The 57,671-nt window shown below is 39.4% G+C and carries 53 protein-coding genes and 14 pseudogenes (1 of these 67 running past the window's edge); 29 read left to right on the top strand and 38 right to left on the bottom strand.

Features of this window, described 5'->3' with window-relative positions:
• The 3 genes from G6O73_RS12630 to G6O73_RS12620 all read right to left on the bottom strand — a co-directional run.
• A protein-coding gene (locus tag G6O73_RS12630) for a helix-turn-helix transcriptional regulator (RefSeq protein ID WP_010078390.1) crosses the window boundary here: on the bottom strand, window positions 1–844 show its 5' portion. The gene continues 173 nt to the left of window position 1, outside the view; 844 of the gene's 1,017 nt are visible here — the first part of the coding sequence; the start codon lies at window positions 842–844; its stop codon lies beyond the left edge, outside the window.
• Window positions 845–863: 19 nt separating this feature from the next.
• A complete protein-coding gene (locus G6O73_RS12625) occupies window positions 864–1,310 on the bottom strand; it encodes a hypothetical protein (RefSeq protein ID WP_235805029.1) in 447 nt (148 codons plus the stop codon).
• 492 nt (window positions 1,311–1,802) lie between these two features.
• Window positions 1,803–2,590, bottom strand: a protein-coding gene (locus G6O73_RS12620) for an IS5 family transposase (RefSeq protein ID WP_152134803.1) whose coding sequence is annotated in 2 segments (ribosomal slippage) — window positions 1,803–2,332 and window positions 2,332–2,590 — 789 coding nt in all. Because the reading frame shifts where the segments join, the coding sequence is not laid out codon by codon here.
• 60 nt (window positions 2,591–2,650) lie between these two features.
• Between G6O73_RS12620 and G6O73_RS12615 the strand changes: the two are divergent.
• From G6O73_RS12615 to G6O73_RS13035, 3 genes and pseudogenes are all read left to right on the top strand, one after another.
• A pseudogene (locus tag G6O73_RS12615) lies at window positions 2,651–3,229 on the top strand (IS30-like element ISLpl1 family transposase); the annotation flags it as partial.
• 131 nt (window positions 3,230–3,360) lie between these two features.
• A complete protein-coding gene (locus G6O73_RS12610) occupies window positions 3,361–4,086 on the top strand; it encodes a helix-turn-helix domain-containing protein (protein ID WP_003688004.1) in 726 nt (241 codons plus the stop codon).
• Window positions 4,083–4,962 (top strand): annotated as a pseudogene (locus tag G6O73_RS13035) (IS3 family transposase). The gene G6O73_RS12610 and the pseudogene G6O73_RS13035 overlap by 4 nt, the downstream one beginning before the upstream one ends.
• Before the next feature lie 60 nt (window positions 4,963–5,022).
• Here G6O73_RS13035 and G6O73_RS12600 read toward each other — a convergent pair.
• Window positions 5,023–5,610 (bottom strand): recombinase family protein, encoded by a 588-nt coding sequence (locus G6O73_RS12600; protein ID WP_057885128.1) that lies wholly within the window; start codon window positions 5,608–5,610, stop codon window positions 5,023–5,025.
• Window positions 5,611–6,072: 462 nt separating this feature from the next.
• Between G6O73_RS12600 and G6O73_RS12595 the strand changes: the two genes are divergently transcribed.
• Complete coding sequence (locus G6O73_RS12595) at window positions 6,073–6,162, top strand: putative holin-like toxin (protein ID WP_021353390.1); 90 nt, start codon at window positions 6,073–6,075, stop codon at window positions 6,160–6,162.
• A 340-nt stretch (window positions 6,163–6,502) separates the two neighbouring features.
• On the opposite strand, the gene G6O73_RS12590 is transcribed toward G6O73_RS12595, so the two are convergent.
• The 4 genes from G6O73_RS12590 to G6O73_RS12575 form a co-directional block, all read right to left on the bottom strand.
• Window positions 6,503–8,065: a ClC family H(+)/Cl(-) exchange transporter gene (locus tag G6O73_RS12590; RefSeq protein WP_057885127.1), complete on the bottom strand. Its 1,563-nt coding sequence runs from the start codon at window positions 8,063–8,065 to the stop codon at window positions 6,503–6,505.
• Between the two features lie 122 nt (window positions 8,066–8,187).
• Window positions 8,188–9,342, bottom strand: a complete 1,155-nt coding sequence (locus G6O73_RS12585; RefSeq protein WP_057885126.1) for a cation:proton antiporter — start codon at window positions 9,340–9,342, stop codon at window positions 8,188–8,190.
• Window positions 9,343–9,809: 467 nt separating this feature from the next.
• Entirely contained in the window at window positions 9,810–10,067 is a 258-nt protein-coding gene (locus G6O73_RS12580; protein ID WP_057885125.1) for an NADPH-dependent FMN reductase family protein, read from the bottom strand.
• A 43-nt stretch (window positions 10,068–10,110) separates the two neighbouring features.
• Window positions 10,111–10,614 (bottom strand): hypothetical protein, encoded by a 504-nt coding sequence (locus G6O73_RS12575; protein WP_057885124.1) that lies wholly within the window; start codon window positions 10,612–10,614, stop codon window positions 10,111–10,113.
• A 26-nt stretch (window positions 10,615–10,640) separates the two neighbouring features.
• On the opposite strand from G6O73_RS12575, the pseudogene G6O73_RS12570 reads away from it, so the two are divergent.
• Window positions 10,641–11,569, top strand: a pseudogene (locus tag G6O73_RS12570) (IS30-like element ISLpl1 family transposase).
• Between the two features lie 22 nt (window positions 11,570–11,591).
• Here G6O73_RS12570 and G6O73_RS12565 read toward each other — a convergent pair.
• Entirely contained in the window at window positions 11,592–12,257 is a 666-nt protein-coding gene (locus tag G6O73_RS12565) for a Crp/Fnr family transcriptional regulator (protein ID WP_003643545.1), read from the bottom strand.
• Window positions 12,258–12,457: 200 nt separating this feature from the next.
• Here G6O73_RS12565 and G6O73_RS12560 point away from each other — a divergent pair, with 200 nt between their 5' ends.
• Both G6O73_RS12560 and G6O73_RS12555 read left to right on the top strand, forming a co-directional pair.
• Window positions 12,458–12,679: a heavy-metal-associated domain-containing protein gene (locus tag G6O73_RS12560; protein WP_024272221.1), complete on the top strand. Its 222-nt coding sequence runs from the start codon at window positions 12,458–12,460 to the stop codon at window positions 12,677–12,679.
• Window positions 12,680–12,691: 12 nt separating this feature from the next.
• Window positions 12,692–13,246 (top strand): Dps family protein, encoded by a 555-nt coding sequence (locus tag G6O73_RS12555; protein WP_057885393.1) that lies wholly within the window; start codon window positions 12,692–12,694, stop codon window positions 13,244–13,246.
• 168 nt (window positions 13,247–13,414) lie between these two features.
• Here G6O73_RS12555 and G6O73_RS12550 read toward each other — a convergent pair whose 3' ends face one another.
• The 3 genes from G6O73_RS12550 to G6O73_RS12540 are packed head-to-tail and all read right to left on the bottom strand — an operon-like array spanning window position 13,415 to window position 14,261.
• Window positions 13,415–13,633 (bottom strand): hypothetical protein, encoded by a 219-nt coding sequence (locus G6O73_RS12550; protein WP_162254592.1) that lies wholly within the window; start codon window positions 13,631–13,633, stop codon window positions 13,415–13,417.
• Window positions 13,634–13,647: 14 nt separating this feature from the next.
• The gene (locus tag G6O73_RS12545; RefSeq protein WP_032809654.1) at window positions 13,648–13,917 is read right to left on the bottom strand and encodes a metal-sensitive transcriptional regulator; all 270 of its coding nucleotides are present in this window, start codon (window positions 13,915–13,917) and stop codon (window positions 13,648–13,650) included.
• A 23-nt stretch (window positions 13,918–13,940) separates the two neighbouring features.
• Window positions 13,941–14,261 carry a thioredoxin family protein gene (locus tag G6O73_RS12540; protein ID WP_057885394.1) on the bottom strand — a complete coding sequence of 107 codons (321 nt, stop codon included), beginning with the start codon at window positions 14,259–14,261 and terminating at the stop codon, window positions 13,941–13,943.
• A gap of 384 nt (window positions 14,262–14,645) precedes the next feature.
• On the opposite strand from G6O73_RS12540, the gene G6O73_RS12535 reads away from it, so the two are divergent.
• Complete coding sequence (locus G6O73_RS12535; RefSeq protein WP_056992520.1) at window positions 14,646–15,398, top strand: MIP/aquaporin family protein; 753 nt, start codon at window positions 14,646–14,648, stop codon at window positions 15,396–15,398.
• Between the two features lie 153 nt (window positions 15,399–15,551).
• Here G6O73_RS12535 and G6O73_RS12530 read toward each other — a convergent pair whose 3' ends face one another.
• The gene (locus G6O73_RS12530; protein WP_057885395.1) at window positions 15,552–17,456 is read right to left on the bottom strand and encodes a heavy metal translocating P-type ATPase; all 1,905 of its coding nucleotides are present in this window, start codon (window positions 17,454–17,456) and stop codon (window positions 15,552–15,554) included.
• A 288-nt stretch (window positions 17,457–17,744) separates the two neighbouring features.
• Between G6O73_RS12530 and G6O73_RS12525 the strand changes: the two genes are divergently transcribed.
• Window positions 17,745–18,814 (top strand): IS3 family transposase gene (locus G6O73_RS12525; protein ID WP_143788684.1). Its coding sequence is split into 2 segments (ribosomal slippage): window positions 17,745–17,982 and window positions 17,982–18,814, totalling 1,071 coding nucleotides; the frame shifts between segments, so codons are not numbered across the junction.
• On the opposite strand, the gene G6O73_RS12520 is transcribed toward G6O73_RS12525, so the two are convergent.
• Window positions 18,749–19,108 carry a Hachiman antiphage defense system protein HamA gene (locus tag G6O73_RS12520; protein WP_245002975.1) on the bottom strand — a complete coding sequence of 120 codons (360 nt, stop codon included), beginning with the start codon at window positions 19,106–19,108 and terminating at the stop codon, window positions 18,749–18,751. The genes G6O73_RS12525 and G6O73_RS12520 overlap by 66 nt on opposite strands.
• A gap of 38 nt (window positions 19,109–19,146) precedes the next feature.
• On the opposite strand from G6O73_RS12520, the gene G6O73_RS12515 reads away from it, so the two are divergent.
• Window positions 19,147–19,236 (top strand): putative holin-like toxin, encoded by a 90-nt coding sequence (locus G6O73_RS12515; RefSeq protein WP_021353390.1) that lies wholly within the window; start codon window positions 19,147–19,149, stop codon window positions 19,234–19,236.
• Window positions 19,237–19,390: 154 nt separating this feature from the next.
• Here G6O73_RS12515 and G6O73_RS12510 read toward each other — a convergent pair whose 3' ends face one another.
• Window positions 19,391–20,515 (bottom strand): ArdC-like ssDNA-binding domain-containing protein, encoded by a 1,125-nt coding sequence (locus tag G6O73_RS12510; RefSeq protein WP_057885061.1) that lies wholly within the window; start codon window positions 20,513–20,515, stop codon window positions 19,391–19,393.
• A gap of 183 nt (window positions 20,516–20,698) precedes the next feature.
• Entirely contained in the window at window positions 20,699–22,759 is a 2,061-nt protein-coding gene (gene mobQ, locus G6O73_RS12505; RefSeq protein WP_057885062.1) for a MobQ family relaxase, read from the bottom strand.
• A gap of 269 nt (window positions 22,760–23,028) precedes the next feature.
• Here mobQ and G6O73_RS12500 point away from each other — a divergent pair, with 269 nt between their 5' ends.
• Together G6O73_RS12500 and G6O73_RS12495 are read left to right on the top strand one after the other, a co-directional pair.
• Window positions 23,029–23,244 (top strand): hypothetical protein, encoded by a 216-nt coding sequence (locus tag G6O73_RS12500; protein WP_002824596.1) that lies wholly within the window; start codon window positions 23,029–23,031, stop codon window positions 23,242–23,244.
• Window positions 23,245–23,260: 16 nt separating this feature from the next.
• Window positions 23,261–23,539 (top strand): hypothetical protein, encoded by a 279-nt coding sequence (locus G6O73_RS12495; RefSeq protein WP_002824595.1) that lies wholly within the window; start codon window positions 23,261–23,263, stop codon window positions 23,537–23,539.
• Here G6O73_RS12495 and G6O73_RS12490 read toward each other — a convergent pair.
• From G6O73_RS12490 to G6O73_RS12480, 3 genes are read right to left on the bottom strand one after another with little or no spacing between them, the layout of a single operon-like run.
• Window positions 23,529–24,209 (bottom strand): ATPase, encoded by a 681-nt coding sequence (locus tag G6O73_RS12490; protein ID WP_057885063.1) that lies wholly within the window; start codon window positions 24,207–24,209, stop codon window positions 23,529–23,531. The genes G6O73_RS12495 and G6O73_RS12490 overlap by 11 nt on opposite strands.
• Entirely contained in the window at window positions 24,206–24,391 is a 186-nt protein-coding gene (locus G6O73_RS12485) for a hypothetical protein (protein WP_002824594.1), read from the bottom strand. The genes G6O73_RS12490 and G6O73_RS12485 overlap by 4 nt, the downstream gene beginning before the upstream one ends.
• A 46-nt stretch (window positions 24,392–24,437) precedes the next feature.
• The gene (locus G6O73_RS12480) at window positions 24,438–24,719 is read right to left on the bottom strand and encodes a type II toxin-antitoxin system RelB/DinJ family antitoxin (protein ID WP_002824592.1); all 282 of its coding nucleotides are present in this window, start codon (window positions 24,717–24,719) and stop codon (window positions 24,438–24,440) included.
• 548 nt (window positions 24,720–25,267) lie between these two features.
• Here G6O73_RS12480 and G6O73_RS12895 point away from each other — a divergent pair.
• The 3 genes from G6O73_RS12895 to G6O73_RS12465 all read left to right on the top strand — a co-directional run bounded on the left by G6O73_RS12895 (window position 25,268) and on the right by G6O73_RS12465 (window position 29,053).
• Window positions 25,268–25,420, top strand: coding sequence for a type II toxin-antitoxin system RelB/DinJ family antitoxin (locus G6O73_RS12895; RefSeq protein WP_235805044.1), 153 nt, complete (start codon window positions 25,268–25,270; stop codon window positions 25,418–25,420).
• Between the two features lie 1,010 nt (window positions 25,421–26,430).
• Window positions 26,431–28,053, top strand: a complete 1,623-nt coding sequence (locus G6O73_RS12470; RefSeq protein ID WP_057885064.1) for a malolactic enzyme — start codon at window positions 26,431–26,433, stop codon at window positions 28,051–28,053.
• Window positions 28,054–28,087: 34 nt separating this feature from the next.
• The gene (locus G6O73_RS12465; RefSeq protein ID WP_003691075.1) at window positions 28,088–29,053 is read left to right on the top strand and encodes an AEC family transporter; all 966 of its coding nucleotides are present in this window, start codon (window positions 28,088–28,090) and stop codon (window positions 29,051–29,053) included.
• A 120-nt stretch (window positions 29,054–29,173) separates the two neighbouring features.
• On the opposite strand, the gene G6O73_RS12460 is transcribed toward G6O73_RS12465, so the two are convergent.
• The 6 genes and pseudogenes from G6O73_RS12460 to G6O73_RS12440 all read right to left on the bottom strand — a co-directional run bounded on the left by G6O73_RS12460 (window position 29,174) and on the right by G6O73_RS12440 (window position 33,086).
• On the bottom strand, window positions 29,174–30,073 hold the full coding sequence (locus G6O73_RS12460; RefSeq protein WP_076621452.1) for an IS3 family transposase: 900 nt from the start codon (window positions 30,071–30,073) through the stop codon (window positions 29,174–29,176).
• A pseudogene (locus G6O73_RS12455) lies at window positions 30,070–30,447 on the bottom strand (transposase); the annotation flags it as partial. The gene G6O73_RS12460 and the pseudogene G6O73_RS12455, both read right to left, overlap by 4 nt.
• 31 nt (window positions 30,448–30,478) lie before the next feature.
• Window positions 30,479–31,548 (bottom strand): IS3 family transposase gene (locus tag G6O73_RS12450; protein ID WP_143788684.1). Its coding sequence is split into 2 segments (ribosomal slippage): window positions 30,479–31,311 and window positions 31,311–31,548, totalling 1,071 coding nucleotides; the frame shifts between segments, so codons are not numbered across the junction.
• 84 nt (window positions 31,549–31,632) lie between these two features.
• Entirely contained in the window at window positions 31,633–32,112 is a 480-nt protein-coding gene (locus tag G6O73_RS12445) for a helix-turn-helix domain-containing protein (protein WP_057884664.1), read from the bottom strand.
• A gap of 9 nt (window positions 32,113–32,121) precedes the next feature.
• Window positions 32,122–32,361, bottom strand: a pseudogene (locus G6O73_RS12890) (replication initiation protein); the annotation flags it as partial.
• 119 nt (window positions 32,362–32,480) lie between these two features.
• A complete protein-coding gene (locus tag G6O73_RS12440) occupies window positions 32,481–33,086 on the bottom strand; it encodes a recombinase family protein (protein ID WP_057884665.1) in 606 nt (201 codons plus the stop codon).
• 535 nt (window positions 33,087–33,621) lie between these two features.
• On the opposite strand from G6O73_RS12440, the gene G6O73_RS12435 reads away from it, so the two are divergent.
• Window positions 33,622–33,993: a general stress protein gene (locus G6O73_RS12435; RefSeq protein ID WP_010078379.1), complete on the top strand. Its 372-nt coding sequence runs from the start codon at window positions 33,622–33,624 to the stop codon at window positions 33,991–33,993.
• Window positions 33,994–34,254: 261 nt separating this feature from the next.
• On the opposite strand, the gene G6O73_RS12430 is transcribed toward G6O73_RS12435, so the two are convergent.
• Window positions 34,255–35,112, bottom strand: coding sequence for an SDR family oxidoreductase (locus G6O73_RS12430; protein WP_003687917.1), 858 nt, complete (start codon window positions 35,110–35,112; stop codon window positions 34,255–34,257).
• Between the two features lie 277 nt (window positions 35,113–35,389).
• On the opposite strand from G6O73_RS12430, the gene G6O73_RS12425 reads away from it, so the two are divergent.
• From G6O73_RS12425 to prgO, 4 genes are all read left to right on the top strand, one after another.
• Entirely contained in the window at window positions 35,390–36,478 is a 1,089-nt protein-coding gene (locus G6O73_RS12425) for a glycosyltransferase (RefSeq protein ID WP_003687916.1), read from the top strand.
• Between the two features lie 94 nt (window positions 36,479–36,572).
• Complete coding sequence (locus tag G6O73_RS12420; RefSeq protein WP_003687914.1) at window positions 36,573–37,523, top strand: magnesium transporter CorA family protein; 951 nt, start codon at window positions 36,573–36,575, stop codon at window positions 37,521–37,523.
• A gap of 1,660 nt (window positions 37,524–39,183) precedes the next feature.
• On the top strand, window positions 39,184–40,089 hold the full coding sequence (gene prgP / locus G6O73_RS12415) for a ParA superfamily DNA segregation protein PrgP (protein ID WP_003691186.1): 906 nt from the start codon (window positions 39,184–39,186) through the stop codon (window positions 40,087–40,089).
• Window positions 40,067–40,345, top strand: a complete 279-nt coding sequence (prgO, locus tag G6O73_RS12410; protein WP_003691188.1) for a DNA segregation protein PrgO — start codon at window positions 40,067–40,069, stop codon at window positions 40,343–40,345. The genes prgP and prgO overlap by 23 nt, the downstream gene beginning before the upstream one ends.
• Window positions 40,346–40,720: 375 nt before the next feature.
• On the opposite strand, the gene arsC is transcribed toward prgO, so the two are convergent.
• A complete protein-coding gene (gene arsC, locus G6O73_RS12405; protein ID WP_003691189.1) occupies window positions 40,721–41,137 on the bottom strand; it encodes an arsenate reductase (thioredoxin) in 417 nt (138 codons plus the stop codon).
• 232 nt (window positions 41,138–41,369) lie between these two features.
• Here arsC and G6O73_RS12400 point away from each other — a divergent pair, with 232 nt between their 5' ends.
• Window positions 41,370–41,474: a putative holin-like toxin gene (locus G6O73_RS12400; RefSeq protein ID WP_046870757.1), complete on the top strand. Its 105-nt coding sequence runs from the start codon at window positions 41,370–41,372 to the stop codon at window positions 41,472–41,474.
• 208 nt (window positions 41,475–41,682) lie between these two features.
• On the opposite strand, the gene G6O73_RS12395 is transcribed toward G6O73_RS12400, so the two are convergent.
• Window positions 41,683–42,072 (bottom strand): AP2 domain-containing protein, encoded by a 390-nt coding sequence (locus tag G6O73_RS12395; protein WP_003691192.1) that lies wholly within the window; start codon window positions 42,070–42,072, stop codon window positions 41,683–41,685.
• Window positions 42,073–42,285: 213 nt separating this feature from the next.
• On the opposite strand from G6O73_RS12395, the gene G6O73_RS12390 reads away from it, so the two are divergent.
• The gene (locus G6O73_RS12390; protein ID WP_003691194.1) at window positions 42,286–43,626 is read left to right on the top strand and encodes an ISL3 family transposase; all 1,341 of its coding nucleotides are present in this window, start codon (window positions 42,286–42,288) and stop codon (window positions 43,624–43,626) included.
• A gap of 67 nt (window positions 43,627–43,693) precedes the next feature.
• Here G6O73_RS12390 and G6O73_RS12385 read toward each other — a convergent pair whose 3' ends face one another.
• Window positions 43,694–44,788 (bottom strand): glycosyltransferase, encoded by a 1,095-nt coding sequence (locus G6O73_RS12385; protein ID WP_003691196.1) that lies wholly within the window; start codon window positions 44,786–44,788, stop codon window positions 43,694–43,696.
• Window positions 44,789–45,372: 584 nt separating this feature from the next.
• Between G6O73_RS12385 and G6O73_RS12380 the strand changes: the two are divergent.
• Window positions 45,373–46,547, top strand: a pseudogene (locus G6O73_RS12380) (IS256-like element IS1310 family transposase).
• 111 nt (window positions 46,548–46,658) lie between these two features.
• A complete protein-coding gene (locus G6O73_RS12375; RefSeq protein ID WP_034542113.1) occupies window positions 46,659–47,108 on the top strand; it encodes a DUF305 domain-containing protein in 450 nt (149 codons plus the stop codon).
• 141 nt (window positions 47,109–47,249) lie between these two features.
• Here G6O73_RS12375 and G6O73_RS12370 read toward each other — a convergent pair.
• The 7 genes and pseudogenes from G6O73_RS12370 to G6O73_RS12340 all read right to left on the bottom strand — a co-directional run.
• Window positions 47,250–48,008: pseudogene (locus G6O73_RS12370) on the bottom strand (DASS family sodium-coupled anion symporter); the annotation flags it as partial.
• Between the two features lie 154 nt (window positions 48,009–48,162).
• Window positions 48,163–48,484, bottom strand: a pseudogene (locus G6O73_RS12365) (metal-sulfur cluster assembly factor).
• Window positions 48,485–48,553: 69 nt separating this feature from the next.
• Window positions 48,554–49,165, bottom strand: coding sequence for a L(+)-tartrate dehydratase subunit beta (gene ttdB / locus G6O73_RS12360; RefSeq protein WP_010078391.1), 612 nt, complete (start codon window positions 49,163–49,165; stop codon window positions 48,554–48,556).
• Window positions 49,162–50,094 (bottom strand): L(+)-tartrate dehydratase subunit alpha, encoded by a 933-nt coding sequence (gene ttdA, locus G6O73_RS12355; protein ID WP_003690999.1) that lies wholly within the window; start codon window positions 50,092–50,094, stop codon window positions 49,162–49,164. Before ttdA ends, ttdB begins: the two co-directional genes overlap by 4 nt.
• Before the next feature lie 258 nt (window positions 50,095–50,352).
• Entirely contained in the window at window positions 50,353–51,369 is a 1,017-nt protein-coding gene (locus G6O73_RS12350) for a helix-turn-helix transcriptional regulator (RefSeq protein ID WP_010078390.1), read from the bottom strand.
• Window positions 51,370–51,388: 19 nt separating this feature from the next.
• A complete protein-coding gene (locus tag G6O73_RS12345) occupies window positions 51,389–51,835 on the bottom strand; it encodes a hypothetical protein (RefSeq protein ID WP_235805029.1) in 447 nt (148 codons plus the stop codon).
• Between the two features lie 492 nt (window positions 51,836–52,327).
• A pseudogene (locus tag G6O73_RS12340) lies at window positions 52,328–53,113 on the bottom strand (IS5 family transposase).
• Window positions 53,114–53,173: 60 nt separating this feature from the next.
• Here G6O73_RS12340 and G6O73_RS12335 point away from each other — a divergent pair.
• The 3 pseudogenes from G6O73_RS12335 to G6O73_RS13025 form a co-directional block, all read left to right on the top strand.
• Window positions 53,174–53,772: pseudogene (locus G6O73_RS12335) on the top strand (IS30 family transposase); the annotation flags it as partial.
• Between the two features lie 108 nt (window positions 53,773–53,880).
• Window positions 53,881–54,603: pseudogene (locus G6O73_RS13030) on the top strand (transposase).
• A pseudogene (locus G6O73_RS13025) lies at window positions 54,600–55,476 on the top strand (IS3 family transposase). The pseudogenes G6O73_RS13030 and G6O73_RS13025 overlap by 4 nt, the downstream one beginning before the upstream one ends.
• A gap of 59 nt (window positions 55,477–55,535) precedes the next feature.
• Here the strand turns inward: G6O73_RS13025 and G6O73_RS12320 are convergent.
• Window positions 55,536–56,121 (bottom strand): annotated as a pseudogene (locus G6O73_RS12320) (recombinase family protein).
• Window positions 56,122–56,542: 421 nt separating this feature from the next.
• Between G6O73_RS12320 and G6O73_RS12980 the strand changes: the two are divergent.
• Window positions 56,543–56,671, top strand: coding sequence for a hypothetical protein (locus G6O73_RS12980; RefSeq protein ID WP_272876769.1), 129 nt, complete (start codon window positions 56,543–56,545; stop codon window positions 56,669–56,671).
• Window positions 56,610–56,807, top strand: a complete 198-nt coding sequence (locus tag G6O73_RS12315) for a putative holin-like toxin (RefSeq protein ID WP_245002978.1) — start codon at window positions 56,610–56,612, stop codon at window positions 56,805–56,807. The genes G6O73_RS12980 and G6O73_RS12315 overlap by 62 nt, the downstream gene beginning before the upstream one ends.
• Before the next feature lie 201 nt (window positions 56,808–57,008).
• Here the strand turns inward: G6O73_RS12315 and G6O73_RS12310 are convergent.
• Window positions 57,009–57,671, bottom strand: a pseudogene (locus G6O73_RS12310) (chloride channel protein); the annotation flags it as partial.

The following is a 57,671-nucleotide window of genomic DNA, read 5'->3' as shown; positions in this document are numbered from 1 at the left end:
GTTGTTTGAATGCTGAACGCGGCCCATTTGAGAGGTGCTCGCGGTAGTTCGAAGGCGTCTGACCGAAATGCCGTTTGAACATCAAATTAAATGACTTGACCTCCTGGAACCCATTTTTGGGTGCAACGTCTGCAATTTTTAGATTAGGGTCCTCCAAGTCGGCAATCGCGTGTTGAAGGCGGCAGCGGGTCAGGTATTCGTAAAAATTGATGCCGAGCTCAGCTTTAAAAATACGGGACAAATAGGCCGTGGAGTAGTGACTGATGGCGGCTGCCGATTCGAGCGTGACGGGCTGATCGTAGTGCTGATTGAGATTGTCGATGACCCGGCTGAGCGAGCTTTGTTTTTTCGGCTGTGGATAGGCAATCGTTGCCTGAGTGTCAAAAAAGTCATGATGTAACAAGTTGGTCAGCTGGAAATAGGCCGCGTTTAGCTCGAATGCGGACCAACTTGATTGATGCAGTCCCGTATAGAGCTGTGCCAGAATTTGCCGGATGGTCTGGTAGTCGCGATGTTGCGGTGCTGTCACGCTGTTTAGGTGAAAAGCTCCGTGTGACAAGTCGAGTCCTTGGCTGGTGTAGAATGCAGGGGCGATATGTAAGCGCAGCGCCAGACATTCTGGATCCAGGGCAAACGTGGCGTGACCGCAGTTGGTGTTGATTAAAATTAAGTCGTTGGCTTTTAAATCATACCGGCGGCCGTCAACGTTGACTTCCACGTGGCCTTGCAGGAGCCAAAATAATTCGATTTGCGGATGCCAATTGTAGTGGTAACTACCAATCGTATAGGCGAGCAAGTCGAAGTTTACCGCGGGTGTCGATTGAAAGTGCTGGTTGGATAACATTGAAAATCACCTCCGAGGATCATTGAATGAGATCATGAATCCATATCTGGTTATTACCGATAACTCTTTTTTTTGATAAACTTTTACCTACTTCTCTTAAATTTGGAACTTTTGTAGTTGATGTAGTACTATCAATCAAAAGTGATTCCATTAGTTTACTTGGAATCAAATGCCAAAAATAATTTTTTTGTTCTTGGTTTAGTTCAAAAAGATATTGTTGCTTTAATCGCCCATTCTTATCAAAGACTTCACCCTTATGTGCATTTAACCATTCTCGATGATCAGATAAGGGAATTTCAAGTTTATACATATCACAATCAACCCTCCAACCATCATCGTCCCAAATATTTCCATCATATGCTAATGGCTTGGGGGAGCTATAAACGTCATATTTAGCAACACTTACAGCATGAATCTTTTGGTTAAAAACATGAAAAATAATATCTCCTCTTCTGACATGAGACATGTTTACATACCCGGGATTTCTACCATGTTTCCGATTTAATTTAGGAGACCAAAGTAATTTGTGCTGAAATTCATATTTATGACTTTGATTTTGTGAAACCAGGAAAAGAGAGGGCATTAAAATCACTACCTTATATATTGATTTGACTCAATAATAACACGGAAAAGAACGGAATCTGTTATTTTCCCCGACTAGCATTTTTTGCATGTATATCTGTCAATTCTTGTGTTCTTTGTAAGTAATTTATTCTTAACTTAAGAATAAACAAGGCTAAAAGGAAAAAGCCTAGAATTATTATAGCTATTAATAAAAAATGGATGGTAATAATTTTCGTAACATGTCGAACACGATTATCAGTTATACCATTCGATTTTACATAATAAATTTGAAGATTTTGTTGAGTACATAGAGTGACAACATGATCTCCCTTCGGTGGGACAGCTACCCTAATTTTTTCTCTAATATTATTAACTAAAAGTTGTAAGAAGCTGTCTAAAATCTCTTAAGTAATAGTGCTAAAAACGCTAAAACGACCATTTGCAGACTGGTGGTTAATTGACGCTCACAATTTTTCCAAAGTCGCCGACAATTCTCTAGCCAACTAAAAGATCGTTCGACTACCCAACGTTGGGGCATGACTTCGAATCGATGCAACTCATTGCGCTTCGCAACCTGCACGGTTGCGTTTAAATTACTGGCTACATCGAGCTGAAAATTAACGCCTGAATAACCACCATCAACTAAGACATTTTGAACCTGGCGTAAATGCATGGCATGTAAAGCGATCATTGCACTGGCCCCGTCTCGATCAGAGACGTTCGCTCGCGTCATGTGAATGGCCTGCGGAAAGCCATTGATATCAACTGCCAGATGGCGCTTAATCCCCGAGATTTTCTTACCAGCGTCGTAACCTTTGTTTTCAGCAGTAGCGGTGTTTTTGACGCTCTGAGCGTCAACGATAATAAAGGAAGTTAAAGCTGAACGTCCTTGGTAAGTTCGCCGAGCAATGACAATTTTTTTAAAACTTGTTCCAATAAAGAATCAGCCGTAGGCTCAGCTTTAGTTGACCAAATTTTGTAATAGTTGTAAACTGACCGCCATTCTGGGAAATCACCGGGGACTTGACGCCGTTGGCAACCGGTTTTCAAGACATATAGGACCGCACAGAAGACCTCGTAGAGGTCATATTTTCGAGGCTTAGTTCGCTTACGAAAATTTTCTAAAGCTGGTCGAATTAATTCAAATTGTTGCCGAGTAATATTGCTGGGATAATTTTTCATAGCTTAAACTCGCTTTTTACATAGAAGTATATCAAAAATCATAGATCTTGGACAGCTTCTGAACATGGCGTGCGCCAACGGCGTAACGTTGACCAACGATCCAAATATAATCAATCTTTGGGGCGATCAATTGAACAGCGTCCCATGATGATTAATCAACGTAAGCGCATCGGCGATTTTGAACTAGATACAGTCGTTGGTCCTCGTGGGCATAGTAAGGCAGTTTTATTAACTTTAATCGATCGCAAATCACGGTTCCTTTGGGCATACCGGTTAAAAGATCGGACGACAGCGACTGTTAATGAAGCACTAACTAAGTTCCTAACCACTTTTAATGGTCCGGTGCACAGCTTTACTGTGGACCGTGGCACTGAGTTTAGTGGGCTAGTATCACTCGAATCACAATATGGTATTAAGACCTATTACTGCCATGCTTATACTCCAGCTGAACGTGGTAGTAATGAACGCTTTAATCGGAATTTACGTTATTTTTATCCTAAAGGGACTCGTTTTGAGCACATTAGTGCTCAAGATTTAACGACGACGTTACTCCAAATTAACCAGCGACCGCTTAAAATACTCGACTGGCAAACACCGTATCAGGTTATGCTGACAAATTTGTCCAAAAATTCGGATTAAATTTGCAATCTACCTAATTTAATTAGACTTATTAAGTAAAGAAAATAGGGACCCTTTCAGTTAAGGCTATACTCCTTCTTGGGTAGACAAGCAAATAATTAAAGCTTGTCTTCCTAGAAAGGAGTTTTTGTATGGGCCGAAAAGGTTCTAGATATACGTTAGATGAGAAGCTCTTTTATATTGGTCTGGTCCAAAAGGGCCAGTCTGCTAATTCAATTCATAGACAGTATGGTGTTCATGATTCACAAATCCAGCAATGGTTAGAACGTTACGAGTCAGATGGTGTGGACGGGCTTAAGCGAAAACGAACCAATCGAGTCTACTCTCAAGAATTCAAACTTGAGGTCGTTCAGAAGTATCTTGGAGGTAGTACCTCATATCCCAAGTTAGCCAGAGAATTCGGTATTCCCAATAGTGGTGTCATAGTTCAATGGGTTTCCCTGTATAATGGTGGTAAATTACTTAAATCCGCTAGGAGGGCTGCACCCATGAAGGATGGCCTTAAGACGACGCAAGCTGAACGTATCGAGATTGCACAATGGACTATCGCCAATGAATTGAATTACGTTGAAGCGACAAAGCACTTCGACGTTTCGTATGGACAAGTCTATGCCTGGGTCAAGAAATTCAAGCGAAGTGGTGAATCGTCACTTGCCGATCGGCGTGGTAAATCCAAGGAAAATAATGATCAACTGACCGAACTTGAGAAGAAGGATCTTGAGATCAAACGCCTTAAGGCGCGACTTGAATACGTCTCAACGGAGGCCGCCGTTCTAAAAAAACTTCAGGAAATAGAAAGAAGGAATGCCGCTCAGACGAGCAATATCAGACCATTCAACAACTCGCACAAGAAATGAATCCAGATTCGGCCAAGCCTTATGGCATTAGCACTGCGTGCCGTGCTCTTGATATTTCGCGTGCCGCATATTACAAGTGGTTGAATCGTAAACCAACGATACATCAATTAGAGAATCAGGCGATTCTCGAATATATTATTGAGCTTGAAGAAAATAATCATTACATCTTCGGCGTTAAGCGACTCGTGACCTACATCAACGTCGAAACGCCGTATCATGTCAGTCACGGCCGTGTTCGTCGAATTATGCGCAAAGGTCACATACGGGCCTCTTCTTCGCGTCGCGAAGCATGATCGCAGAGCCGAGAAGAAAGAGTATCTCCTTGCCAACAAGCTGTACACTGTGGACGCTGGACATGCGTTCCATCCAGTCAGGCCTAATTTAGTCATGGTCACCGATTGTTCAGAGTTAACCTATGGAATCAAGAACGAGAAGAAGCTTCGACTCAGTGCCGTAAAAGATCTGTATGATCATAGCATTATTGCCTGGCGCGTCGCGCCAACTGAGACTGCACAACTAGTGACAGATACCATCAAATTGGCCCTTAAGAACAATAATGGCATTAAGCCCAAGACGATGCATAGTGATCAAGGATCGGCGTACACAGGTGGCGAGTACAATACATTTTTGGCTGGAGAAGGCATTATTCATAGTATGTCTCGCCCAGGCACTCCAGGGGATAACAGCCCGATGGAAAGCTTCTGGAGTCATCTGAAAACCGAACGCTTTGCATTTGAACAAGCTTTATCTGAAGTTGAGATGATGAAACAGATTGAAGACACCATTCACTGGTATAACTATGAACGACGCCAAGAAACACCAAACGGCATGACGCCGATGGAATATCGGAATCATGCCGTAAAAGAAATTGCATAGGAACTTTAATTATTTGACCTGTCTACTTGACACGGACCAGCGCCAACCAAAAGGGGGGCCCTATTTTCTTTTAATACCGTATTTCACACGGTATCGAATAAAGGTCGTCCGTTTAATACCTGTATTTTGGGACACATCAATGTCACTCATGCCTGCTCGATAAAGCTTAAAAGCATGTTGCAAGCGGGGATCGCCTTGGGTGTATTGGGGTTTGCGCCCATGATATTTGCCTTGTTGTTTAGCCAGGGCAATGCCTTGTTGCTGACGTTCGATGATCCGCTTACGTTCACTTTCAGCTTGGTATTTATAAAGTTCAATAATGAGGTTGGTCATGAGTTGACGTAAATTGGGGTCAGCAATCCCTGTCATGGACGGTAAATTCAACACATCTAGGGTGGCACCCTTATTTTGAATGGAGTTCATGATCTTAGTCAAATCATGGTTGTTTCTGCCTAAACGATCTAATTCAGTGACCATTACAATATCACCCTCACGAATATAGGCCAGCATTTTTTGCAGTTCTGGCCGATTAGTGTTAGCCCCACTTAATTTATCCGTAAATAATTTATCAACGTCTTTTAAAGCCGCTAACTGTCGATCTAAATGTTGCTCCTTGGAACTCACACGCGCATAACCGATTTTAGCCATTTCCAATTCTCCTTTTGGACAGTTCTAATGAACACTTGTAATTCCTAGTATAGCACAGAAATAAAAAAGACCATTAGGGTATACCCTAGTGGCCTTTAAGCTTAGTGCGAATTATTAATTGAATTTATCGTTTCCCTGTATTTACCATCAAATGTTTTTTCATCTGGAAACAAGGTTTCTCGTGAATATCCTAGTTGTCTTAATTTTTTTTGGATCGAATCTTTAACTTATCACGGAAACACGAGTTACATCACGGTATTTATAGTCCTGTTGTTTTCGTTAATAGCTTGGCTATTTATGGCTCGAAGATTAAAGAAAGCTGATTATGCATAGACACTATTCTATCCCCATTTCCCTGTATAATAGATTAAGCAAGAAGCTTTAATGGCAATGATTGTCTTTTCCCTTGCGAGGTGAGGCTCATGGGAACATGGAATAATCTTCAGGAAGGCTTCACAGTCAATGAGCGTCTTTCAGACACTCTCGTTGATGTTGCTGTTTGGCACGTTTTTAATCGCGCTACTCAGCTATATCGACAAACACCACAAATGAAAAAGCCGCCCCACATAACTTTGACCGGTTATGGGGCGAACTAGTGTTGTTTTAATATCTGCCACCGTCTTTAACGGCTCTACACGGGAAGTCCTGTTCACGTGGGACTTCCTTTTTCTTTTTCATTATAGCATGACTATGAAAAATTGGGTAGCAAGGCATTTTCAGCTTATTATTTATCTTTGTATTTTTCAAAAATAGGTTCAACTAATTCTTTTTCAGCGTTTTTCGTACTTCGCCGTATTTGTATATAGTTTCCCAATATGTTTATGTCTGGCAACGGACCCACTTAATCTAATATTTATTATTATGATAGACCAATTTGCCTATTAACTTAGTCTCAGTGTTTTTTTTCTAAAGTTGCTAATAATGCATCAATCCGTTGTTTAACTCGGGTTCGTTGGGTTGTATCAGTTAACAGTACTAACGTATCACCTTCATGAATCAAGGTGTCACCATGTGGAATCACTTCTTGTTCACCACGCCGGATTCCAATGAGCAGTGCTTCTTTAGGCCATGGCATGTCTCGGACCATTTTGCCGTTTAAGGGACTGCCAAAGAAAACCGGTATTTCCAAATGATCAGGTCGATGAAGTTGCTGAACAGTTTTAGGCATTGTCATCTGCTTAAGCAATGCTTCATAGATTGGTGCACCGCCTAATAAATCAACAACAAGGTAAGCAGTTAACGATATGACTGCTAATGGCATTAAATGTGTTAAATTGCCAACCATTTCTGTTACCAGCAAGATAGCTGTGAAGGGAGCTTTTCCAATTCCAGCAAAGTAACCGGCCATGGAAAAAATGATTAGGTTCATGATATAGACATGCGATAATAATCCTAATTGATTCATTAAGACGCCATAAACCGCACCAATCACAGCACCTAAAGAAAGAATCGGCAAAAAAATACCGCCAGGTAATCCGGAACCATATGAAATCATTGAAAAGACGAATCGTATAATAAAAATTGCAATTAGTACAAACAAAGGTGGAACATACTGGCCAAATCCAACAATTAATCCATTACCACCACCGAGTAAATTTGGCGAAAAGTAACCAACTAAGATTACCAGCAGAAATGGTACGATACCTTGTATTGGGCGTGGCAAATGTGTCAGTTGATGATACCACCGAGGCATAACTAACAAGACCCGTTGATATAAGTAACCAAACAATCCCAAAACAATGCCGAGTAAAATTAAGTGCCAATAATTTGATACTGGTAAACTACGTGAATAATTTAAATGTAACACGGGAACAAGTCCGAAAACATTCAGCGAGATAAAATTTGAACCAATTGCTCCGGCTAATGCTGTTAACCAAACCAGCGGTGAAAAATTATGGTAAATCTCTTCTAAGACAAATAGAGTTCCAGCAATGGGAGCATTAAACGCCGCTGCTAATCCAGCAGCGGCGCCTGATGCAATTAGCAGTCGGCGATCAGTTCCTGATAACTTAAACCCAGCAGCGAAACCTTGACCAACTGACGCACCTAATTGAATCGACGGTCCTTCTCGTCCGAGAAATAATCCGGGTCCCAATGCCAGAATACCACCGATAAATTTTCGCCAAAGAATTGACCACCAGTGCATTTCCAATTCGCCAGCCAATTGACCTTCAACTTGCGGAATTCCGGAACCAGAGATATAAGGTTCTCTCTTGAGAAGTCGAGCCACAATTAAAGCTAAACCAAGGTTGATGCCAATCAACAATGCCCATTCCCACCAAACAAATGGCGCGATTCGTAAGTATCTATATACCAATCGACTATAGTGCAGCCCTATCTCAATACAATAGCGAAATAAGCTAACAACGGTGCCACTCATTAAACCCACAAGCAGGCCGAGTAAAACAAATCGCAAACGAGTAACGTCAAATTTTTCTTTTACAAGCTGTATCAAATAACTAATCCTCCATTATAACCAATATTATATAATTTAGTGCTTAATTAAACTAGGCAATATCTCGATGAAATCTAGTAGTTATTTTTCACAGAGAAGGGGTGTCATACCGCTAAGATGTTTTAGTAGTTTATATGACGAGCCGCATGTTTGAGTAGTAATGGTGCTAATAACGTTGTTAGGATAATGGCAGTGATAATTGCCGAATAGTAATCATCACTGATTAGTTTGGATTGGTAGCCTATTTGAGCGATAATCAAGGCCATTTCCCCACGCGAGACCATCCCCGCACCAACGAGGTAAGCTTCATTCGAACTGAATCCGGCCCATTTAGCCCCACTTCCCGCTCCTAATAGTTTTGTCAGTGTTGCCACAATCGTCAATACGATAATTAATAACAAATCGTGTTCTATGCCAGCTAGTGACATATTTAAACCAATTGAAACGAAGAATACAGGAATGAAAATCGCATAACCGATTGGTTCGATACTTTGATCAACTTCATGAGCTACATGAGTTTGTGCAATCGCAATTCCTGCAAAAAAGGCCCCAATCACTGCACTCAGTCCAATCAGATCTGCAATATATGCCATACCAAAACACAAAATCATCGCCATTATAGTAGGTCCCACTGGATTCAATAATTTGGTGCCTAGTCTAGCGAGGAGAGGGGCGATAAAACGCATCACGAAATAAATTGCGGCAAAGTAAATTAGCTGCTCTAAAAAAGTCAGAGCTAGCGGTATCTGGGTATCCGTACCAGCCTTTGTACCTATTAAACTGACCATAATGCTAAGTAAAACGACAGCTAGCACATCGTCAACCACCGCGGCACCGAGGACTGTTGAACCGCTCTTACTATCAAGTAAATTTAGTTCTTTCATGACAGCAACTGAAATTGAAACCGACGTTGCGGCAAAAATAACGCTCAAAAACAAGCTTTCAAATTGTGTCAAGCCAAAAACAATACCAACTGGATAGATCAGTACCATCGGAATCAAAACTCCTAACAACGCGACAATTATGCTAGGACGCAAATATTTTTTAAGCAATGTAAGATCACTCTCAAGTCCGGCGATAAACATTAAGATGATAACCCCAATCTCTGAAAAAATATGGATGAAATCATTGGCGTGAACCCAATTCAACAACGCAGGGCCAAGAATAATTCCAACAAATAATTGACCGATCACTGCTGGGATACCAACCCTAGAGGCTAGATGGCCAAATAGACTAGTTGTAATCAAGATGATCACCAAGGTACCTAAAAATTCCAAACAAAAACCTCCTCATACAAAAAACGTAAACCCAGATACCTCTTACACACCCCTGAAAGAGAACACCTTGAGCTTACGTCAACTGATTTATTTATTCATGTTTTAATAATACTTCTTATATGCTAGCAAACTAATCAAAAATATTCAAGTAACGATAAGTTGTCACATTTAGTTACTTATTCGAAACACAGACACCGCCAACTTTAAAAGTGATTTCTGAATTTTCTTTATCTATTTTAAATATCTGGATCGTTTTCTCCAGCTATAAATCATGCTGGATACATAACCGAGCTAAAAAGACACCGTAGGTATATTATCAGGTCCAAGGAATCCAAACTAGCAGCGACCAAAACATCATTGATTTCTTGTTTGAGGCTGGTGTAATTCTTCTTTTCTATGATGAACCTTAAAAATATAGTCGTACTATGATTATCTATCAGGAATTGTCATTGTTACCTGTTTCTAACTTATTCATCTTTATATTGTGGATGCCAATATGATACCGTTCCCAGCGGTTGGTCATCTGCTTTTTGATCGTAATTATTTAACCAATTTTTGATGGCTTGATCAGTGTCGTAAGCACATACCCCACGAACTGCCAATCCACGTTCAATCGAGGCTCCTTGGGCAATCTCTGATAGTTCATTCAAACTGTCACCAAAGCGGCTACCTTCATGGGTATAGACCGGATAGATTGTTTTGTCTTGCCACTGATATTGTTCCATAAACGTTACAATCTACCTTATAGTTTCTTGGCAAGAACCCTATTTATATTATTTCTGCTTCAATAATTTTTATATCTTTTTCATAATCTCTTTCTGAATAATTCTGTTCAAATCCCCTTAATAACTCTGAATTTAGTTTCTTACCTGACATTTCCATTCCAATCATAGTTATACTTCCCGAAGTAACCCCACCAACGACTGGAACAATTTTCGCAATTCCAGAGGCTAGTCCCTTTTTGGTTAGTGTTTTGCCAGCAACTATACTAGTTATTTTTTTTAATAATGGGTACCACAAAGTTTTCATTAAAGGTTTCCCTAATATTTGTTTAGAAGCATACTTTATAGCATTAGAACTTGACACCCGCAACAAAGAAGCTGATCCATTTACTCCAGCCATTGTTCCTAAAAATAATAACAATCCATTTGTTTGAATTTTTCCATTTTCTTCGATCAAATCATCAAAATCATATATATGGTAGATTGTAAAATTAATCCGAACGCTGTTCGGACAAAAAAGATCAGCTTCCTTTAAAATGGTGTTTACCACAAACCCATCTTTTAGGAGCTGATCTTTTGTCTAGTATAACCTTTCTGAACGAATTAAAATCGAAACTTTTTGTGAACTAGGGCTGTCCAATATCCAAATGGGCGTTCGGCTGAACCGATCACCGTCAACAATTTCTTATGAATTATCTCGATGTCAACCTTATCAGGCTGAATTAGCACAAACAGATGCCGAATACAAGCGATCACGATGTGGTCGGAAAACTAAGCTGAGCGATGACTTAAAGCAAAAAATTCTCAACCATTTACGTCTAAGCTGGTCACCAGGAATGATTGCTCACGAATTTAAACTAGCTACTAAATCTATTTATAATTGGCTAAATCAGGGGAGAATTGGTTTCTCCTTGAATGATCTACCTGAACATGGCGTACGCCAACGGCGTAACGTTGACCAACGATCCAAATATAATCAATCTTTGGGGCGATCAATTGAACAGCGTCCCATGATGATTAATCAACGTAATCGCATCGGCGATTTTGAACTAGATACAGTCGTTAGTCCTCGTGGGCATAGTAAGGCAGTTTTATTAACTTTAATCGATCGCAAATCACGGTTCCTTTGGGCATACCGGTTAAAAGATCGGACGACAGCGACTGTTAATGAAGCACTAACTAAGTTCCTAACCACTTTTAATGGTCCGGTGCACAGCTTTACTGTGGACCGTGGCACTGAGTTTAGTGGGCTAGTATCACTTGAATCACAATATGGTATTAAGACCTATTACTGCCATGCTTATACTCCAGCTGAACGTGGTAGTAATGAACGCTTTAATCGGAATTTACGTTATTTTTATCCTAAAGGGACTCGTTTTGAGCACATTAGCGCTCAAGATTTAACGACGACGTTACTCCAAATTAACCAGCGACCGCTTAAAATACTCGACTGGCAAACACCGTATCAGGTTATGCTGACAAATTTGTCCAAAAATTCGGATTAAATTTGCAATCTACCAGTAGTCATTATTCAGTTAATAATAGCTGGTCGGCATCGTTAATTTCGATGACCTTGCCAGGCTTTTGCGTAATTAGGCCTTGACGCTCGAATAAGGCGAGCTTACGGCTGATGCTTTCAGGGGTGGTGCCGAGGAACGTCGCCAGGTCCTTTTTCTTTAATGGTAGTTTAAACGTGTCGGTTTTGAGCGCTGCCGCTGTTTCAGTGATATAGTTCGCTAAACGGGCTTCGACGGATTCAGTGGCCGTGCTGGTTGTTTGACGTTCCAGTTGACTGAGACGTTTGCCAAAGACGTTTAAGACGTTGATGCTGATACTGGGATATTTTTGCATCAAGTCTTGAAAGTCTGAACGGCGAATACTGCAAACATCCGTCGGTACTAAGGCTTCACCGAATGAGGTTCGCCGTTGATTTTCAAATAAGGCAGCTTCGCCATCGATATCACCAGTTTGTAATAGGTATAGTAACTGCTCGCGACCATTGGCAGCTAGCTGATAGACTTTAACCTGCCCATTGGCAACAATCATCAGTGAATCCAGTGGATCGTCAGCACCAAATAAAGTGCTGCCGGCTGGATAGTGGTGGTGACGAACGATCGATTCGATGGTGTCTAATTGTTCACTACCGAGTTCGCTAAAAATTGGGACTAACTGCACACATTCATGTTCTGCCATAAGGCCCATCTCCTGAATAAATTCACCCTAACTATAACAGATTTTGCTTGGTAGATAGGGTTTGACGTTTTAAATTTCCTACTGTTTTAATAACTATATTGTAGCGTAAAACTTTTTTGAATTTCTTGACGGCCGTCAAGTTCTGATCAATCAAATCCGGTTATGATAGAACCATCAAATGAACGACACGGAGGTAATTGATTATGAAAATTATTATGCAATTAGGAACGTTGACTTGCCCATCATGCATGACCAAGATCGAAAAGGCCGTTGCTAACCATGACGGCGTTGAGAATGTTAAGGTGCTATTCAATGCCAGCAAGGTAAAGGCTAACTTTGATCCTGAAGTGACGAATGCCGATGATTTGGCACAAGTTGTTACCGGACTTGGTTACGAAGTTGAAAACGTCAAGGTTAAGTAGGAGGAATAAACGATGAGTGAACTAACGATCGACGAACAATACGCAGCGGAATTAAAACAGAGTGACATTGATCACCATGTCCCAACAGCGGGCGCAATGACGAATCACATTTTATCTAACTTAATGGTTGCTTACGTTAAGTTGACCCAAGTGAAGTGGTACGTTAAAGGACCACAATCATTGGCATTGCGGACAGCATATCAACGTTTGTTAGATCAGAATGTCCGTCAGTTTGCTGAATTAGGCGAATTACTCCTAGATGAAAACCAGAAGCCATCTTCCACAACGGCTGAATTAACCAAGTATTCCATGTTGGAAGAAAATGGGGCTTTCAAGTATCAATCTGCTGATGAACTCGTGGCCGCAACAATCAAGGATTTTGATACGGAAAACCTATTCGTTGACCGGGCTATCAAGCTTGCTGAAAAAGAAACCCGGCCGGCACTGGCGGCTTGGTTAGTTGCTTATCGTGGCAGTAACAATCACAATATTCGGGAATTACAAGCTTATCTTGGTAACGATGCTCGAACTGGTTTGGAGGAAGAAGATGAGGATGACGACGATTAGGTCGTTCTCGCTGAAGAATTAAACGCTCTGGATAGCGATTGTGTGGGCAAACTATCCAGGGCGTTTTTGCTATTACAACGGGCCTGCGCTATACTAACGACAATTAAATTATATTGGAGGGCCCCGAGATGGCGATTAGCGACATTGTGATGTGGACATTTGTCTTTATTATTGCGACTGGGTTCGTAACGGTGGTTTCAACGGCGGTCCTGTTGAAGCGAGCAAAACGAGCGCCCAAGGATGCCGAGCAGTCCCACAGTGATGACGACGATGACTGGAAAAAGGGCGATTGGAAAGATTGACTCGATAAGTTGCCTGACGGATACGGTGCTTAACTGAGTCAACTGGCACTAAAAAGACGGTATAACCAACTGAGATTGGCGACACCGTCTTTTTTGGCGTTATTTGGTTTTTAGCAGTAGATCCAAGGAGTGTTCAAGATTCTGAACATCAGCCGTGGTCATCGCATCTACACAATTATTAATATTACGGGCGATGACGAGTTTCATGGCCTTGTCGATACTTGATTTCACTGCTGAAAGTTGAACTAAGACATCTTCGCAAGGACGATTTTCGTCCATCATACGTAAAACGCCGTCCAGTTGACCAGCCGAGCGTTTCAGCCGGGTCTTGATCTGCTTGTTAGTGACATATTCTTCAGTAGTTGCCATGATTCATGATGCCCCCTTCGTAATTAGGCAAGTGCTTTTTTGAGTTCGACTTCAAAATCAGGCTTAGGACGTGCTCCGACCATGTGACTGACGACTTGGCCATCTTTCTTAATCAGGAAGGTTGGAATTCCTTGAACTTGGAATTGACTGGCCGTAGCTTGGTCATGGTCAATGTTCAATGAAACGAAGTTGACCTGGTCCTTGTAAGCGGGGTCTTCAGAAAGGGACTTAAGAATTGGGTCCATCATGCGACATGGTGGGCACCAGTCCGCGCGAAAATCAATAACGGCGATACCAGTATCTGTTTCTTTGGCAAAATCTTGATCATGTATTTCTTTAATCATTTTAGCTGACTCCTTTAGTAAGTATTTGTCACTAAATAATATACCCCCATAGGTATATACGAGCAAGTGTTCTGCTTCTGGCCGTGGAGGGATTTAAAAAGGACTGATGTATTGGGTGATTAGATAATAACGATTCGTTATGGAAGCTAGCGGCTCCTGAGAATCCACTAGTTGTGATCGCGAGCATTAACGTTGAAGATCTCATGTTGACGCGAGCGTGTTATACTAGCGCTTCATAATTATACAACCCAGGGTATTTGGTAGAATTATGTTGAATTATTAGAAACCGCTTATTTAAGCAAAATAAAACGTTTACATAAATAGTTTTATCTGGTATCTTCAAATTATCATAGATGCTCGGTACCATACGAGGAGGATTTACAGATGACAGGTTCATGGGAAGCACGCTACGCCGCTGAATTTTTTGGCACGCTGATCCTAGTACTACTAGGTAATGGTGCTGTCGCTAACGCATTCCTGAAGAACACGACTGGTAACGATGATCCAGGACTCGCCAATGGAGGATGGCTCCTGGTTGCATCGGGATATGGACTGGGGGTCATGCTCCCAGCCATGATGTTTGGCTCGATTTCTGGTAACCATTTAAACCCCGCGATTACGATTGGGCAAGCCGTGATTGGAATCTTTCCCTGGGCGCACGTTGCGCCTTACTTAATCTGGCAATTTCTAGGAGCAATCGCAGGCCAATGCTTGATTTTGGCACTGTACTGGCCCCATTATCGGCAAACGACTGATAATGAGGCGGTCTTAGGGACGTTTGCAAATAGTGATCATGCGAACAGTCAGTTAAACGGTTTTGTTACGGAAATGGTAGGAACCGCAGTCCTGATTTTTGGTGCCATGGGATTATATCGCGGAATGTTTTTTCATCAAAATATCGATATCGCCAATATTGGCGTTGGACTTTTGATTGCTGCCATGGTTATTTCGTTAGGCGGTCCAACCGGTCCGGCCCTAAATCCGGCCCGTGACTTGGGACCACGGCTAGTACACGCGTTATTACCAGTACCGAACAAGGGTAGTTCTCACTGGGAATATAGTTGGGTTCCCGTGGTTGCCCCAATTATTGGTGCCGTTATTGGAATTTGGATTTATAAGATCTTTTTTGGTTTGTAATCGCAATTAATTAACCGAGCGTATTTATGAAATTATTATTGGTCTATCATTTTTGATTGCAATATGCTAAAACGGTCCGCCAACTAGCTGGGGAAGACTAGTCGGCGGACCGTTATTGGTTGCTAGGCCTGTAACCAAGTTGGGGAGACTTGATTAAGCTGTGGCTGCTTGAATGGTTTTAGTTGGTTGTTGTTTGTCGAACTTGGTTTGGAAATTGATTAACCGCATAGCGTTGAAGATAACGACTAAGATACTAGCTTCATGGACAAACATCCCACTGGCCATGTAGATATAACCGAAGATTAGCCCAATCAGTAGGAAGGCCACGGTGGCAATGGCGATGAAGATGTTTTCACGAGTGTTCGAGACAGTTTTCTTGGCGAGACCGTGGGCGTGTACTAATGCGGGGAAGCTTGATTGCATCAAGACGACATCGGATGTATCGATGGCAACGTCAGTCCCACTACCCATTGCGATTCCGATATCGGCGTTAGCGATTGAAGGACTGTCGTTGATTCCATCCCCAATAAAGGCGACCGTGTTACCGGCTGCTTTTAGTTTCTTAACGTATTCGACTTTTTCTTCTGGCAAGAGGTTGGCGTGAACTTCATCTAGGTTCAATTCGTTGGCAACGGCTTGAGCGGTGAGTTCATTGTCTCCAGTTAACATAACGAGTTTCTTGATTCCTTGGGCTTTTAATGCGGCGAGGGAGTCCTTCACGCCTGGACGAATCGTATCGGCAATCCCGAAGATGAGTTGAACTTGTCCGTCGACTGCCATGATAACGGTTGATTGACCACCAGCTTGTAAATCATTGAGATCTTTGAGTTGATTAGGATTTAGTTTGATATTATGAGCCGTCAACATTTTTTGATTACCAATGACAACTTCTTGCTTACCGACTTGTGCACAGATTCCTTGACCCTTAACGGTTCCAGTGTCATCTAGGACGGGAGCGACCCCCACTGACTGCTGGTCGGCATAACTGACGATTGCTTGGCCTAACGGATGGTCGGAAAAGCCCTCAATAGCGGCAGCGAGAGCTAGTTGATTATCCGCATTGTTTGTGTAAGTGTGCATGGTTGTAACGGCAGTGTTACCTTCCGTTAAAGTACCGGTCTTATCGAAGACCAGGGTATCGACTTTGGCAAAAGTATCGACGACTTCACCACCCTTGATCAGGATACCACGCTTGGCACCATTCCCGATTCCGGCAACGTTTGACACTGGGGCGCCGATAACTAAGGCACCTGGGCAACCGAGAACCAGTACCGTGATTGCTAAGCGGAAGTCACGGGAGAAGGCGAAGACTAAGACTGCTAAAACGAGGACGGCAGGCGTATAATATTGAGCAAAGCGGTCGATGAACTTTTCAGCTTTGGACTTGGTATCTTGAGCTTCTTCGACCAATTCAATAATTTTGGCAAAAGTCGTGTCGTCGCCAACCTGAGTCGCTTTGATCTTCAGATAGCCATTTTCAACCATTGTTCCGGAGTAAACCGAGTCCTTGAGTTGCTTGTTGATTTGGCGTGCTTCACCCGTAATTGAGGCTTCGTTAAGGTAGCCGTTACCTTCAACAACAATCCCGTCAACGGGAACCTGACTCCCAGTTTTAACTAGGACAACGTCACCTTCGTCCACATCATCAACGTCGACTTCTTCGGTGCCATCATCAGTAACTAAAGTTGCGGTAGTTGGTGACATGTCAGTCAAGCCTTTGATTGCGGTCCGCGTCTTCTGCAAGGTCTTGCTTTCGAGATAGGAGCCAAACAAGAAGAGGAAAGTAACGATTGCGGATTCGTTGAATTCACCAATAATGAATGCCCCAATCACTGCGATACTAACTAACAGTTCAATACTGAAAACTTTGTTCCGAAGTGCGCTCCAAGCACGAACCGCAATCGGAATGACGGCAATAATTGAAGCAACTGCTAAAATGACTTGGTAACCGAGCGTAAATTGTAAGAGATATTTACTGAGCATCCCAAGGACAATCAGAATCCCCGTAACTAATGTAATTTGATTCGTATGTTTAGTGAGAAATAATTGGAATTTCATAATTTGCAACTCCTTATTTGATTTGATGACCCTAGTATAGTGAGTTCAGCTTGAGGGCAACTTGATAGGCGTCAAGTTTTGCAAAATAACAGTATTAATTTCGGATGGGCTGATTATTGCTGACAGTGATTATGATTAAAACGTGCTATTTTTTAAATCCAAAAGCAGCCAGCTTAGGCCCGCTGGAAAAAGTCCGAGTTAGCGTAAAATTGCTCCTATACTGAAATTTGGTACCAAAATCATTAGATTTTGTGTCATAATGATAAAAATCAGAATAGGAGTTTTTTTATGAAATATTATTCAGATGAATTTAAAAACAACATCGTTAAGCTTTATCACAATGAAAATCGTTCAAAGAAATCCTTAGCCAATGAATATGGGGTTCATCCAACCACCATCAGTCATTGGATCAAGCGGGCCAAATTAGTTGAACTACCTGACGGTGGCGTAACGAGTGTTGAAGCCTTCAAGCAACTACAGAAAGAAAACCAGCAGTTAAAAGAAGAAAATGAAATTTTAAAAGCAGCGGCGGTGTTACTGGGAAGGCATTAGGCAAAGTTAAAGCCATAGACTTTATCAACGAACAATTATGTAAACACCGCCTCTGGATAATCTTGAAAGCCTTAGGGCTTTCTAAAAGTACGTATTATCATTGGAAACACTATCAGACAAGTCGTCATGATAAACAAGATACGATTTTAAAAAGCCAGATCTTTGAAATTTGGAAAAATAATTATAAAGCCTATGGGTACCCTCGGATCACAATTGCCATGAGAAGACTTGGTGTAGTCATTGGCCCCAATCGTGTCTACCGATTAATGCAGGAGTTAGGCATTCGATCACTAATGGGGCGGCGTTTTAAGAAGCCAGGCACTCATGTAGATTATTCTCAACGGCCTAACTTGATTAAGAACCATCCAATCGGAACTATTTGGCGTGCTGACATAACCTACCTAGAACTAAGACCAGGCACTTGGGTTTATCTAAGTACCATCTTTGACCAAGCTAGTAAGCAAATCATCGCTTTCAACATTGGCAAGGAGATGGCATCGAAACTGATTATTAAGACATTGTTGCAAGCCTTGAGCAGGGCTTCTAAGCCAACCTTTTTGCACTCTGATATGGGTTCACAATACACCAGTATTGCTTATGAAGGCCTGTTAAAGCGGCACCTGATTAGGCATTCATATTCCAAACAAGGTTATCCATATGATAACGGTCCGCTCGAAGCTTTCCATTCGCTACTTAAACGAGAATTTATTTTTCAAACACGTTTTACTAGTTTTGAGGACTTAGTCCTCAGAGTTGAAAATTACATTAACTGGTATAACACCGAAAGAATTAGGATAAACGGCTAATTTTTTTAGTACCAAAACTTGACGTAGGAGCAATAAGCAATATGAAGCAATATCTTCAAAATCGGTTTCTGTTGGCGCTATCAACTTAATAATGGCCTTACTCTTACTTTCTCCAAATTGTGTATAAATAATTGAACGATCAACTATGTCATTAGCCAATACCATTTCGTTAGATTGGTTATTGTCGAAATTTGCTATCTTTTTTACTACATTACTAATTGCATTTTCGAGATTATTACTTAATTGAGATACTCCAAGGATTAGCTGTCTTTTCCCTTGCGAGGTGAGGCCCATGGGAACATGGAATAATCTTCAGGAAGGTTTCACAGTCAATGAGCGTCTTCCAGACACTCTCGTTGATGTTGCTGTTTGGCACGTTTTTAATTGCGCTACTCAGCTATATCGACAAGCACCACAAATAAAAAAGCCGCCCCGATCATAACTTTGGCGAGTTACGGGACGACAGTATCGTTTAGTTAACTAATGCCACCGCCTTTGAAGCGGCTTGCATGGGAAGTCTTGTTAGCGCAGGGCTTCCCTTTCTTATTACATTATAGCATGTCCCTTAAAAACTGGCTAACGTTTTAGGCTTTGATCGGGTTCAGAATCTGGTTGTTTAATTTCTGGATTTTCTTCAGCAAATGCTTGTAGCTGTTTTTGTGTTCGATTACTGATTTCATGGTGTATATCATTTAGTTTATTTTTTAGTTCTGATTTTTGTTGTGGGTTCCTTGCTTGCTGAACTTGTTGCTGCAAGCTTTGGTAGGACTTATTAAGATCATGGGCTGATAACTTTTTTAGATCATGCTCAGGCTCTTTTTGGGCTTCTTGTAAGCCTAATTGTTTGGTTAACCCGTCGCTAAGCTCAATCACTTTGTTGCTCACTTGCTGGATCTCACTTAAAGCACTATGGATCACAGCTTTATCTTTGGCCCAGGTAGCTACATAACCGAGGGAGTAATTGCCCGTATCAACCCCAATATTTTGCATGGCAACATATGCAACCGCTTCGGCTTGGGTTTCCTGATAAGCTCGTGGCCGATCTTTAAAGGCTGATTTTAATCCGTGTAGCTGGCTATGCGCATATTCGTGATATAACGTCTTTAGTTTCAAAGCATTGTCGGGCTCATCGCCACCAATGACGATTTCATTAGTGCTGGGTTGAAAATACCCCTTAGCCCCATTTAGCGTCGCTAAAGGCACTTCGCTGACTTTAAGGTCGGTTTGCTGGTTTAAATAATCTTTGAACGCATTATATAAGCTTGTCACATTCTGATGATCGGCTAAATTTTCTTTGACAAAATCCTTGGCACTTAACACTGGCTCACCGCTAGTTTGTGACACGTCAAAGACGGGTAGATAACGGTAACCGACAATGGCGCGTTCATCGGTGGTATCAAGACGCTTTTTCTCGGCTGGTGTTAACTTCTTAATAATCGGGGCCGCAATCCGAATCGCTTTTGCGCCTCGTTTGACGGTGCGGTTAAAAGCCGTCTGCCATTGCTTAAAGCCCGCGACTTGAGTAGCTTGCGGATTTTGCGCATAAATCAAATCAATGTTTCTGGCGCTATAATGATGAAATTTAGCCAGGGTATTGAGATACTGTTTAAATCGGTCACTATCGGTTAATTTTAGGATTTGTTGTTCGGCTTGGGCGACTAATTGTGCTTTCCAAGCCTTAACATCTGCTTTATTTGGCATAAGTTACCCCTCCTCATCTTCAAAAATATCATTCAATGTTGGCAATGATCTTATTTGAATCGGGGTCGTGCCATAAAGGGCAACGTAGCCATCGGCTAATTTTTGCCAAGCCACTTGATAATAAGCCCCATTTTCAGTAATTTCTTTTAAATACTTATAGGCGCTTTTAATTTTACATTTAGATTACAAGTGCATGCCCCCATCTTCATGCCGGTTTCGAGTTTGATGTTGCCGCTGCTTTTTCGTCATTGCCCACTCGGTCTCTTTTAAGCCACGTAGTTGCTGCTTTCTTAGATAGTCCGTGTTCTTCGCATATAAAATGGTTATTAAGGCTTCGTCCAAAATATTAGTCAGGTAGTTTTTCGGGCTAGTTGGGTGGTAATTAATGGCCCGATAGTCTTTAACTTGAGCCTGCCTATATTGATCAAACCGCGTTGTCTGTTGTTTCAAACGGGTTTGCACCATTTCAATTTGTTTGTGATCCAACTTAGGATCTTGGCCACATTCGCCGATAAACAGTTGCCGAGTGCCATCATGTTTTAAGACCCGTTGTAATCGGTGGTTCTGAATATCTTTTAATTCCATTTTACCTAACAGGTAATTCAAACCAGCTTGGTGTTGCTGACTAGTAAAGACGACCGGTGGCTGCTGTTGCAATTGACTAAGATCATTGGCGCTTAATGGCTTTAATTCTGGATCATAGTAAACCACAGCGGTATAGATTTGCTCCTTGTCAATCGTCTCTAGCTTATCGAGGTCACTGTCCGGAAAAGCAGTCGTTAGAATGCTGTCGTATTGGGTTTGCACCACGGCTTTAACTTCCCGCATGACCCGTAAATCTTTGACCGCTTTAGAAATGAATTCGAGTTCGTTAGGTTGATAAGCGGCTAGCATGCCCCGATCAGTATGCTTCAAATCGTCTAACTGGTGACCATGTTTGGCTAGTACCGTGGTTAATTGCTTCTCAATTGTTTGGGCTTGCTGATTAACTAACTGCCAGCTGGTATATGGCCGCTTGGTAAACGTCAATAATTGCTGGGTTAATAAGTCGTTTCGAATATCCGCTAACCGTTCTGCCAATTCGCTACCTTTGAAAATCGTTTGTTCACTATTAGTTTCTTTAATCAGTTCCCGTCGTTCAGCTGCGGTTGTCTGTTCAAAATTAAGTTCCGGATAAAGCTTTTTCGTTGCTCGTTCCACCACTTTATTTAACAACTGATTAGCTTGTTCTAGTGATGTCGTTTGCTGGTCAATAGTCAGCAGTTGCTTGGTTATATCTTCACCAATGGCATGTTTGATTAATAAGCTGTTTTTCCAATTAAACAGCATGCGCTGTTTATCATCTAAATGTTCTAAATCGACATAGGTTTTCAATTGCTGACTTAGATGACTAATTGTGTGTTTTTCAGAGAACAATAGCTCGTCAGTTAACGCGTCAAAATGTTCATGATTTCTTATCTTTTCGTCAAGATTATGATATTTAGCTTGAGCGTTTCTTTGCGCTCTAACTTGTTGATTAAATGCTTTTCGATTTTTTCTTTGGCTGTTAATGCCTTCGTGTTGGGTAGGTGTCTCTTGAATCCCTTGATCGACAAACGATTTTTCACTAATCCGATCCGGAATATTTTTTTGTGCTAAGAACTGATTAACACTCAACGCCCAATTTTTTCGCCACTCATTAATTTTTTCCTTTTTATCCCAATCAACCAACCAAATTTTTCTTTGTTTTGGAAACCCGCTTTTGGTTAAAAGTTGCTTGCCATTTTCATCTTTAATGTACTGCGTCTTTGCTTTTAATCCCCAACTACCATCGGGGTTAAATGGGCGATTGGTTAACATCACATGTGCATGCGGATTGTCTGGGTGATCGCGATGAATTGCTACGTCAGCTACCATACCTTGATCGACAAAATTTTCTTGCACATATTTTGTCAGTAATTCTTTCTGTTCGGATTCACTTAATTCAACTGGCAAAGCCACGTTAAATTCTTTTGCATACCGAGAATTTGCTCGCCGATCTTTTCTTTCTACTTCATTCCATAATTTTTCTCGATCACTGGCCCATGCTGGTGCATTTTTTGGGGTCAAAATAAAGCTTTCTGGAATTACCGATCGGGCATAGAAATATCGGCGACCTTCTTGATTATCAAATAATTTTTCACCACTTCGATAAGCGGCACTGGCAATGGCACTGCGTCCTTTACCAGCACTAATATTACTAAAACTCATATGAAATATTGCCATGTTAGTCACCTCTTTACTTTGATTCTATGGGCTTGACTTTGTTGTCGCCATCGGCGACTTCTAATACAGGATTTTGGGGTTAGTACAACATAGAATTCATTCTATGTGTAAGTGCACATTGACCTCATTTCATTCGGTCTGCTGATCCCTTTTTATTACATTTAGTGTACTATTGTAGCTTTACTTTTTCAACTTTTTTTATTGACCATATAATGGAATTATGATATTATAAACAATAATTATATTTAATTGAACTTGGAGGTTATCTTATGGCTCAAACATCAATTCAAAAACAAGAAGCTAAATTAAAAGCCCTTAATCAGAAAATCAAGGACGAAAAAAATAAGATTGAACAAAGGCTGGGTAAACAGATTATCAGTCAAGCAAATTTAGATTATGCTGATTTGTCTAATGATAATATCAAGTCTTTATCCAAAAAAGTGGCCGAGTTTTTAAAAGAAAATCAAGCACATAATCAGTTATAAATAATGGGGTTGTGTTATGGCTAATCAATATGAAAAGCTAGTTGAACAACAAGCAAGATTAAAACAGAAAATAGAGCGAGAAGATTTTCAACTTCGTCAATCAAAATACTATAACAAACGTCAAGCTCGTAAAGCCCGTTCTCGACGTTTAATTCAAAAGGGCGCTTTATTAGAAAAATACTTTCAGGCCGATAATTTATCAGTTGAACAAACCGAGGAACTTTTAAAAATATTTGCTGATTATGTTAATGAACATAAACCGGATAAACTAAAAAACGATCAACCTAATAACTAGGCCGATCGTTTTTATTTTCTGGATCATTTTTAGGTTTAACTTCTGGGTTCTGATCTGCAAAATTCTTTAACTGCTTTTGCACATTTTCTGAACAAGTAATATTTTGATTTATCCAAGGAAAATGGCTCAAATTATTCTTAATTATTTGTTCTTTTTCTCTTACATAAACAGGAGTAAATTTTTCACTGTTATCATAGATCATTACCTTATCAACTTTAAAAGCCACTTCTGGCAAGTTATGATTCGATTGCCGATAACGTTTTTTGATAGTCTCTGCTGGTACACCATGTCCACCCTTTTGTACCCGTTCTTTTACTCTCTTGATGGCTAAATTTTCATCTCGCAAGGCAACATACAATAAAGTCACTTCAAAGCCATTTTCGTGAGCTTTATCAATCAAATTTAGTTGAGCTTTACCTCTGCCTGCAAGTGTCGTTTCTACGTGAATACTTTGGCGGTTATCTAAGGAATAGTGTAGTTGCTTTATTTCCTCTCGCATGGCTTTTAAGTTGTCACTGTCTTTATGCCAATCGCCACCCATTTGTCTTAAAATTTCATCAGCGTTAATCCGTTTTGTTTTATCAAACAATATGGGTAACGTATCGTAAAGAGTACTCTTTCCTGCTCCGTTAATACCGGCAACAATAATATATTGGGGTTTGTTTATCAACGGACAAAATCCTTTCGCTTAATAACCTCATCTTGCCTTTTATCTAAAAGGTAGGTATATAAAGCGTCATATACCTTGCGCTTTTCCGGGTCTGGATCATGTAATGACTTATCGAGTAAATCTTTTAAATCCGTTTCTTTTGCGGTTTCTAAAAAGTCGTTAATTGTGATTGTATCTTTCATGTTAATCATACTCCCTAGTTATTAATTTATTTAATCTGATAAACAACTAGTCCTGTTCCGGATCATTGACCCAATCAGTGACTTCTTTAGTGTCTTTGAACTCTATTACTGGCGTATCTTTGGTAGCCTTTAAAAAGCCTAAATTAGCTTTTTCTGCTTCACTTAAGGCTGGTGTAAACGGTAATGCTCCGTCTGCCACAATCCGCTTGTAAAACATGTTAATCGCTGTGGTTTGGTTTAGACCCAACTCACTTAAAACGGCTTCGGTATTATCGGCCAAGTCTTTGTCAATCTGGACTTGTACCCGTTTCTTTTCCTTAACTGCCATGATTGTCTCGCCTCTTTCATTTACTACTCACATTATACTAACTTTTGAGTACCAATTCAATTAAATAAGGCTTTAAAAACTGTGAATTTGAGTTTGCTGCCCTTTTAGTAATGGCAATGAATGTAACTCCTCTAAAACACTCATAGACGAATTTTAAAGTCGACTTAGAACAACTAACTATAACTGCCAAATGAATTATTTTATATTCTCTCTTAAAGTGAATAAATCAAAAGATAATGATTAAATCTTAATTTTCCATCTACAAATACTGACTGATAATTACAATACTTGTAAAATAGCCTACAACATCTAACTTATAGATATTAGAGGTCATTTTTGTGATGTTTTTGAAGGGTTATTGGTAATTATGATTACTTATAAAAATCTATAGTTACGACAACCAGCTTTGAAGCTATCTAGTAAGGCATCTTGAACCTCTTTGAGAACATTCGAATCTTTGATTGGTAGAACAATTTGTTGCATAAGAACACTCCTTTTTTACTTTGTGTGACAAATGGCGTACAGTTTTAAAAAAAGGACTGATGATAATGACTAACACAGCAACTAGTTCCAGAATTAACACTAGAATCGACCCAGCAATTAAGAAAAAGGCCCAGGAACAACTGGCTCAACATGGGTTAACTATGTCCGAATTCATGCGGGTAGTTGTGACAACCGTGGCTAACAATGGGAAACCATAATATTATGGTTTCCCAAACAATCAGGTTGCCAGGTCATTAACTGAGGTGGCAGACGACCTTGCAGGGACTACAGAGTTAAAGAGCGCGACCAATAAGCAAGACTTGGAGCAGTTGTTAAATGAGTAAAATAGCTCCAACCACTCAGTCTAAACGGTAATATAAAGTTGTGAAGAATCCCAGATGGCAGCCAATTTTTAATCGAAAGGTACCTTTCGATACCGAGGCACGGTCTCCTTGGAATTACATAATTGACTGTTTTTTAACAGATAAGAGCATTCTAGAATATTTCTATGCCACCCACTGAATTTGCCTAAGAAAGTGATACAACAGCTTAAAAAGCGTGTTCCACGACAAGATGTAAAATTTAAAGTTCTGGAATTATATTTCGATGCCATAATGGCGATCATTTGTTGGTGTATGCACAAATACTAGATCAGTTTTATCTAGTAGCGATTGGCACACACAGTGAGGACTATAAAGAATATAAGCATACAAATAACCCCCAACATTTAAATTATAGATGTTGGGGGTTATTTTAATTTGGCAAGCAACCCGCATGCCAGACGGGGGCTGTCGGCCGAATGATTTTGCATCATAAGTATGCCTTCAGCAGGAGCCCTTCAGACCGAGTTTTGCGCAAACAGCGCAAGCTAACTAGCTTGATTATAATCAATGCCATTAAAGATATTATTTACTTTATCAGTATCATTTATATGATTTCGGTATCAAATGGCGTAGAATGATACCGAAAGGAGTGAGATGATCCTGAAAAAATTCGGATTAAATTTGCAATCTACCAAGTTAATATATTTGACTATATTTTTTATTATGGTCTATGATACTCCTTAAAAGTTAGTTAAGAAAACAATATATAAAAAAAAATATGCTAAGTTAATATTTTCTATAAATTCAACATATGAAAATTATGTTTATATATATTGATATAACAAATCATACTTTTTATTATAATGTGATTATGGTTAGAAAATTAAATTAGGAGGAATCATTTTATGAAATATGAGGGTTTAGATCTATTAAACAATCACTTCTTAAATAAAGGTACTGCCTTTACTAAGGAAGAAAGAAAAGAAAATCACATCGAAGGTTTGTTGCCACCATTCGTGCAAACTTTGGATCAACAAGTCGAACAAGCTTATGAAAACTATTCTAATAAGGATACATTCTTGGCTAAGAGAATGTATTTGATGGATCTTTTCAATGAAAATGTTACTTTATTCTACAAGTTATTCAGTCAACATGTTAATGAATTTATGCCAGTTGTTTATGATCCAACAATCGCTGACACAATTGAAAACTACAGTCACCTCTTCTTAGATCCACAAAATGCCGCTTTCTTATCAATCGATGATCAAGATGATATTGAAGCATCATTGAAGAATGCATCTGCTGGTCGCGATATCAAGTTAATCGTTGTTACTGATGGTGAGGGTATCCTTGGTATTGGTGACTGGGGTGTTCAAGGTGTTGACATCTCTGTTGGTAAATTAATGGTTTACACAGCTGCTGCTGGTGTTGATCCTAAATCAGTTCTTCCTGTTGTCCTTGATGTAGGTACAAACAGAAAAGAATTATTAGCTGATGATCTATACATGGGTAATCATCACGAACGTGTTACTGGCGACAAGTACTACAACTTCGTTGACAAATTTGTTGAAACTGCTGAAAACTTATTCCCTGATATGTATCTTCACTTTGAAGACTTTGGCCGTAGCAATGCTGCTAACATCTTAAATAAGTACAAAGATAATATTCTTACCTTCAATGATGACATTCAAGGTACAGGTATTATTACTCTTGCTGGTATTCTTGGTGCTTTGAATATTTCCAAGGAAAAACTTACAGATCAAGTTTATCTATCATTTGGTGCTGGTACTGCCGGTGCTGGTATTACTAAGAGAATCTTCGATGCAATGGTTGAAGAAGGACTTTCTGAAGATGAAGCTAGAAAACATTTCTACCTAGTCGACAAACAAGGTCTTTTGTTCGATGATACTGAAGATTTAACACCAGAACAAAAGCCATTTACAAGAAAACGTAGTGAATTTGCTAATGCTGATAAATTAACAAACTTAGAAGCTGTTGTTAAAGCTGTTCACCCTACTATTCTTGTTGGTACTTCAACACAACCTGGTACCTTTACAGAAGCTGTTATCAAGGAAATGGCCGCTCATACAGAACGTCCAATTATCTTCCCATTGTCAAATCCTACAAAGCTTGCTGAAGCTAAGGCTGAAGACCTTTTGAAATGGACTGATGGCAAGGCTCTTATTGCTACTGGTATTCCTGTTGAACCCGTTGAATACAATGGTGTTACATATCATATCGGTCAAGCAAATAACGCTTTAGTTTACCCAGGTCTTGGTCTTGGTTCTATGGCTGTTAATGCTAAGATTCTTTCAGATGGCATGATCAACAAAGCTGCTCACTCATTGGGTGGTATCGTTGATCCTACACAACCTGGTGCTGCTGTTCTTCCTCCAGTTTCACAACTAGACAAGTTCAGTATGACTGTTGCCAATGGTGTTGCTCAACAAGCTATTGACGAAAAATTAACAACTGCTACAGACGCTAAAAAAGCAGTTGCTGATCTTAAGTGGGAACCTAAATATTAATTAAAATTTTTGTTAAATAAAGGGGAATTTATTCATGGCTGCATTTATCACTTCACTTGAAAGTGTTGCTGAAATCGTTCTTGTCATTGCTTTGGGGTATTGGCTAAGAGGATCAGGACGTTTAGGCGACGAATTTAAAGGCAATATTTCATTTATCATTATGAAAATTGCTTTACCTGCTTCAATCTTCGTCTCTGTTCTTAAATATTTGAACAGAGATAAATTAGCAAGTTTGTCCGGCGGACTGATCTTTACCTTCGCCAGTTTCACGATTGGTTACATCATTGCATGGATCTTAACAAAGGTCTTCCGTATTAGAAAGGGCCGTCGTGGTACTTTCATTAACATATTCGTTAATGCTAATACCATCTTTATCGGTTTACCTCTAAACATGGCTTTATTTGGAACTAAGAGTTTACCTTACTTCCTTATCTACTATGTTATGAATACAATTTCAACTTGGGCTGTTGGTATCTTCTTCATCTCAAGTGATGATCCAACCGTTGAAAAGGGTGCTAAGAAAGACTTTAACTGGAAAAAATTACTTCCTGCTCCACTTGTTGGTTTCTTAGTATCACTTGTTTTCTTACTACTTGCTATCCCAGTTCCTGACTGGATCAACAAGACTTTGGACATGGTCGGTGGTATCGTTACACCAATGTCATTGATCTACATCGGTATTATCTTAGCCGATGCAGGTTTGAAATCAATCAGATTCGACCGTGATACAATCCTAGCTCTATTAGGTAGATTTGTGGTTGCTCCTGCAATCATGATTAGCATTATTCTTATTGGTGGTTCAATGATGGGTACTTCATTACCAACTATCGAATCAAACTCATTCATCATTCAATCAGCTGCTCCTGGTTTAGCTGTCCTACCTATTCTAGTTGATCAATCACATGGTGATGTTGACTACGCTACTAACCTTGTTACAACATCAACTGTCTTGTTCGTAATTGTTGTGCCAATCTTAATGCAAGTAGCTAACTTGATTTAATTGATTTAAATACATTCACACATTCAAACAAATTCAGATCCTCCTCTAAAATATAAAAAAAGTCGTCAAACATTCTGCGGTTTAAAGTGCAACACAAAAGTTAGACAAAATTGAATATTTTTAAACTGCTAAGGCATGTTCCCTGTATTCGCAGGGAGTCATGACTTTTGTTTTCTGTGATATTCGTCGATTGTTAAACCAATCGACGTAATTCTTTGTGATTTCCTTGAATTCTCCAATATCTTTACACTGTGGAAATCCATTAAGACATTCTGTTTTAAGAAGATGAAAGAAGCTTTCAATTGGCGCATTATCAAGACAGTTTCCCTTACGAGACATGCTTTGTATAAATTTTTTTTCAGAGAGTTTATCGGTATAGTAATTCAATTGATAATGCCAACCTTGATCTGAATGAATTATTGGTTTTATTCCTTCCGGAATATTTTCTGTGAGTTCATCGAGTGTATCCATAATTAGTTTACTGTTAGGACTATTACTTACTTGAAATGCTAAAACTTCCTTGCTTGCTTCGTCAGTAATAGCTGAAACGTAAGCCCACTTAGTATCGGCCAAGCGTACTTGTGTAACATCGGTATGTAATACTTTGAAAGGTACGGTTTCATTAAAATGCTGATGTAGAACGTTACGGGCCACTTTTCCAACTGTACCTTTATAAGATGAATATCTACCATTTCTGTGGCGGTTATAAAGGCTTACTTGAACATTTAATTCATCCATCAAACGACGCACTACGGCGTCTGATAGATGGATATCTAATTTAATGAGCTCTTCTTGAACGCGACGATAACCGTAGGTTAGACGTCCGCGATATCTTCCGCTTTCGGCAATTTTTAGTATCTCTACTTTTACATCTTCATACTTATCTACATAATTTTTGATACGTTTACGTTCATCATGATAAGTCGCTTTCTTAAGTCCAATGGTCTTAAGAATATCGCCGACTTTATACCGGTTAGATTTCGGAAGAGACTCTTGTTCGACCCTGATCTGATCAACTATTTGTGTTTTCTTTCGTCCTTTGAGGTTCCGAACAGGGTCATTGATTTTTTTAAGATTTCGTTCTCCAATTTTGCATCATATAATTCTTGATTCTTTTTCGTCAATTCTTCACGAAGTTGATCGATTTCGTTCTTGTTTACTAACTTACGTAATTTCTTCTTATTATGTTTCACTTTGGTTTTTCTGCCTTTCGGATGAGGCTTCAAGGCTTCTATACCATACTGATTGAAGGCTGTCCTCCAAAGACTGATTTGACAAGAATTAACATCAAATTTTGCGGATACTTCGGCTAAAGTTTCATCATGAGTTTGATAGTAGTTTATCACATCAACTTTAAACTCAACTGAGAAACTTCGTTTAACTCTTCTTCGTTTGCTCCTACGTCAAGTTTTGGTACTAAAAAAATTAGCCGTTTATCCTAATTCTTTCGGTGTTATACCAGTTAATGTAATTTTCAACTCTGAGGACTAAGTCCTCAAAACTAGTAAAACGTGTTTGAAAAATAAATTCTCGTTTAAGTAGCGAATGGAAAGCTTCGAGCGGACCGTTATCATATGGATAACCTTGTTTGGAATATGAATGCCTAATCAGGTGCCGCTTTAACAGGCCTTCATAAGCAATACTGGTGTATTGTGAACCCATATCAGAGTGCAAAAAGGTTGGCTTAGAAGCCCTGCTCAAGGCTTGCAACAATGTCTTAATAATCAGTTTCGATGCCATCTCCTTGCCAATGTTGAAAGCGATGATTTGCTTACTAGCTTGGTCAAAGATGGTACTTAGATAAACCCAAGTGCCTGGTCTTAGTTCTAGGTAGGTTATGTCAGCACGCCAAATAGTTCCGATTGGATGGTTCTTAATCAAGTTAGGCCGTTGAGAATAATCTACATGAGTGCCTGGCTTCTTAAAACGCCGCCCCATTAGTGATCGAATGCCTAACTCCTGCATTAATCGGTAGACACGATTGGGGCCAATGACTACACCAAGTCTTCTCATGGCAATTGTGATCCGAGGGTACCCATAGGCTTTATAATTATTTTTCCAAATTTCAAAGATCTGGCTTTTTAAAATCGTATCTTGTTTATCATGACGACTTGTCTGATAGTGTTTCCAATGATAATACGTACTTTTAGAAAGCCCTAAGGCTTTCAAGATTATCCAGAGGCGGTGTTTACATAATTGTTCGTTGATAAAGTCTATGGCTTTAACTTTGCCTAATGCCTTCCCAGTAACACCGCCGCTGCTTTTAAAATTTCATTTTCTTCTTTTAACTGCTGGTTTTCTTTCTGTAGTTGCTTGAAGGCTTCAACACTCGTTACGCCACCGTCAGGTAGTTCAACTAATTTGGCCCGCTTGATCCAATGACTGATGGTGGTTGGATGAACCCCATATTCATTGGCTAAGGATTTCTTTGAACGATTTTCATTGTGATAAAGCTTAACGATGTTGTTTTTAAATTCATCTGAATAATATTTCATAAAAAAACTCCTATTCTGATTTTTATCATTATGACACAAAATCTAATGATTTTGGTACCAAATTTCAGTATAGGAGCATCTCCATTATTTCCAAAAATGCCACCAGCGAGACTTCAAACTTTTGTTCTCTATATCATTAGCATTAATATTTTTATCAACCGAATATTTTTCAGAAGGAATAGCCTCAAATTTTTCAATTTTCTTTTCAGCCATCAATTGCAATTGTTGTGACTGATCCAATAATTTTTGCATTAATTTTATTTGTTCATCTTTTTCTTTAATTTGGTTATCCTTGGTTAATAATTGCTGGTTGAGCAATTCTATTGTATTTATACTTATGTTACCAGTGTTACTAGTAAATGTTTCCTTTCCAAGTTCCTGGTTGTTACCACCAAAATGTTGTTTTAACAGCAAATATCCTGAGTTACTGACAACTAAGGTTTGTACTCCGTTCCTAGGAACTGTTTGCACATAGTTTGCTCTAAAGTTTGCATCTAGTTTTTTCCTAATGGCTTGTTTTGATACACCAAATTCGTTAGCAAGTTCTCTAATAGTTTTAGGCATTATTTCCAAACCCTTTCGGAGTTCAGCAAGTGCTTCTTGTCTCGCTTGATCTCTGATCTTTTTATCGTGTTCAATCTGCTGTTCAGCTAAAGCTTGTTTTTCAATGGACCCTAGTGGTAGTCCCTTAACTTTATCCGTTGCACGCCATTTCTCTTAATCTGTTAGTTCACTATTATGCTGAATATTGAAAAGCTTTTGACGTTCATCTTGAAATTGTCCTTGTGAGAAGTCGTTTGTATCTTTTCTTTCTAATATTAAAAAATAAGCTGCAGCTAGTTCTTCTTTACTCTTTCTTATGCTAACTCCAATTTAGTACATCAACAACTCTTTTCAACCACCATAATATATGTAGCATCACTTTTACTCGATCAAAGGTTGGAAAACTTCTTAATCCGATAAATCTGTGACCTTGAAGTCCCAATTGTTCTAGCAATCTGTGCAATCGGCACTGGTGGATTTTGCTGCAGCATTTGCACTATCTGATGATACAGATAACGTTTCCGGCGGTCAGGTGAATCTGGTGCATACAAACGGACAGCGCCTTTATAAGCGCCACGTTGTTTAGCCAGCTCAATTCCCTGCCGTTGGCGTTCGCGGATTTTGCGCCGTTCTTCTTCAGCCGTGTATTTATAGATCTCCAATACTAGGTTAGATAATAAAGCCTTCAAATTTTGGTCTTCGACCCCTGCGAAACTTGGTAAGTCCAAAATATTTAGCACAGCTCCCTTATGGCGGACTTCTTCAATAATTTCCGTCAAGTCACGTGAACTTCGACCTAAACGATCCAAACTCAAGACGACAATCTCATCTTGATCATGAATATATTCCAACATAACTTTTAATTGAGGCCGGTCTGCATTCTTCCCCGAAATTTTTTCGGCAAAGATTTTTTGCACACCAGCTTTTTTGAGTGCCTCTAATTGACGATCTAAGTTCTGTTCAGCGGTACTAACCCGTGCATATCCGACTTTCACTTCTGAATCCTCCTTGGTACATCTAAATGGTACAGACGTTTTTCTTAGTATAACACAACTAAAAAAATGTACCACTAGGGTACACTTAAAAGAAACACTTTAAAAGCTAAACAACATTCTAAAAACCAAAGAAATTGTTTTTTTCGATAATTATAGTTTGTAAAATTTTGGTTATCCAGATTTTTTATTATCTATATAAAAGTGTTTTTAATTATACTACATAATAATGGCGCTTTCACCTTGTTAACATTCTTTTTTAAATTTTACGGCAAATTGTAGTCTCTTCTAAAATTATTTATACATTCGGGAAAAACCTCAAATTATGGCCAGTGTTTTAAAATAAAATAATTAGCCTTCTAAGTAAAGAGAATTTAAAGTATGTTATTTTGGCAATAATTTCAATCAAAATAAATAAAACAGATGTTTTGACTTTAAATTCTATAGGCTGTACTATGACTATAAGCCTAAAGGTAATGATATGCATTAGTAATACCTTATGCTTAATAAAAAATATCATGATAAGGAGGAACAAGTTATGAGTAATAAAGATGATAAATTAACTCGTTCAGAAGCCGGAAAAAAGGGCGGGGAAGCAGCTGCTAAGTCACATGATAAAGATTATTATGAAAAAATTGGGAAAAAAGGCGGAAAAGCAACTGCCGATTCTCATGGTGATGACTTTTACGAAAAAAATGGTGAAAAGGGCGGAGAAGCAACCGCTAAGTCACATGATAAAGACCATTACGAAAAAATTGGGGAAAAAGGCGGAGAAGCAACCGCTAAGTCACATGATAAAGACCATTACGAAAAAATTGGGAAAAAAGGCGGAAAAACAACTGCTAAGTCACATGATAAAGATTTTTATGAAAAGATTGGAAAAAAAGGCGGAGAACAACGAAATAAATAACCTTTAGACAAATATAAAATAAACCTAAAAAATAATTATTAATTAATATCGGTCACCTAGTTAAAATAAATTGCCAACTAAGTAACCCCTTAGTGATCACCGATCACTAAGGGGTTACTTTAATTTCAAGTTGTTATTATAGCTAGTACACAGTGCACATAGATTGGACAAGTATAGTGAGCATTTTTATGCTAGTGAAGCTAAAACACTAAGCAAAATTGTGAGAATAAAAGGAGCGCTTATAATTCAACTAATTAAGCGTTATCCGTTAACAACAGAACCACCATTAACATGGATAGTTTGTCCAGTAATATATTTATTTTCTTCAGCTGCTAAAAATAAATAACTTGGAGCTACTTCGAAAGCCTGACCTGGCCTTTTAAGTGCATTACTTTTGCCCCATGTTTTTAGTTGTTCAGAAGTAAAAGTTGCAGGAATTAGTGGTGTCCAGATTGGCCCCGGTGCTACTGCGTTTACCCTAATCTTTTTTTCTAATATGTCTTCATTCTGCGCTAATGACCGAGTAAAAGATAAGATTGCTCCTTTGCTTGCAGAATAATCAACAAGGACAGGTGAGCCTGCATATGCCGTAATAGAAGTAGTGTTTATTATTGAGCCACCCTCTCGAAATAGAGGAAATATTGCTTTAGTCAACATAAACATACCTATAACATTTGTTTTGAAAATTCTTGTGACTTCACTCATTGGAATATCTAAAAAATGTTCGTGAACATGTTGTTCACCAGCATTATTGACAAGTATGTCAACATGACCAAACTTCTGTGAAGTTTCTGCTGTTATTTTTTTAATAAAGCCTTCATCAGCAATGTCCCCCGATAAAACTAAAACTTGGCGGCCTATTTCCCGTATTCTTTTAGCTATATTATTAGCATCTTTATCAGATTCATAATACACTATTACAATATCTGCGCCTTCTTTAGCAAACAAAATCGCAGTTGCAGCTCCGATACCACTATCTCCTCCTGTAATTATTGCAACTTTCCCTTCAAGTTTGTGAGCTGGAATATAATTTGGATCTTCCAGTAAGGGTGCATGCTTCAACTCCTTTTCCGTATCGTTTATCAAATAATCTTTTTTAGGTTCTTGGTCTTTTACCACCACAATCAGCCTCCTTAATAGGGTTAAAAAATATTGGTTTCAAAAACGGAACGTGTATTTAAAACTTAATCCAAGCGTAATGGTTTAGCTTTTTAAATACAAATTATTTGTTTTGGTAAACATTTATTGTTAAGCTCTACTTATATTCAATAACCTACTATATAAAGCAGTAAAGACGGTGAAAGCTTAGCTGCACTGCTTCTTTTTTAAATTTAATTTTCCCAAGCTCTAAAATTTAAAGCAAGTTCTTAACTTGTCACTAAGGAAGGTTAATAGTATGAACATTTTAATTTGTATAGAAAACTTAAAAATGGATGGGGTTAAAAGAGTTGCCACCGTTGTTGGTAATAGCTTAGCTAAACAACACAATATCTTTTATTATTCATTGTCCTCAGCAGGTTCTTTTTTCCATTTAGAAGCTCCTTTGATTAAAGCCAAACATCCAATAAATTCAGGAAAAAGTTTCCGTGAAGATCTCCCACTAAAAAAATTCAAGTTACAGATTGCAGATTTAAACACAACCATAAAAAAAGAGAAGATCGATATTGTTCTTCTGAATGCAGGACTCTTTACTAGCTTTAGTCCGTTAATAAAGGAAGCAAATCCTACCACTAAATTAATCGCTTGGATGCACAATAATTATAAGACTTATATGAAAGAATACTATCAGGATATGCGGGTTGAATTTATTGCTGGACTTGAAGCGGTGGATACAGTCGTAACTTTAACAGAAAGCGACCTTTTAAAATTTTCAAAACATAATGTTAATACAATAAAGATCCATAACCCAGTTACGCTGGTGTCTAATCATAAAAGTAACTTGAATAAAAATGTTATTGTAGCTGTTTGCAGAACAGATGTAAAACATAAAGGACTTGACTATTTGTTAGAATTGGCGCAACGCTTGCCCGATAATTGGCAAATAAAGTTGGCTGGTGATGGGCCTGACAAAGAATGGTTAAAAAATGAGGTTCATAGCAAAAAAATAGAGAAACAATTTATTATTTTAGATTCCTTACCCGACGAGGAATTACAAGAACATTATAGAAATGGCTCAATCTTTGTAATAACTTCTAGGTGGGAGGGATTTCCATTAGTTATCGGTGAAGCTATGAACTTTGGGCTGCCAATTGTGAGTATGTGGAATACAGGTTCACAAGAATATTTACAAAGTGGAAAATATGGAATAATAATCGCAGACCATAATACAGAGCATCTCTACAGAAAACTATTACCATTATTGAAAAATATTGACTTGCGACAAAAATTTGGAAACCTTGCAACACAACGGTCACACGACTTCCGACTACCTTATATTAATGAAAAATGGAATTTACTTTTTAGTCAATTAAATGAGCAAAATTAAATTTAAATTTTCCCTATTCATATGGCCAAATATGGATTTGTTTGGGACCAAGTAGGTATAATATGAAGAGTTTTTATTCTTTATGGAGGTGAACATGATTTTAAAAAACTATATTTTTAAAAATAAGAAAATACTTGTGGCACAAGAAAAAGAACGGATCGACTGGGTTAGTTTAATAAAACCGACTGAGGAGGAAATAAAATACATTACGTCAAAATATTTTTTACCTAGAGATATTATTCGCGAAAGTTCTAATTTAAATACAGCCTCTCACATTAATTACATTACTAATCTAAAACAGCAGCAAATTACTGAAATATTATTGTTATGTGCTGGAGAAGGTACATTTGGGAAAAATAATGTTACTACGGGCTATCCATTACTAATACTGCTAGTTGATAGTACCATAATAACCGTTACTGACATTATTTTACCTTTCATAGCCCCCCCAAAAAAATTAGGCGAAGTTAATAATAATAAAGAAGAGTTAGCCATACACCTTATAAGTTCAGTTTACGAAGAATTTAAAAAACAGCTTCTAAAAATAGAAAGTGAAATAATAGGAATAGAAAGAAATATTCATAAGCTCCAAACTAACAGCGCTGGGTTAGACAGGCTTGCTGCTTGTCAAAAAAGCATCGTGTTTTTAGAAAGCGCTTTAGAAAGTAATGAAAAAACCTTCCAATATATTTTAGAACACTGTGAAAAACTCTTTTTAAACAACGCTAAGTATAAGGACAAGCAATACCAACTACGTATCCAAAGATTGCAAACGCTAAAATTAGCAAAAACCCTAACTACCTTAATTTCCCAATTAAGTGACATGTTCAGCAATATCATTTCATATCAGTTAAATATCATTATGAAAATTTTAACAGAACTATCAATTATTATCACTATTCCCACTATCATAGTTGGCCTTTGGGGTGTTAATACTAAGGTTCCCTTCCAATCTTCAATGCCTGGTTTCTTTATTGTATCCATAATTACCGTTATTGCTACCCTAACATGTTACATTGTACTAAAGCATATAAAATACCTTTGAAACCATGAGGTAAATAAAAGAAAATTAATACAAAAAATAGGCCCTCAGAGAGTTAAGTCTGAGAGCCCGTGAGTGACGTGGGTTGATTAAGTCCACTTAAAAGGATAAAACCCCTTGTTTTCCATTTACCTTACCTACGTATTATCATTTCATAGCTATCAAGTCCAGTATGCTATACTGGTAAATGGCTACAACACAAGGCTGGTTGCCTTTAATTAAACTGTATGCTACGCTTTGCAAGTAACATTTACTTTATCTGTTTCTCTAGTTATTCAACTATTTATCATATACTTGATATTTAGAAATAACAAGAAGTAGATACAAAAATACTGGGATTTAGTTATCCTGGTGTTTTTATATATTAACATGCATGTTTACTAGTTAAAAAACTTTTTAATTTACATAATGCATCTTAATCTAAGTATACCGCTGTATACTCGCAACTACCCTACTCAGCAACTTAAAATCAACTTACTAATTTTACCAATTTCTTAACTAAAATTGGTATAGTTATTTTACTTCGCAAGATTCTTATTAACCTAACTTTCTGAACTTGTGAATTTCAAATCCCCTACTTTGAAACCTCACTTACATTCTTAACAAGTTATTCAATAAATATGAATACCTTTAGTTGACTTCTGTTCTTGGCTGGCTTAGTTTTTAGGAAGCCTGAAGCGATATGAGCAAAGTTTTTCCCTTAATTTTGCAGAGAAAAACAAAAAAATAACGTGCAGCTCAGTTTTTGAGGTTTCCCCTCGCTTCACTCACAAGTAATCTAGTTTCAGCTTCTTACAGCTATCTTAACAATTAAGTTTTTTACTCACCAGCAAAAACATGCCCTTACTGTATGTTAAGACTCCATTCATGTTACCACTCTAGCCATTAGTCAGCAGCTTCTATGTCTGCAGGTCGGCTCTGAACCCAGCCTACAGATCAGATTACAGAATCCATAGACTACTCAATTATTTTTGTGAAGTTCTGGCTGAGTTCACCAGATGTCTACTTTTTAGCGTTCATCCATAAGCAGCTGTCGCATATCGAAATATGAAACCTATGTACTACTAACCTACTACTCAGCTTGTCTCCTGAGTTTTGAAAATCACCACATTGAACACACTAGTAAAATGTGCTACAATGAGACCATAAATAAAGACTTAGTTCGGGTCATTCCAATACGCCAATATTGGGTGGCTTTTTCTTTTATGTAGAAGCTTATCTATCAATAGATAAGCTTCTTTTTGTTATTTATAGATTACTCCTTTTCATCTCTAGTGTAAAGCTATTATGCAAAAAATCACCTTTTGATAATTTAGTACACTATTCTCCTTTTCTCTTAGTACACTATTCTCCTTTTCTCTTAGTACACTATTCTCCTTTTCTCTTAATCTCTTTTTACACTAATCTCTTTTTCTCTTAATCTCTTTTTCTCCTTTTTAAATTATTATTATTGATTAGAAGGCCTTTTTATAGTGTTTATTCTCTTAATCTCCTTTTCTCTTAAGGTACTAAGAGAATAGGAGATTAATCTCTTTTTCTCCTTTTCTCTTAGGAGCATAATCTCTTTTTCTCTTTTTGATAAACAAGTATAAAGGAGATTTACTACATTTTACTTTACTTTTAAATAAAATTGACTTACTATGTATTTAATGGAGGTGTCTAAATGACGTATACAATAATTAACGCTCAACAAAAGGGTGGCGTAGGTAAAACAACAGACACAGTAATGGAAGCAGTAGTGGCCGCCACCGTATTTAATAAAAAAGTGTTAGTCATAGATACAGATCTACAGGGGAATGCAACTCAGTTTTTATCAAAGACTTTCGGAAATCCTGAAATTCCAAACACTTTAATGGCCTGCTTGGAAAAAGAAGACCTGTCGCAAGGAATTGTACACTTAGCTCCGAAGATAGATTTAATTGGGTGCGACTATGACATGCGTAACTATACCGAATTCCTGGATAAAAAGTTTAAATCATTAACAGATAAGACCTTCTATTTAAAAAAACTTTTAGATCAGATCAAAGATAACTATGAATTTATTTTCATTGATGTTCCACCTTCCACAGATATTAAAGTCGATAATGCTATGGTTTGTGCCGACTATGTTATTGTTATTCAAGAGACACAACAATTTGCTTTCGATGGATCAAAGCGTCTTATTCTTACATATTTACAAACTTTGGTAAATGATTTTGGGAATATGATTAATGTTCAAGTTGCTGGTGTCTTGCCAGTTCTTTTACAGGCGCGTAGACCTTTACAGCAAAAAATAGTTGATGAAACCATAAAATATTTTGGCCGTGATAACGTATTTAATAACATTATTAACAATCATGCTAGATTGGAATGGTACACAGCACAAGGAATTCAATTTGAAGACTTTCATGATAAAAGAATTTTTGCACTATATGCAGATATATTCAAAGAATTATTATTAAGAATCAAATCTTTTGAAAAAACTGGTGATGTCGTAGATTTTAAATATGAACATGAATTTATTAATAATAATAGGCTCACTGAAAAAGGAAAGGGGCTGACGCTTAGTGGCTTTACTGAAGAGGGATAACAATGTTCAACCAAACATCAAAAATACTGCCGATGTTAGCAGAAATCTTTCAATCAAAAAAGAATATAAGGCTAACGAACGAAAGACCATTAAGGTTGATCCACCTGTATATGACTTAATTAAAAGTATGTCTGTCGTTACCGATACTAAGATGTACGATTTAGTTAATCAGATGTGTAAAACCTACTTGGATAATAATGTTTCTCAACGGCAAAAAGAAACGATCCTGCTTATGTTAAAACAAAATGAAAAATAAAATTCAACAAACAAAATCAATGAGAATAAGCATTCAGTTATAAATAATAAGTTATCTCAAGAAACACCCAAATCAAGCAAATCAGGTTAAAGTTTTGAATCGTGAAGAAAAAAATATTAGGTAACTAACTACATTCAAAATATGATTAATCCTCATCATCCGAAAAACATCCACTAATATCAACAGAAAGGTACTCTGCTTAATTTTCAGAGTATCTTTTTTGTTACTATACTGTATTTTGACATCAAGTTTATTAGATTTTGCATAAGTTTTCCTATCATAATTAGGGCGATAAATTATAACATATGCTAAGACCATTAATTACATGGTATTAAAAAAGCGACACAATCGTTGAGTTATGTCGCTTTTCTGTAATCAATGAAAGTGGTCATTTAAATCTATAATTAATTTTTTAATCTCGTCACGAACCTTACGGAATACTTCTAGTTGCTCTTCTAATGTTCCTGTTGCTTGCGCTGGGTCAGATAAAGGCCAGTGTAAACTTTTTGTTTGCGGGGGAAGCATAGGACATTTATCCTTTGCATCACCACATAAAGTAATAACTAAATCTGAAGTATTAAAATACCTTAGATCAATTAATTTAGAGTAGTGGCTACTAATATCTACTCCGTCTTCAGCCATAACTTTAACAGCATTTGGATTTAGTCCATGCGTTTCAATACCCGCGCTTTCTATCTCAAAAATATCGGGCGATAGTATACTTTTGGCATATCCTTCAGCCATTTGACTGCGACAAGAATTTCCTGTACATAAAAAATAAATTTTTTTCATTTTAAACCACCACCGATTTAATTTGTGTAACATCGTTATACACAATAAAACTTAAATGCAATGTTTCAATGCCTATTAAGGTAATATAACATTAATCATCAATAGGTAAATTACTAGTTATCCTGTATAATAGTTCAAGTAGAGAAGTTAAGGCGGTGACTATTTCCTTAAAGGGGGTGGTGCTTATGGTGTAAAAACTATAAACTCACATTCTAGGAAAGGAGTAGCCCAAGTGTCCGTTTCGGACGCTTTACAATTAATGCTGGCTTTCGGTACTTTTATCGTGGCCTTAATCGCATTAGTTGTTGAGTTGATTAAAAATCAGCAAAAAAAATAACCGCCTTAGCTCTGGCAAGCTAGCGGTTATTTAATCGTATTAAGTTATGCCACCGTCTTAAACGGTTCTACATGGGAAGTCTTGTTCAAGCAAGGCTTCTTTTTCTGCTTCTATTATATCATGTCTGTAAAAAATTGGGTAGTAAGGTATTTTTCAGCTTATTTTTTATAACAAATCTATTTCGTGTCTTATAAAGGCTATGAATTTTTTATTTATTTTTGTATTTTTTTAAAATGGGTTCAACTAATTCTTTTTCAGCTTTTTTTCGAGCTTGGATTGCACTTTCCTTATCTTTAAAATATCCTAGCTCGTAGCGTATATGTTTTACTGTGATATAGCTACGCCACCTCTTATCACGTTTACTATAAGAAACCCCTGTTACACCACTAGAATTATTTGCCTTTAATTTGTCGCTTGTTGCTAGTTCCAATATAGATAGTTTAGTATTTTTTTCACGACCGTCATTTTTTCTAAAAGTTTTTTTTATCTTCTCTTGTATCTTTTCATCTTTGTAAATATTTTTCCATTTTTCTCGTGCCTTCTTTAATTGACAACCACAACTCTTGGTAGTTCCTTGAATAAGTTTTGTGCTTGCCACGTCGGTATAATTACCACAATCACATTTACAAAACCATGTAGTACCCGATCCCTTCTTAACACCAACGGATTGTCTTAAAACTGGGTTCTATAATATTTGGTACTGATAGAAAAATCTTCTCTCAGTACCAATTTTGTTTTATGATAAAAAAATAGAGATGAAGACACACTTCATCTCAAAGAAACAATCCCTACACTGAAAGGAATGTCCTACATGAAGAATTGTACACTGGATCTATTGGGAATTAAAGACTCACACCTGGAATTTGATCCAAAATATAAGAATAAAGTGATAGCTGCAGGATTTTACCAACATAAAAAAGTCCGCAAGATCCATTTGCGGCAATCTTATCCTTGTGCTTGCCCAGTTTGTGGTCAAAAAATGCGCTACAACGGTTTTAAAACCGTTGAGATGCTCGGTTTGCCTTCGGGTGGGATCACAAATGTTTTTTCGATCCGCAAACAAAAATATCTCTGCCCGGCTTCAGCTGCCTGCCCTAAAACTATTACAAAACTTGCGGAGATCAAGGACGTCAAGGCTAACGACCAAATCTCACAAGCCGTTAAATATCAGGCTATTTCTAAATTAGACCAGAATATCTCACAAAAAGATATTGCCGCTGATTTTGGGATCTCTGGAATGACAGTGATGCGCTTTGCGCAAGAGCTCTCAACTTACTTAAGGCCCAATCATCATTTCTTACCGCAAAATATCGCTTTTGACGACTTTAAAGCGGGCAACTTTTCTAGTAGCGGCATGAGTATCATTGTCATGGACATTGCGACACGCCGCACGTTAGATATCGTGCGTTCTCGGCATAATACATACTTACGAAGTTACTTTTTACAATATGACCGTCAAGCTCGCTGGGCAGTCCAAACGGTCACAGTTGATCTGTACTCGCCTTATCGATCCTTGATCCATGAGATCTTTCCGCAAGCGCTGATCATTGCCGACCGCTTCCATGTCGTAACCCAAGCTTATCGGGCCTTAAACTTAGTTCGGACACAAACCATGAAACAGGCGGGACAGGGTTCGCACAACGCACGTGCTTTGAAACATTATTGGAAATTGTTAACTAAAGACTCGACCAAACTTGATTTTAAAACCTATCGTAAAAGCAGAAACTTTCGTAATATGCAGTTATGTGAACAGGATATTGTGGAGCGTTTATTAAATATGTCCTCCGCTTTGCGACAAGCTTACGTTTATTATCAAACACTTTTACAAGCTGTCCAGCAGCGAGATCCAAGGCTCTTAGAAAGTCTAACACGTTCAGCTGCAGGCATGCCTGAGCCCATCAAAAAAACTAATCGTACCTTGCGTAAACATCTACAAGAAATCAAGAACAGCTTTCAGACGACCTTTTCTAATGGACCCGTGGAAGGAACAAACAACAAGATCAAAGCCATTAAAAAGACTGCTTACGGTTTCCGGAACTTTGAAAACTTCCGTTTACGTCTTCTCATCGAATTAAAGAATAGTTATGTCAGTTTGAATTTTCATAGTCACATTAAAAAAGCTGCTCATTCCATTCAGGAACAAGCAGCTTGACCAAGTAGACCAATTGCTTATTATTTTTAATAATTCATTTCATCAGTACCACTTGATAAAGAACCTATTATAAAGAAGAAAGTTTAATGGCTGATTTATCTGTGTTTTTATTATCAGCAGCAATTAAGTTATAGATGTTTTCTATGTGCTTAATATAGCGAGAAATATCAAATTTCAAAACTGTTTTTTTGATATCTGTATGATTATATTTACCACGCAAACGATAGATTTGCCGGCATGCAGCTATAAAAGCTTTTTGGTCGTTCATTGGAGTTAAAATTCCATTGTGGGAATTAATGATGTCTGCCGGTCCAGTAGGACAGTTTGTTGAAACAATTGGCAAGCCATAAGAAGCAGCTTCAATAACAACCATTGGGAATCCCTCATATTTTGAACAGAGCAGCAGGCAATCAGCTTCATTAATTGCTTCCCAAGGATTAGGCATCCAACCTTGCCAGTTAATGTTTTGTGAAATATGCAAATCATTTGCTAATGTTTTTGCTTTTGGAAGATCAGCTCCCTTGCCAAAGATGTCCAGTTTCCAAGGAATATTAAGCTGTGCCATTGATTCAAGAAGCATACGTACATTTTTTTGATCATCCAACAATATTCTTCCAATAAAAATTGCATGGAAAGGAGCGTTAGCTTTAGGTGTGCTGATTGTTTTCTTATTTACAGTGCGGATAGGATTATAGATCAGAAAGATTTTTTGGGCTGGGACCCCGAGTTTGATCAACTGTTTTTTTATCCCTGTACTAATTGCAAGATGATATTCTGAGAAAGCAAGTTCTTGACGAGCAAAAATGTTTGATTCAGCAATGGAGGTATGTCCCCAAGAAACAATTTTATAATGAAGGTCATATTTTTTCCTGATCTGATAGGCAGTTACACAAGCTCTGCCTTCGAGTCCCAAAACGATATCTGGTTCTGCTGCTAAAACATTTTTTTCAATAAACTCTTTTTGTGCTTGTGTATCTTGTGCATGGCAAATTTTAAGTTGGTAGCCGGTAGTACGTGTAATCCATTGGAGCCATTCAGGTTTTCCGCTTTTAGGGATCAAAACCTGATATTCATTTTTTAAATCTTCGTTGACCAAGTTCGAAATGACTCTTTCGGTACCGCCATGTCCCTCTAAATACTGTGTTATTAATGTTATTTTCACGATAATTCATCCTTTCATTTTATGAAGCCAACATTAATCTGATGTAATCTTAAATAAGTTGTATTAGTGAGTCAGTAATTGTTAATTAACTTAAAAATTCTAAAAATAGTTACACCGCATTTGTTAATTATAAAAAATTTAAAACACAATAATGCAGTTGTAACAAAAGTACAGACAGCTAAGGTATGTGATTTTGTTTCAAACAAATGCAGAACTCGATTTTAAAATTCACCCGGCTTTCATTTTATCAACAAAGAAAATAGTTTACTTATGGCTAGTTGGATACATAAGAATGGCATTATTTAAATAATAAAAAAAATAAAGGTACAATAACCTTATCCAAATGGTTGTTGAACTGATATGACAATACAGAAACTAAAGAATCTATATTATACTTACCCCCATCTAAACTTTATTATAGATCTAATCAACATAAAAACTCAAATAGTTGAATTTTGTAAACAAAAGAGAGCGTAAAATATCTTGTGTAAATGCATAAAAGATTTCTGAATTGTATAGAAATAGGGAATGCCTTCCCTTATGATATTTAGTAACCACAGAAAACATCACAGGAGGCATTCCCCATGAATGAACTTACCACAGAAATTATCGCTGCACTAGCCCAAAAGCAAGATTTGGACGAAGTTTTTCGTCACCACCTCGAAATTGCGATTAACCAGCTGCTTCAAACCGAATTGGCAGAGTTTTTGGGTTACGAACGCTACTCATACGCTGGGATTAACACTGGTAATAACCGCAACGGCAGTTATGAGCGCTCGTTTGATACGAAGTACGGCCAACTTAACTTAACCATTCCTCGAGATCGCAATGGCCGGTTTGAAAATCATACCTTGCCAGCCTACGGTCGGCACAGTGATAATTTAGAAACAACGGTCATTCAGTTGTATACCAAGGGAATTACCACTGCTGAAATTGCCGAACTCATTGAGAAAATGTACGGTGCTCACTACTCCAAAGCCACGGTTTCCAACATGACTAAAGCCGTCAATGAACAGGTTCAAGCTTTCCAGCAACGTCGACTGGCTTCACAATATGCGGCCATCTTCTTAGATGCCACTTACTTGCCGTTAAAGCGGGATACCGTTCAAAAAGAAGCCGTTCATATTGCGATTGGCATTCGTCCAGATGGTACGAAAGAAGTGCTGAACTACCAAGTGGCGCCAACGGAATCGACTGGAATCTGGACTGAACTGCTGGGAACCTTGATCAAGCAGGGCGTTAAAGATGTGCTGTTGTTTGTGGCCGATGGGTTAGTTGGTTTGGATGAAGGCTTGAATCGGCATTTCCCTAAAGCCAAACGACAACGTTGCCTGGTTCATGTTGGGCGTAATTTGATGAACAAAGTTCGTGTGAAAGACCGTAAGGCCGTGATCAATGACTTAAACAAGTTCATCGAGCTGCCAATCGTGAAGCAGCCGAACTGAAACTGAATGAGTTCGCCAACAACTGGCATCGTACCTATCCCAAGTTAATCAAAGATCTGCTTAAAATGCCGAATCTGCTCACTTTCATGGACTTTCCACCAGCCGTTCGGCAATCACTCTACTCCACTAACTTGATTGAGAACTTTAACAAGCATCTCAAGCGCACCACCCACCACAAAGAACAATTTCCAACGGAAGATTCACTGGATCGCTTCCTGGTTTCTCAGTTTAATGCTTATAACGAGAAGTCTCTGAAGCGGATCCACCGAGGGTTCAAAGGACTCCAGGACACCTTGGAAGCATCATTTATTTAAGTTAGATACATATTATATGTACGAAGGCATTTCATTTACACAAGATTCTTGACGCTACCCTATTTTTTTTGTTATAGTCAAAATAAAGCCAGCGAAAGCGAGGAGGACGTCATGAAACAATACACGAAATTTTTACTGATGATTCTTGTCTCTACAGTTATTATGTATGGGTTAATGTACCTTAATGTGTTCCAATTAGATGATATTTTTCTAAGCCAAACGCGACTGTATATGGCGCTAATTATGGGCGCCACCATGGCCATTGTAATGCTGTTATTCATGTGGTCAATGTACCAGAATAAACGTTTGAACCGCCTGATCCTACTTGGTAGTGCGGTGATATTTGCTGGCTCGCTTTATCTAGTTCGTAGCCAAGCGACCGTGCACGATGCAGCTTGGTTGCAAGAAATGATCCCCCATCACTCGACCGCGATTCTAACCAGTGAACGCGCGCAACTCAGCGATCCGGAAGTCAAAGCCCTCGCACAGAAGATCGCTAAAACGCAACGTGAAGAGATCACGGAGATGAAACGATTATTGAAAAAAGTTGCCGATCAATAGCTGATAAAAAATAAGGAAGTTGACCAATCAGGCCAACTTCCTTATTTTTTAGGCTTACGCAAATTGCAATAGTAAGTTAGCCAGTGCCGATAAAGCACACAGACGAAAGGGCTCATGGGAGTTCCAGGTGGATCAGGATTAGGCGTTCGGCGTATCTTTGATTTCAGGTGGATAAAGTTTGTAAATGATAGCAGGCACACAAATCAGACTGATGAGACCGGGCAGCAGGGCGGCCAGCAGCCAGCCAGTCCAAGTAATATGAACGTGCAGAGCGGCCGCTAAAGCAACTGCGACTAGGTTGGGCGCCATGGCTGTCATGAATAGACCGCTGGTTGCGATGTTGCCATGAAAGGCGGTCATCATGAGAAACGCGCCGATTTTGCGCTGGGTCCCTTCTTGCGGGTCGGAACCGTACGCTTTGGCTAGCGATTCGATAATCGGAAAGACGATGCCACCAGCACGCGCCGTGTTACTCGGTGTCGCGGGACTCGTGACTAAGTCCACACCAATTAGTGCGTAGGCCAGTCCGAGTGTTCGTTTGCCGAAGCATTTGACGAACACTAACGCGACTCGCCGACCCAGACCCGTTTTGACAAAACCGCAAGATAAAAAGTAGGCCATCGCGATCATCCAGACCGTACTATCACCAAATCCTGCAATCGCGGTATCAATCGGCGTGACGCCTAATAGCACACAACAGGTCAAGCCGATGATTGCCACCCCAGCGATGGGCAACGGCTGGGTAATACACCCGATGATCGTACTGACAAAGATTGCCAACATTTGCCATCCGAGCAAACTCAAATCACTTGGACGCAGAGGGGCAGCCAGCCAAAGTATCAGGCCACAACTGAGCGGCCAAATGAGTTTTCGATAGTTGACTGGATTCAAATGTGACATACGTAAAACCGCCTTTCAATTAACTTCAGCTGAGGCACGCTAGTCTGAACTGGCTCGGTCAAGCTGTGCGATATCAATCACAATTGAGATACTTACCAGTAGTTTGGTCATATCTGAATGTTCGACTAGCCAATCGGTCCTCAGAGTAGACATGTCATTGTAAACCGAGTTCTAGCTTGGCAGCCTGTGACATCTTAGCGACTGACCATGCGGGTTCCCAGACAAGATTAATGAGCACCTGGTCAACATCATTCAACGCGCTTAGTGCTGCCTTGATGTGGTCGTCCAGATAGCCCGTCAATGGGCAGCCCATAATGGTGAGCGTCATCGTGACGGTGCACAGTTGAAGGTCGGCGTCATAAGCAATGTCGTAAATTAACCCCAGGTCGACGATGTTAACGCCAAGTTCGGGGGTCGATGACGGTTCGTAAGGCGGTTAACGCTGCTTCCTTAAATGGTGGTCTTGTCTTAATCATGAAAAATAACCTCCTTTGAGTGACGCCCCCGGCACGGCGATGACAGCCACTGTGACGGGGGCGCAATCCTTATTTGATAAATTTGACTTGTTCGTTGATTTTCTTGATTTCGGCTTCCTTGCGTTCATTAAAAATGACTTTGTTCTTCTCAAACAAGTTGTCACCGTTCGTATCGATCGAGACGATCAGCGGGCCAAAGTCTTTGACTTCACACGCCCAGAGTGTTTCGGGCATGCCGAGGTCCTTCCACTGTGCATCAACGATTTTTTCAACGTGCAGCGCAGCGTATACCGCGTTACCTGCGGGATAAACCAGATGGAGAGCGTGATATTTTTTGCAGGCGCGTTCTGTCCCCGAGCCCATCCCACCCTTACCAACGATCAACTTAACGTGAGTTTCCTTGACAAAGGCTTCTTCGAATTTTTCCATTCGCATACTCGTGGTTGGGCCGACCGCAACCATCTGATAGTGGCCGTCGCCGAGATCTTTGATGATTGGACCAGCGTGTAAAATGGCACGGTCGGTAACGTTGACGGGTAACGGCCGGTGTTCTTCGACTAACCGACGATGCGCGACGTCCCGGCAGGTCGTGAGTGAGCCGGTCAGGTACACGATGTCGCCGATTCGAATGTCTTTGATGTCGTCATCTGAGATGGGCGTGGTTAAATGATAAGTTTTCATGATAATTCGACTCCTTTGTTCAGTGGTAATTCGTAATTCAAATCTTGGTCAAAGTTAATGAGACCGCGTCGATGGGACCAGCAACCAGTGCTGACGGCGACGCCAATCGTTGATGGATGCCGGGCCGTATTTTCAACGTTGACGCCCATGACCGATTTTTGACCACCAAAGCCTTGTGGCCCGAGCCCAATGTGGTTGATGCCGTCTTCCAAGAGGTGTTCCAACTTAGCGGCGTTCGCATTTGGATTCTCACTATCGACGCGGCGCATCAAAGCGAGTTTGGAATTCAACGCGGCGGTCTCAACGGAGGTTGCCACGCCGACGCCGACGAGTAATGGTGGACAAGCGTTGATACCATAGCTTGTCATGCGATCCATGACAAACCGCACGACGCCTTCGTAGCCTTCACCGGGCATCAGCACTTTGGCAGCGCCAGGCAAGGTACAACCGCCACCAGCCATGTAAACGTACATTGAAATGTCCGTACCGTTGCCGTCGACTCGTAAGAAAATCGACGGGATGCCGTCACCAATGTTCATGCCAGTATTGTATTCGTCGAACGTTTGAACGGCGTTGTGCCGCAACGGGGCCTTCTTCGTGCCACGATAAACGGCATCCTTTAAAATCTGGTTCAATTCTCCGAGTAACGGAAACTGGGCGCCACATTTGATGAAGAATTGTAAGGCCCCAGTATCTTGACAGCTCGGCCGCTGCAGCTTGTTGGCGAGTAACTGATTTTCCATCATCGTATCGTAAACGAGCTTTTGTAAGGGATCGACTTCAATTTTGCTGAGTTCTTCGAGTTTGGCCGTCACGTCATCGGGTAAGCGGTGACTGATGAGGGCAATGTAGTCGGCCAAGATGTCACGCATTCGCTGCCCCTTGGTCGATAGTGTGGGTTCGGTATAGTCGTAAGTCATTGTATCCATGATTGATTTCCTCCTATCAATTTACAGCTTCATTTTAGGCAACCCTGGGCACGCAGACTAACCGCTAGATGATGACTTCGACGGCACGAGGCGTTGTGAAAAACCACGCAATCAACCAAATCTGGTATGTGATATGACAAAAAAGTACCAGTCTAATTCAGTTGCAAATGCTGAATTAGACTGGTACTGAGCGATAAATCCATATTTCGGACCGACAAGTGTGACTAATCATTATCACAAAAATTGTTATGCCATTAATTATTGATTGAGCAGATTTTTTAATTGTGTGACCTTAGTTTTGAGTGCTTGGTATTCTTCAAAGTGTAATTTGTAAGCACAACTCTCACAGGCACTCAGTTGATCGACCGTCGCCAGTTGCGCCCAGTGCGTCATTTGTGCTTGGACCCAGGCGGTTTGCGTGGGCGTCAGTGGTTGTTTGAATGCTGAACGCGGCCCATTTGAGAGGTGCTCGCGGTAGTTCGAAGGCGTCTGACCGAAATGCCGTTTGAACATCAAATTAAATGACTTGACCTCCTGGAACCCATTTTTGGGTGCAACGTCTGCAATTTTTAGATTAGGGTCCTCCAAGTCGGCAATCGCGTGTTGAAGGCGGCAGCGGGTCAGGTATTCGTAAAAATTGATGCCGAGCTCAGCTTTAAAAATACGGGACAAATAGGCCGTGGAGTAGTGACTGATGGCGGCTGCCGATTCGAGCGTGACGGGCTGATCGTAGTGCTGATTGAGATTGTCGATGACCCGGCTGAGCGAGCTTTGTTTTTTCGGCTGTGGATAGGCAATCGTTGCCTGAGTGTCAAAAAAGTCATGATGTAACAAGTTGGTCAGCTGGAAATAGGCCGCGTTTAGCTCGAATGCGGACCAACTTGATTGATGCAGTCCCGTATAGAGCTGTGCCAGAATTTGCCGGATGGTCTGGTAGTCGCGATGTTGCGGTGCTGTCACGCTGTTTAGGTGAAAAGCTCCGTGTGACAAGTCGAGTCCTTGGCTGGTGTAGAATGCAGGGGCGATATGTAAGCGCAGCGCCAGACATTCTGGATCCAGGGCAAACGTGGCGTGACCGCAGTTGGTGTTGATTAAAATTAAGTCGTTGGCTTTTAAATCATACCGGCGGCCGTCAACGTTGACTTCCACGTGGCCTTGCAGGAGCCAAAATAATTCGATTTGCGGATGCCAATTGTAGTGGTAACTACCAATCGTATAGGCGAGCAAGTCGAAGTTTACCGCGGGTGTCGATTGAAAGTGCTGGTTGGATAACATTGAAAATCACCTCCGAGGATCATTGAATGAGATCATGAATCCATATCTGGTTATTACCGATAACTCTTTTTTTTGATAAACTTTTACCTACTTCTCTTAAATTTGGAACTTTTGTAGTTGATGTAGTACTATCAATCAAAAGTGATTCCATTAGTTTACTTGGAATCAAATGCCAAAAATAATTTTTTTGTTCTTGGTTTAGTTCAAAAAGATATTGTTGCTTTAATCGCCCATTCTTATCAAAGACTTCACCCTTATGTGCATTTAACCATTCTCGATGATCAGATAAGGGAATTTCAAGTTTATACATATCACAATCAACCCTCCAACCATCATCGTCCCAAATATTTCCATCATATGCTAATGGCTTGGGGGAGCTATAAACGTCATATTTAGCAACACTTACAGCATGAATCTTTTGGTTAAAAACATGAAAAATAATATCTCCTCTTCTGACATGAGACATGTTTACATACCCGGGATTTCTACCATGTTTCCGATTTAATTTAGGAGACCAAAGTAATTTGTGCTGAAATTCATATTTATGACTTTGATTTTGTGAAAACCAGGAAAAGAGAGGGCATTAAAATCACTACCTTATATATTGATTTGACTCAATAATAACACGGAAAAGAACGGAATCTGTTATTTTCCCCGACTAGCATTTTTGCATGTATATCTGTCAATTCTTGTGTTCTTTGTAAGTAATTTATTCTTAACTTAAGAATAAACAAGGCTAAAAGGAAAAAGCCTAGAATTATTATAGCTATTAATAAAAAATGGATGGTAATAATTTTCGTAACATGTCGAACACGATTATCAGTTATACCATTCGATTTTACATAATAAATTTGAAGATTTTGTTGAGTACATAGAGTGACAACATGATCTCCCTTCGGTGGGACAGCTACCCTAATTTTTTCTCTAATATTATTAACTAAAAGTTGTAAGAAGCTGTCTAAAATCTCTTAAGTAATAGTGCTAAAAACGCTAAAACGACCATTTGCAGACTGGTGGTTAATTGACGCTCACAATTTTTCCAAAGTCGCCGACAATTCTCTAGCCAACTAAAAGATCGTTCGACTACCCAACGTTGGGGCATGACTTCGAATCGATGCAACTCATTGCGCTTCGCAACCTGCACGGTTGCGTTTAAATTACTGGCTACATCGAGCTGAAAATTAACGCCTGAATAACCACCATCAACTAAGACATTTTGAACCTGGCGTAAATGCATGGCATGTAAAGCGATCATTGCACTGGCCCCGTCTCGATCAGAGACGTTCGCTCGCGTCATGTGAATGCCTGCGGAAAGCCATTGATATCAACTGCCAGATGGCGCTTAATCCCCGAGATTTTCTTACCAGCGTCGTAACCTTTGTTTTCAGCAGTAGCGGTGTTTTTGACGCTCTGAGCGTCAACGATAATAAAGGAAGTTAAAGCTGAACGTCCTTGGTAAGTTCGCCGAGCAATGACAATTTTTTAAAACTTGTTCCAATAAAGAATCAGCCGTAGGCTCAGCTTTAGTTGACCAAATTTTGTAATAGTTGTAAACTGACCGCCATTCTGGGAAATCACCGGGGACTTGACGCCGTTGGCAACCGGTTTTCAAGACATATAGGACCGCACAGAAGACCTCGTAGAGGTCATATTTTCGAGGCTTAGTTCGCTTACGAAAATTTTCTAAAGCTGGTCGAATTAATTCAAATTGTTGCCGAGTAATATTGCTGGGATAATTTTTCATAGCTTAAACTCGCTTTTTACATAGAAGTATATCAAAAATCATAGATCTTGGACAGCTTCTGAACATGGCGTGCGCCAACGGCGTAACGTTGACCAACGATCCAAATATAATCAATCTTTGGGGCGATCAATTGAACAGCGTCCCATGATGATTAATCAACGTAAGCGCATCGGCGATTTTGAACTAGATACAGTCGTTGGTCCTCGTGGGCATAGTAAGGCAGTTTTATTAACTTTAATCGATCGCAAATCACGGTTCCTTTGGGCATACCGGTTAAAAGATCGGACGACAGCGACTGTTAATGAAGCACTAACTAAGTTCCTAACCACTTTAATGGTCCGGTGCACAGCTTTACTGTGGACCGTGGCACTGAGTTTAGTGGGCTAGTATCACTCGAATCACAATATGGATTAAGACCTATTACTGCCATGCTTATACTCCAGCTGAACGTGGTAGTAATGAACGCTTTAATCGGAATTTACGTTATTTTTATCCTAAAGGGACTCGTTTTGAGCACATTAGTGCTCAAGATTTAAACGACGACGTTACTCCAAATTAACCAGCGACCGCTTAAAATACTCGACTGGCAAACACCGTATCAGGTTATGCTGACAAATTTGTCCAAAATTCGGATTAAATTTGCAATCTACCTAATTTAATTAGACTTATTAAGTAAAGAAAATAGGGACCCTTTCAGTTAAGGCTATACTCCTTCTTGGGTAGACAGCAAATAATTAAAGCTTGTCTTCCTAGAAAGGAGTTTTTGTATGGGCCGAAAAGGTTCTAGATATACGTTAGATGAGAAGCTCTTTTATATTGGTCTGGTCCAAAAGGGCCAGTCTGCTAATTCAATTCATAGACAGTATGGTGTTCATGATTCACAAATCCAGCAATGGTTAGAACGTTACGAGTCAGATGGTGTGGACGGGCTTAAGCGAAAACGAACCAATCGAGTCTACTCTCAAGAATTCAAACTTGAGGTCGTTCAGAAGTATCTTGGAGGTAGTACCTCATATCCCAAGTTAGCCAGAGAATTCGGTATTCCCAATAGTGGTCATAGTTCAATGGGTTTCCCTGTATAATGGTGGTAAATTACTTAAATCCGCTAGGAGGGCTGCACCCATGAAGGATGGCCTTAAGACGACGCAAGCTGAACGTATCGAGATTGCACAATGGACTATCGCCAATGAATTGAATTACGTTGAAGCGACAAAGCACTTCGACGTTTCGTATGGACAAGTCTATGCCTGGGTCAAGAAATTCAAGCGAAGTGGTGAATCGTCACTTGCCGATCGGCGTGGTAAATCCAAGGAAATAATGATCAACTGACCGAACTTGAGAAGAAGGATCTTGAGATCAAACGCCTTAAGGCGCGACTTGAATACGTCTCAACGGAGGCCGCCGTTCTAAAAAAACTTCAGGAAATAGAAAGAAGGAATGCCGCTCAGACGAGCAATATCAGACCATTCAACAACTCGCACAAGAAATGAATCCAGATTCGGCCAAGCCTTATGGCATTAGCACTGCGTGCCGTGCTCTTGATATTTCGCGTGCCGCATATTACAAGTGGTTGAATCGTAAACCAACGATACATCAATTAGAGAATCAGGCGATTCTCGAATATATTATTGAGCTTGAAGAAAATAATCATTACATCTTCGGCGTTAAGCGACTCGTGACCTACATCAACGTCGAAACGCCGTATCATGTCAGTCACGGCCGTGTTCGTCGAATTATGCGCAAAGGTCACATACGGGCCTCTTCTTCGCGTCGCGAAGCATGATCGCAGAGCCGAGAAGAAAGAGTATCTCCTTGCCAACAAGCTGTACACTGTGGACGCTGGACATGCGTTCCATCCAGTCAGGCCTAATTTAGTCATGGTCACGATTGTTCAGAGTTAACCTATGGAATCAAGAACGAGAAGAAGCTTCGACTCAGTGCCGTAAAAGATCTGTATGATCATAGCATTATTGCCTGGCGCGTCGCGCCAACTGAGACTGCACAACTAGTGACAGATACCATCAAATTGGCCCTTAAGAACAATAATGGCATTAAGCCCAAGACGATGCATAGTGATCAAGGATCGGCGTACACAGGTGGCGAGTACAATACATTTTTGGCTGGAGAAGGCATTATTCATAGTATGTCTCGCCCAGGCACTCCAGGGGATAACAGCCCGATGGAAAGCTTCTGGAGTCATCTGAAAACCGAACGCTTTGCATTTGAACAAGCTTTATCTGAAGTTGAGATGATGAAACAGATTGAAGACACCATTCACTGGTATAACTATGAACGACGCCAAGAAACCAAAACGGCATGACGCCGATGGAATATCGGATCATGCCGTAAAAGAAATTGCATAGGAACTTTAATTATTTGACCTGTCTACTTGACACGGACCAGCGCCAACCAAAAGGGGGCCCTATTTTCTTTTAATACCGTATTTCACACGGTATCGAATAAAGGTCGTCCGTTTAATACCTGTATTTTGGGACACATCAATGTCACTCATGCCTGCTCGATAAAGCTTAAAAGCATGTTGCAAGCGGGGATCGCCTTGGGTGTATTGGGGTTTGCGCCCATGATATTTGCCTTGTTGTTTAGCCAGGGCAATGCCTTGTTGCTGACGTTCGATGATCCGCTTACGTTCACTTTCAGCTTGGTATTTAAAAGTTCAATAATGAGGTTGGTCATGAGTTGACGTAAATTGGGGTCAGCAATCCCTGTCATGGACGGTAAATTCAACACATCTAGGGTGGCACCTTATTTTGAATGGAGTTCATGATCTTAGTCAAATCATGGTTGTTTCTGCCTAAACGATCTAATTCAGTGACCATTACAATATCACCCTCACGAATATAGGCCAGCATTTTTTGCAGTTCTGGCCGATTAGTGTTAGCCCCACTTAATTTATCCGTAAATAATTTATCAACGTCTTTTAAAGCCGCTAACTGTCGATCTAAATGTTGCTCCTTGGAACTCACACGCGCATAACCGATTTTAGCCATTTCCAATTCTCCTTTTGGACAGTTCTAATGAACACTTGTAATTCCTAGTATAGCACAGAAATAAAAAAGACCATTAGGGTATACCCTAGTGGCCTTTAAGCTTAGTGCGAATTATTAATTGAATTTATCGTTTCCCTGTATTTACCATCAAATGTTTTTTCATCTGGAAACAAGGTTTCTCGTGAATATCCTAGTTGTCTTAATTTTTTTGGATCGAATCTTTAACTTATCACGGAAACACGAGTTACATCACGGTATTTATAGTCCTGTTGTTTTCGTTAATAGCTTGGCTATTTATGGCTCGAAGATTAAAGAAAGCTGATTATGCATAGACACTATTCTATCCCCATTTCCCTGTATAATAGATTAAGCAAGAAGCTTTAATGGCAATGATTGTCTTTTCCCTTGCGAGGTGAGGCTCATGGGAACATGGAATAATCTTCAGGAAGGCTTCACAGTCAATGAGCGTCTTTCAGACACTCTCGTTGATGTTGCTGTTTGGCACGTTTTTAATCGCGCTACTCAGCTATATCGACAACACCACAAATGAAAAAGCCGCCCCACATAACTTTGACCGGTTTATGGGGCGAACTAGTGTTGTTTTAATATCTGCCACGTCTTTAACGGCTCTACACGGGAAGTCCTGTTCACGTGGGACTTCCTTTTTCTTTTTCATTATAGCATGACTATGAAAAATTGGGTAGCAAGGCATTTCAGCTTATTATTTATCTTTGTATTTTTCAAAAATAGGTTCAACTAATTCTTTTTCAGCGTTTTTCGTACTTCGCCGTATTTGTATATAGTTTCCCAATATGTTTATGTCTGGCAACGGACCCACTTAATCTAATATTATTATATGATAGACCAATTTGCCTATTAACTTAGTCTCAGTGTTTTTTTTCTAAAGTTGCTAATAATGCATCAATCCGTTGTTTAACTCGGGTTCGTTGGGTTGTATCAGTTAACAGTACTAACGTATCACCTTCATGAATCAAGGTGTCACCATGTGGAATCACTTCTTGTTCACCACGCCGGATTCCAATGAGCAGTGCTTCTTTAGGCCATGGCATGTCTCGGACCATTTTGCCGTTTAAGGGACTGCCAAAAAAACCGGTATTTCCAAATGATCAGGTCGATGAAGTTGCTGAACAGTTTTAGGCATTGTCATCTGCTTAAGCAATGCTTCATAGATTGGTGCACCGCCTAATAAATCAACAACAAGGTAAGCAGTTAACGATATGACTGCTAATGGCATTAAATGTGTTAAATTGCCAACCATTTCTGTTACCAGCAAGATAGCTGTGAAGGGAGCTTTTCCAATTCCAGCAAAGTAACCGGCCATGGAAAAAATGATTAGGTTCATGATATAGACATGCGATAATAATCCTAATTGATTCATTAAGACGCCATAAACCGCACCAATCACAGCACCTAAAGAAAGAATCGGCAAAAAATACCGCCAGTAATCCGGAACCATATGAAATCATTGAAAAGACGAATCGTATAATAAAAATTGCAATTAGTACAAACAAAGGTGGAACATACTGGCC

The sequence above is a fragment of the Liquorilactobacillus nagelii DSM 13675 genome (assembly GCF_019444005.1).
GTDB classification, from domain to species: Bacteria; Bacillota; Bacilli; order Lactobacillales; family Lactobacillaceae; genus Liquorilactobacillus; species Liquorilactobacillus nagelii.
The sequence above is the reverse complement of the archived record's forward strand: the minus strand, read 5'-3'. Positions and strand labels throughout refer to the sequence as shown.

Excerpts from the sequence above, each read along its gene's own strand:
- G6O73_RS12540 (WP_057885394.1), bottom strand. The coding sequence starts at position 14,261 with ATGATTAAAGAAATACATGATCAAGATTTTGCCAAAGAAACAGATACT.
- G6O73_RS12390 (WP_003691194.1), top strand. The coding sequence starts at position 42,286 with ATGAAGAATTGTACACTGGATCTATTGGGAATTAAAGACTCACACCTG.
- G6O73_RS12600 (WP_057885128.1), bottom strand. The coding sequence starts at position 5,610 with ATGGCTAAAATCGGTTATGCGCGTGTGAGTTCCAAGGAGCAACATTTA.
- G6O73_RS12345 (WP_235805029.1), bottom strand. The coding sequence starts at position 51,835 with ATGTCTCATGTCAGAAGAGGAGATATTATTTTTCATGTTTTTAACCAA.
- G6O73_RS12555 (WP_057885393.1), top strand. The coding sequence starts at position 12,692 with ATGAGTGAACTAACGATCGACGAACAATACGCAGCGGAATTAAAACAG.
- G6O73_RS12510 (WP_057885061.1), bottom strand. The coding sequence starts at position 20,515 with ATGCCAAATAAAGCAGATGTTAAGGCTTGGAAAGCACAATTAGTCGCC.
- G6O73_RS12495 (WP_002824595.1), top strand. The coding sequence starts at position 23,261 with ATGGCTAATCAATATGAAAAGCTAGTTGAACAACAAGCAAGATTAAAA.
- G6O73_RS12895 (WP_235805044.1), top strand. The coding sequence starts at position 25,268 with ATGACTAACACAGCAACTAGTTCCAGAATTAACACTAGAATCGACCCA.
- G6O73_RS12465 (WP_003691075.1), top strand. The coding sequence starts at position 28,088 with ATGGCTGCATTTATCACTTCACTTGAAAGTGTTGCTGAAATCGTTCTT.
- G6O73_RS12515 (WP_021353390.1), top strand. The coding sequence starts at position 19,147 with ATGAGCGTCTTCCAGACACTCTCGTTGATGTTGCTGTTTGGCACGTTT.
- G6O73_RS12350 (WP_010078390.1), bottom strand. The coding sequence starts at position 51,369 with ATGTTATCCAACCAGCACTTTCAATCGACACCCGCGGTAAACTTCGAC.
- G6O73_RS12480 (WP_002824592.1), bottom strand. The coding sequence starts at position 24,719 with ATGGCAGTTAAGGAAAAGAAACGGGTACAAGTCCAGATTGACAAAGAC.
- ttdA (WP_003690999.1), bottom strand. The coding sequence starts at position 50,094 with ATGGATACAATGACTTACGACTATACCGAACCCACACTATCGACCAAG.
- G6O73_RS12545 (WP_032809654.1), bottom strand. The coding sequence starts at position 13,917 with ATGGCAACTACTGAAGAATATGTCACTAACAAGCAGATCAAGACCCGG.
- G6O73_RS12595 (WP_021353390.1), top strand. The coding sequence starts at position 6,073 with ATGAGCGTCTTTCAGACACTCTCGTTGATGTTGCTGTTTGGCACGTTT.
- G6O73_RS12375 (WP_034542113.1), top strand. The coding sequence starts at position 46,659 with ATGAAACAATACACGAAATTTTTACTGATGATTCTTGTCTCTACAGTT.
- G6O73_RS12315 (WP_245002978.1), top strand. The coding sequence starts at position 56,610 with ATGTTGCTGTTTGGCACGTTTTTAATCGCGCTACTCAGCTATATCGAC.
- arsC (WP_003691189.1), bottom strand. The coding sequence starts at position 41,137 with ATGAAAAAAATTTATTTTTTATGTACAGGAAATTCTTGTCGCAGTCAA.
- G6O73_RS12535 (WP_056992520.1), top strand. The coding sequence starts at position 14,646 with ATGACAGGTTCATGGGAAGCACGCTACGCCGCTGAATTTTTTGGCACG.
- G6O73_RS12485 (WP_002824594.1), bottom strand. The coding sequence starts at position 24,391 with ATGAAAGATACAATCACAATTAACGACTTTTTAGAAACCGCAAAAGAA.
- G6O73_RS12425 (WP_003687916.1), top strand. The coding sequence starts at position 35,390 with ATGAACATTTTAATTTGTATAGAAAACTTAAAAATGGATGGGGTTAAA.
- G6O73_RS12520 (WP_245002975.1), bottom strand. The coding sequence starts at position 19,108 with ATGGGCCTCACCTCGCAAGGGAAAAGACAGCTAATCCTTGGAGTATCT.
- G6O73_RS12610 (WP_003688004.1), top strand. The coding sequence starts at position 3,361 with ATGGGCCGAAAAGGTTCTAGATATACGTTAGATGAGAAGCTCTTTTAT.
- G6O73_RS12435 (WP_010078379.1), top strand. The coding sequence starts at position 33,622 with ATGAGTAATAAAGATGATAAATTAACTCGTTCAGAAGCCGGAAAAAAG.
- G6O73_RS12470 (WP_057885064.1), top strand. The coding sequence starts at position 26,431 with ATGAAATATGAGGGTTTAGATCTATTAAACAATCACTTCTTAAATAAA.
- G6O73_RS12580 (WP_057885125.1), bottom strand. The coding sequence starts at position 10,067 with ATGGAACAATATCAGTGGCAAGACAAAACAATCTATCCGGTCTATACC.
- G6O73_RS12420 (WP_003687914.1), top strand. The coding sequence starts at position 36,573 with ATGATTTTAAAAAACTATATTTTTAAAAATAAGAAAATACTTGTGGCA.
- G6O73_RS12980 (WP_272876769.1), top strand. The coding sequence starts at position 56,543 with ATGGGAACATGGAATAATCTTCAGGAAGGCTTCACAGTCAATGAGCGT.
- G6O73_RS12530 (WP_057885395.1), bottom strand. The coding sequence starts at position 17,456 with ATGAAATTCCAATTATTTCTCACTAAACATACGAATCAAATTACATTA.
- ttdB (WP_010078391.1), bottom strand. The coding sequence starts at position 49,165 with ATGAAAACTTATCATTTAACCACGCCCATCTCAGATGACGACATCAAA.
- G6O73_RS12565 (WP_003643545.1), bottom strand. The coding sequence starts at position 12,257 with ATGGCAGAACATGAATGTGTGCAGTTAGTCCCAATTTTTAGCGAACTC.
- G6O73_RS12500 (WP_002824596.1), top strand. The coding sequence starts at position 23,029 with ATGGCTCAAACATCAATTCAAAAACAAGAAGCTAAATTAAAAGCCCTT.
- mobQ (WP_057885062.1), bottom strand. The coding sequence starts at position 22,759 with ATGGCAATATTTCATATGAGTTTTAGTAATATTAGTGCTGGTAAAGGA.
- G6O73_RS12625 (WP_235805029.1), bottom strand. The coding sequence starts at position 1,310 with ATGTCTCATGTCAGAAGAGGAGATATTATTTTTCATGTTTTTAACCAA.
- G6O73_RS12445 (WP_057884664.1), bottom strand. The coding sequence starts at position 32,112 with ATGCCTAAAACTATTAGAGAACTTGCTAACGAATTTGGTGTATCAAAA.
- prgP (WP_003691186.1), top strand. The coding sequence starts at position 39,184 with ATGACGTATACAATAATTAACGCTCAACAAAAGGGTGGCGTAGGTAAA.